This window comes from Acinetobacter sp. NigerLNRRAM0016 (assembly GCF_054112845.1).
Genome location: NZ_JBSYVT010000030.1, coordinates 1 through 41,873 on the forward strand (window position 1 = coordinate 1; position 41,873 = coordinate 41,873).

The window sequence follows — 41,873 nt, forward strand, 5'->3', positions numbered from 1 at the left end:
GTTAATTAATTTCTTTAAAATAAACTTTTTTACCATCCGAACACACTCCATAAAAAATTCCATAAAAGTTATCTTTTACAGATAAGTTATTTAAATAACTATTGCACTCCAAAACTAAATCTCCAGCAATTTTCTTAAAAACTATTTTTTGCTTTTGATAATATGGAGCACCTTTATAATTATCATCTAAATAATAAAATCCTGATTTAAAGTTCTTTGATTCAGCTTGTTTAGTTGCATATCCATTCCTTATAAAATCAATCCCGCCTAAGGCCAAGTTAATTTTATCAATATTTAAATTCAACTCATTATTATTTTTATCCACTTTAGCTTCTGCCCATCCAACTTGAACATCTTCACTATAAACATTTTTATAATATAAAGTAAAATTACCATTATTATCTTTTATGTAAAATTCATCATATGCAGGATCAAGTCTTTTAAATAAATAATCATCTACTTTTTTTGTAGGTGTAAAATTCTTACATTTTCCTGACTTTTCACAGATTCGATATGAAAAATAAAGTTTTGTACTACTTGACTTATATTGAACCGCCTCTGTTGTACATGCATACATCAAACTAATTACAAATAAAAGAAATAATCTATTCATCATTGCATAATCTCTATGTGCATGGCACCTTCACCTGGTACATCTGCTGAAATAAAACCTGAAATAATTCCATCTTTTAAAGCTTTCTGACAAACTGCTTTAAATTTTTTTCCTACACTATTCAAGGTATTTCCTGTCCCAAAACCATTACTGTTCGTACCTAAATCAATGATATTATTTTTTCTATATTGCTCTTCTGAAACACAATGTTTCGAAACTCTCTGCCCCTTTTTTTGGAACTCAATAATTTTATCAACCATTTTCTGAATAGTTTCTTCTTTTCCAAGCCCCTTAGCAATACAATCTGCTTTAACTTTTTTCACAGCTTCCCCTGGTCCTGCATATTGCGTTGCCTTCAAATACATTGCTTCTGCTTGAGCTCTTGGGCTCCTTATTGTACTTGTAATAAAAAGCCTATTCATATTTGCTTCTTTAGCTAAGTAAGCTAGTACATTTTTCGTTTTCTGGCTGACGATTACTTGTCTTTCTTGCTCATTAACACCTGTAAACCCAATGGTTACATCTGATACATTTGGGATAGCAGGTCTATCTAATTTTAACTCAAAGGCTTTCATTCCTTTGCTAATTTCGCCATCAAAAAAAATATATTCCCTACCCGCACTAATCGCTGTAATTTTTATCTTTTGACCAATTTCACCTTTATGTATTTTCTTACCTAGACCATGCATGCCACTTGAGTGGCCCTTTTTCCTATCTTTATATTCAATAGAATAATTACCTCCACTAAATAATTGATTAGTTTTTTGATCGTATGTATATACTGTAAATTCAGTTTCACCATTGTCATTAACTAAAGTTTTTGGATGACCATCATCACTCGTTGATTGCTTTTGATCTCTTCTAAGGGTCTGATCAGCTTCTGACTTTGGTCTAGAGACTAATGTAGATTGAGTTGTATTACTTTTTTGTGGAGTATTTTTACTAACATCTGTCTTTAACTTTTTAGATGCTGATTCAATAATACCCTTTTCAATATAAATCTCTCTTTGTGCTTTATTCTTATCTACTTTTATAGTACTAATATGAGTACCATCTCTTAATTTATAATTTAATTCAAATCCAGGCATTGCCTTGACTGTAATTTTACCATTACTATTAGTAACTTTAGATTTAGTTTTTCCTCTATAAGTCTGTACCAAATTTAAATTACTTATAGGCTTATTTAAAGTGTCATCATGATAAAATATTATATCAAATGAATGTAAATCTATTTTGATTAATTCCTCTTTCACTCCTTGCGAAACAGTAAAAGCTTTCAGAATTTGACGAGAATCTTTCCCACTAATTTCAACAGAAATTTTCTCTCCTGATGTAGCAACTATATTTTTTTCAATCCCATCAATTCCAACTGAATGCTTTTTATCATTTCCTTTATATTTTATAAAGTATGAAAAATTTGGTATTATTTTATTTTCACTATCTATTAATTTAAGATCAAAAATAACATCTGATATATTATTAAGTATTTTATCTTGATCTATTTTTTTCTCATTGCTCTGAGAGTTATCCGTACTTATAGGTTGTTTGGATAATGGAGGTGGTGTTTGATTATGTACATCTGTTTTCGACTTAATACCGCCCTTTCCATTATTTACCACAATAACTGATGCATAGTTTTTTCCATCACCCAATAAAGAGATTTCCTTATTATTCTTATCTTTTACTAAAACACCATTAACTTTAAACCTAGCACCCATATAGCTACAAACCTTAACCCTCTTTATCTTTCCTTTTTTATCTGTAATTAAATCCTTGAATAAAGGGACTGGTTCTTTATCTTTATATACCACATCAACTTTTACACCAACTAATGGATTACCAGCATTATCAACAAATAAAACATCGAATATTGAAGTTATAACTTTATACCAACGCATATCATCTTTTTCAGTCCCTAATATTAGAACTTGTTGAGTAGGATTCGATTTACTTACTACAAAATCAGGAACTAAAGAAGGGTAATTAGAAGGATCAGATTTATGTAATTGTGCCTGTGCCTTAGGACTATAATAATATACAACACCACCTGTAAAATCAGGCTCTGTTCCATTAAATATAGGTTCTACTGCTTTAATCAAACTCATCAACTTGGATGAAATATCACCCGAATCTAAAGCTTTTTTTGCTCTTTTATAAGGTGAATTTTTCTGAGTATATGCATCGTATCCTGTTTTTGTAATGATTTGGATAATATTGCTCCAGGATTTCCAGTTTGCAAACCCCATTCTGTTTCTCATTGTATGGGCAATAACTTTCCATGAAGTTTCACTACAATTTTCAGCTTCACCATTAATAGTTGCAACAAATATTTTAAAATCTTCGCTATAGCTCATTTATTACTCACAAGTTTTCTTAATTATTTTATTAAAATATAAACTATTACCATTTTTATCCACATCCGCCAACATTGCTACTAGATGTAATTGTCCTTTATCATCAAAATATGATTTTTCTTGAAATGAATTATATATAGCGCTATCTATTGGAACATTATTAAATTCTTTACTTTTCAAATTAGCTATTATTTTTTTGTTTTTATTAAATAACTTTCTAGCATAGATAATATTTTTCTTAGAATCACTTTCAATTAAACAATTATTTTTTTTATCTATGACAATATACTCTTTAGTTTGATCTTCCTGTATTTTACTTATAAAAAAATGATATTGACATGGTGAACCACAACTACCATAAGCATGAAAAATATTTTCATTTACTTTATCAACTTCAGGATATCTCATATTTCTTAAAATGAAAGTAGTTTTATTATCAGAATTTTTTACAATATCACAATATTCTTGATCATGCCCTTTACACTTCAATTCAATATTAAATATATCTTTTGCATAGACAGCCGAGCTAATAATAACCCCACAAAAAGCAAGAGCTAAAATGATTAAGCTATTAATATTAAATAAATAAAATTGTGATCTCTTACTTTTTAAAATTTCAATCATGTTCATGCTCTTCTCCACAACCACAGCCATCAATATCTTCATCATCTAATAATTCCGCTTCCTGTTCAGAAATTAACTCTTTAATTTCTGTTAAATAAACTCCTGGTACTAAAGCGAGTTCTACATTATCAACAGAATCACTATAAACTCTTGCGCTACTTTCTTGCTCAAACTCATATACAGCCTCAATTTTCTTTGAATGATTAATTAATTTATATTCCATATTTTTTAATATTTTAGTATCAAATATTTGACTTAAATCAAATCTCATACTGTACATTCCTGTTTCCGGCATTTTCGGCAACTCAGCATTTACTGTTGCCCCACCCACAAAACTATGCTGCCCAGCTTTACTCTCAAACTTACCACCCGTCGTTGAAAATACGCCATCTGCATTAATTTTTAGCTGAGATCCACCCGCTGTTAGTACAATTTCTTTTGGACTTGTAAGTTCGATTCTATCTTCGGTAGAGATCAGCTTAATGACCTTCTTGGCGATTGCTTCAATCGCATCATCCTGTGCTTGTAACTCCAATTTTCCTTTTGCTGCATAAGCACGAAAGCCCTTTTGTGCGGCAAACAAGCTGATTTTGTCTTGCGCATGTCCAATTATATTTTTCTGAGCACTCAGGTTAATTGAACCACTGGCACTTTCAGCAATATCCTGCGAAGCTTGCAAAATAATGTTTTCAGGTGTTGTTAAAGCAATCCCGTTAGGTGAAGCCAACAGCATCAAGGCCTGTCTAAAAATCTTGCCTTGCTCTTGTTGCTTTGCATCAGAACTACTTTCTAGACCTTGGGTATATCCCTCCATAAAGCCTTGCAATGAATCCAAAGCTTTGGATGGTGTAACTTCCAATTTATTGCCTTTATGAAAAGTTCCACAGGCACTCATCAAGTCAAAATCTTGAATATCAACATTGGCTAAAACTTTTCCAACTTCTTTAATACTCTCAAATGGATTCTGCTGAATCCGATCTTTGATACTGGCAAGCTTGCCTTTGACAATATCAGCACCGTGCTCTTCTACGTTTTCGATAAATTCTTTTAGATTTTCTACCGCATCTTTGGCATCACTAAAGAATGCATTAAACTCATCCACTGCACCTTTAGCATCACCATCCAATGCACCAATATCCTCAATAAAGCCACCACAATCCTTTAAGGCATGAATCGGATCATTGCTCACCTCTTCTTTAAATAGATTCAAGGTGCTCTCAAACGCTTGCCCTGTAGTTTTGAGTTCCAGTGACTGAATGAACTTGGGTAGGCGGTTAATCACATTGAGCGCATCTGTCTGTTGCTTTGTAGCAACTTCGCTCAGCATTTTCATGCTGTCATAACCCTGTGACAGTAACGACTGTGCTTGAGCAGCTTCCAAATGGTCTGCAATAGCCTGTTCTTGGGCATACGTACTAATCAGCATCCCTTTACCCGCTCGCACGGCACCCCAAGCATCGGTTCTAAGTTCAAAACCCTCCCCTCGACCATTACTTTGCTCAGCTTCTTTAGGATGACTGAGATTACCCAAATTCAGTTGGCTTACTCCATGGCTGCTTTGCAACTGGGCACTGATCTGACCCGTCGTATCATCAAAACGTAACTGATTAAAACCGCTTCCATCTACTTCTTGAGAGCGGATGCCACTCAACTTTTTGGTGGCTGGTAATTGTCCTTTTACATCAAATTTGGTTGGAGAACGCTGAGCTTCATGAATTCGCCCCAGCACAAAAGGTCGATCAATACATCCATCAAAGAAATCAATGACCACCAACTCCCCAATACGAGGCAAGAAGCGGGCACCATAACCTTCACCCGCCCATGAGGTCAGTACATCCACCCATGCCGAATCAGCATCATTCTCATTGCTACCCGCACCATCATGATGTTGATGGTCCTGTTCCCGCGTGAACAGAAAGCGAACTTTAATCCGCCCCCATTCATCGACATGAATTTCCTCACCTTCAGGTCCAACTACACGCGCATGTTGAGGATGAGCAGCAGGACGATGCTTCAACAAATCAAACTCTGGCACAAATTTAATCTGTCGACGAATCAACACAAGTTCACTGAATTGTCGTTCATCCTGCTTTAAGTCATCCAGATTTGCCTGATCGAATAAATGAGCCAAACGCTGATTGAGTTCAACAGGTAAATTATTCTGGTTATAAAAATGCTTTTCACAAATCAGAAACTGCCGATCCCCTTCTGCATGTAAATCAAGCTCGGGATGATTTTCTAAGCTGAACCAATATCCGACATGTGCATCACGCACTGTCGTTTGTGCCTTAAAATACTTTGCCTGTAACGCCTGATAGGCAGCTAAGTTCGAATTGAGTTTATCTAATTGCTGAGAACTTGAAGCGGTCGCCTGATCATCTCCGTTTAAGTCCGCTACCCATGCAGGACTGACAGACCATGCCTGCTCTAGACTCAAGCTTTCATTTTCAAAAAGCTGGCTATGCTGATGCGAACTGAGTACCGACCCTGCACCATCATCCTGGGTCAAACTGTCTGCTTGCCAACGTTGTACATAGCTTGCGGTCGACTGTAACTGCCGATGTGCAGTAAAGCTCATCATGCTATCAAAGCGTTCGGTTGCATGACTGCGATGAAATCGAATTGACCCGCGCTGTAGGGCAGAAAAGTGCTGATTATTGTCTACCAACCGCAAAATTTGCGGCTCAATCATTTGCAACACTTGCGGCACAATCAAATGCTGTTCATCCACCCACCAGTTAATGCCTTCACTTCGCCATAGTCGTGTAAGAAACTCATAATCCGACTCATTCGACTGCATGACAAAAGGTCGAATATCATAACTTTCTGATAATTTAGACAAATCCAAGGTCAATGATTGACTGAATAAGGGACTTTTTTGCTGCCATTCTTTAAACAAAATTTCACTAATTTCTGGCACAGTCTTATTCATAAACACCCGACTATTCCGTCGTTTATGCCACAGTGAAGTTGGGTCTTGTAAGGTCAGCTGATAGAGGGTAAATGCGCCATCACTATATATTTGACTAGCTTGGGTAATAATGCCGGTGAGACGGGTGTATTGCCCCATATCCGTCACTTGATCGACAGCCACCTGACAACCTATAAACTGCTTCAATGGCAGCTGTACCGTTGTAGATAAGCAGGTTAAACGGACATTCAACTGACCATTTAATACATGTTTTCCTTCAATCCGCTGTAAAAACACCTGCGCATTGAGTTCCACATTCGAAAAATGAACATGAATAGCCCTTTTCAGTGTAGTTAAACCGAGCTGGTCTAAAACACTCTGGATATGATTCAACATAGTTGTAATTCGTTATTAAAGTTATACGTCGATTAAGCGCGACATTCTAATGAATCGTTCAAATAAAGGTCTAGTGTTTTTTGTCGTATTTTTATTCGCAACACCGATCATGACACTATCATCGCGTGCTTATTTTATAAATATCACCAATAAAAAAGGGGCTAAAGCCCCTTAATTATATCAATCAATATAATCACTTAGAACGTAATGCGACGGTACTGCCGATATTCAGGTTTCCAAAAATTGGCCTCAATCGCTTCATGCAATAATTCATCGCTGACCATTGGTGCAACGCCTGCCTCCATCGCGGCTTTCGCCACTTTGAAAGCAATGATTTTAGAAACTTGCTGAATGTCATTAATATCTGGCAGCAAGTCCGCATCAGGATTGCTCAGTTTTGGCGAGCAATCTGCCAAAGCATTACTCGATGCCATCAGCATACTATCCGTCACACGAGTTGCACCCGAAGCCACTACACCCAAACCAATACCTGGAAAGATATACGAGTTATTGCATTGTGAAATCTGGTAAATTTTGCCTTGATAATTTACAGGTGCAAATGGGCTACCCGTCGCAATCAATGCACGACCTTCGGTCCATTGCACGATATCAGCAGGCACAGCTTCTACACGAGAAGTTGGATTCGATAACGGTAATACAATTGGTGATTCGCAATTGCTGGCCAAAGTCTTAATCACTTCTTCAGTAAATAAGCCCGGTTGACCTGAAACACCAATCAACACCGTTGGCTTAGCATGTTTCACCACATCCAATAAAGAAATGTGTTCTTCCACATTCCCCCAAGCAGCAATGGCTTCAGGTTGCTGTGCCAATTTACGTTGGAAGTCCAGCAAGTTTGGCTGATTTTCAGTGATCAAACCAAAACGATCGACCATGAATACACGTCCACGCGCTTGCGCTTCAGTTAAACCTTCCGCCACCATTTGCGCAACGATTTGCTCTGCAATACCACAACCTGCCGAACCCGCACCCAAAAAGGTAATAATCTGGTCTTTGAGTTGCTTGCCTGCTGCATGCGATGCTGCAATTAAACTGCCCACCGAAACTGCGGCTGTCCCCTGAATATCATCATTAAAGCAGCACACCTGATCGCGGTATTTATTTAACAGCGGCATGGCATTATTTTGTGCGAAATCTTCGAACTGAATCAGGGCTTTTGGCCAGCGACGTTTAATTGCCGCCATCACTTCATCCACAAAGCTATAGTACTCTTCACCACTAATTCGCGGCTGACTCCAGCCCATATAAATCGGATCATTCAGCAATTGCTGATTATTGGTACCGACATCCAGCGTAATTGGCAAAGTATAGGCTGGGCTAATCCCACCACATGCGGTATACAGCGAGAGTTTGCCAATTGGAATGCCCATGCCGCCAATCCCTTGGTCACCCAAGCCTAAAATACGTTCACCATCAGTGATCACAATCACTTTGACATTCTTTTTATTCACGTTATGCAAAATATCATCGATGTGTGCACGATCAGGATAGGAAATAAAAATCCCGCGGTGACGGCGGTAAATGTCCGAGAAACGCTGACAGGCCTCACCCACAGTTGGCGTGTAAATAATCGGCATCATCTCGCTTAGATGATTTTCAATCAGGTGGTAAAACAGAGTTTCATTGGTGTCTTGAATATTGCGCAGGTAAATGTGCTTATTAATCTCATCATTGAAAGCACAGTATTGCTGATATGAGCGCTGGCTTTGCTCCTCAATCGACTCAATCACATGCGGCACCAAGCCATGTAAATTAAAGCGAGTGCGTTCTTCTTCTGTAAAAGCAGAGCCTTTGTTTAATAGTGGGAGTTCTAACAGGGTGTTTCCAGCGTACGGGATATATAAAGGGTGTTTCGTCTTCAATTGTGCAGTTGTCATAACCAGTCTCAGTGCGCGCAATCCTCTCAGCAGGATTGCATTACGTCATCAAATTCTCTTCGATTCGATGTATAGCTTAGACCTATTTTTTCAGTAACGTATATTTAGATACGTGATAATGGTATAGAGTTGATTTCGCAATTAAATGAAGATTTATTCATCGTTTTTATCTATATATTAAATCGAGATTATCAAAAAATATTGCAGATATATTCAATATTTCAAGCATATTTAGCAGATTAATATTTAGATCTCATAAATATAAAAATAGATATTTTCTATTATTTTAATTTCATCCACTTAATCCATGCTAATCAGTATGTATTTTATAGAATGATACACAGTCAAACTAAAATTTAGTAAAAATATTTTAAAAACATATGTTTATAAAGAATTAAGACTTTTGGCTAATTTATTCACACATTTTTACGCTTACTTCGGCGGTTGGTTCGGTGGCATCTCGACAATCAGTCCCGTCAACTTGCGTACCAGTGGTAGCATCACCAAAACCACAGGATAAGCAATTGCCCATGACATCATCCACGCCGAAAACCAAAGTGACAGGAATACATCACTCCAGCCCAAGTTCCGCAACATATTAATCAAGGAAATAATGCCGCTCATTAAACAAGAGAGAAAAAAGGGCATGACCCAGCCTACAAATTTAGTCGGGAGTTTGGGAATATTACCGATAATTTTCGGACGTTGATTGCTCATTCTTGGCATCCAAAATGTTGTAATAATTGACTATGCCACAATTTCGCTGCATGGATGTGATGATTCTCCACAAAACCAGTGCATCCAGCCTAAACTGAATAAAAAACATTCTCTAGAAAGGACTCACCTAAACAGTCTGAAATTTGCTATATTTGCTGTTTTTCTGCGACATTTATTTTCGACTCATATGAACACGGCAATCCAAGCAGCGCTCGATCATGCAGTGCAATCCCTTCAAGCGGAAGGCGTACTCCCATCTGACTGGAACAACAACAGCAATTTGACGCGTACCAAAGACCGAAGCCACGGGGATTTCGCATCGAATATCGCCATGATTGGTGCTAAAGCTGCAGGTATCAAGCCACGTGATTTGGCCGAAAAAATTCTCGCAGCCCTGCCTGAAGTCGCTGACATCAGCAAAGCAGAAATCGCAGGTCCAGGCTTTATCAACTTCTTTTTAAATGCAGACCAGCGTTTTGCTGTGCTGGATCAAATTCAAGCGCAAAGTGCTGAATTTGGTCGTACGCAAGTCAATGCAGAAAAACGCATCCAAGTAGAATTTGTGTCTGCTAACCCGACCTCTAGCCTGCATGTGGGACATGGTCGTGGCGCGGCTTATGGGATGACAGTAGCCAACCTGCTTGAAGCGACTGGTGCTAAAGTAGATCGTGAATATTATGTGAATGATGCTGGTCGTCAGATGGACATTTTAGCGACTTCCACCTATTTACGTTACCTCGAACTCACAGGTCAGGAACTGGTTTTCCCGAAAAATGCCTATCAAGGTGATTACGTCAAAGAAATCGCGCAAGGCATTATTGACCAAGATGGCAATGCTTATGTGCACCCAGTGGCTGACGTGTATAAAGATGTGCCTGAAGATGTGCAATATGCGGAAGAGTTAGATGCGGAAGGCAATAAAGTCGTGCTTTCGGGTGATAAAGAAAAGCATATCGATGGCTTGATTTTCAATTCACAACGGTTGACTGGCGAAGGTTATCGCGTTTTCCATCAAGCGGCACTGAAAGCCATTTTGGATGATATTAAAGATGACCTCGGTGAGTTTGGCGTAACCTTCAATCAATGGTTCAGCGAAGCCTCTTTGACTGAAAAAATTGATGAAGCACTACAAACGCTGGATCAACGTGGCTTCCTTTATGAGAAAGACGGCAACATCTGGTTCAAATCAACTGAATTTGGTGATGAAAAAGACCGCGTGGTCAAGCGTCGTAATGGACAAACCACCTATTTCGCGTCTGACATTGCTTACCACTTGAATAAGTTGCAACGTGGCTACACCGATTTAATCGACATCTGGGGTTCTGACCACCACGGTTATATCTCACGTGTGAAAGCAGCGATTGATGCAATGGGCTATGACTCGAAAAAACTTACCGTTTTATTGGTGCAGTTTGTGAGCTTATGGCGTAGCGGCGAGATGGTACAAATGTCTTCTCGTTCAGGTCAGTTCGTCACCTTACGCGACCTACGTAAAGAAGTGGGGAATGATGCCGCGCGTTTCTACTATGTCATGCGTAAATCTGAACAACACATTGACTTTGACTTGGACCTTGCAGTTTCACAAAGCAAAGACAATGCGGTGTACTACATTCAATATGCACATGCCCGTATCTGCCGTATGCTTGAAAAAGCGGCGACAACCAACGTGAGCTTCAGCGCTCAAACTGCACGTGAATTTGCCAACAAACTTGAGTTGGAAGCAGAAACTGAAATTCTTGCCAAACTGGCGGCTTACCCAGAAGTGGTTGCACGTGCTGCGAATGCTTATGAGCCACATCAGGTTGGTAACTACTTGAAAGAATTGGCTGCTTTATTCCATGGCTGGTATAATGAGCACAAAGTACTGAATGATGATGCGGAACTTACACAAGCACGCCTCTTACTTTCAGTAAACGTACAACAAGTATTACGTAATGGTTTAGAATTATTAGGTGTATCAGCACCTGAGACGATGTAATTTGCAAAGCAATGCTTTGTGCATCGTCGCATGACCGAAAGTTACGCTTGAGGTAGCCATGTAAATTCATTTTACATGGCGAATTTGCTCGGGGCTTTGCCCTGAGTCGCCTTGTAAAAAGATAAGAAGAGAGGAATTTCCACGTGTTTGGAAAAACGCAACGCGGTGTTTCAGAACGACCAAATAAACCGAAGAAACCCCTCATTCCAGCGTGGTTAGGTACGCTTGTGGTGATTCTGATCGTATTGAGTTTTGCCGTGGCTTTAATGCTGTGGAAACCGTGGGCGCCTGTTCAACCGAAAAACCAAGTGACTTCTGAGCATTATCAGGAAGAAACCAACAAGGATTATCGTTTTTACGATTTGCTACCGCAGCAGCAAGTGACCCCGATTCCTGAACAAGCCATTCCTGAAAGCAAAGATCAAAGTACCGTGGTAATTGTGGAAGCACCACGAACCGAAACCGCAGCAAGTAGCGCTGCGCCTGATGCAATTGAGGCACAAATCAATGCCCTGCCTGCAGAACGTACGCCAAGCTATATTCTTCAAGTGCGTAGCTATCCAGACCCTGACAGTGCCGATGCCCGTCGTGCCGAAATCATCTTGAATGGTTTATCTGCCGATGTAGTCAAAACTGTTGAAGGGGGTAAAACTTGGTATCGCGTGGTATCTGGACCCTACGACACGCAAGAGGCAGCTGTGATTGCGCAACAAACCTTGCAGCATAGCGGGATTGATTCGATTGTGGTCAAACGCTAAAACAACATAAAAAAAGATGCCGAGGCATCTTTTTTTATGTCTGAAATGTCTATAACGCCTGCTCTCTGCTGAGCGCTCGCGCATAGGCAGGACGCTGTGCAATACGTTGCAGAAAAGCTTGAATATTGGGGTAATTGCCATGTGCTCGAGTCATAAGCGCCTGCAAAGGAAAACTCATTTGGATATCTGCAAAGGAAAAAGTCCCTGCAAAATAATCATGGCTGGCCAAATACGTTTCTAAAAACTGAATATGATCTTTTAAGCGTGGCTGAATAAATCCGGCTTTGACGCCTGCAGTAATTTTCTTTGCCACAGGTTTAACCAGAAAGGGAACATGCTGCGGCACATTGTTCATCACCAATTGCATCACCAACAACGGCATCAATGAACCTTCAGCATAATGCATCCAGTAGCGATATTGCTGCAAATCTGCTCGTTCCTGCGGCTTGAACTGTTGTTGTGGATCATACTGTTCTTGCAGATATTCCAAAATGACCGCAGATTCGGCAATATTCTGATCCTGATCGGTTAATACGGGCGCCTTACCCAAAGGGTGAATCTGTTTCAGTTCTGGTGGTGCAGCCAGTGTTGCCAAGCGACGATAAAACTTGATCTGATATTCGAGATTTAACTCTTCTAAAGCCCATAAAATACGAAAAGAGCGTGATTGCTCCAAATGATGTAAGGTAATCATGCCCTTGCCTCAATTAAAATTAATTCCATAATCAGCCAAGTGGCAATTATCTGTCTCGTCAAATGCCTGATTAAATCAGGCGGGTGCGTATTTCTACACTGCGTAATAAGGTCTTGGTGACGGGCGTTTTCTCGCTAATCTCCAGCACTTTCTGTTGTAACTCTGCCGACAAAGGCTGCTGAAAGGACAAGCGTCGTTCAATCCACTCCTGCCCTTCTTTATTGCTATGAAAATCGACTTCCACACTAAAAGCACCCAACTCAATTTGCTTATGCTGCGCATACATGCGCAAAGTAATCATGGTGCAGGAAACCAAAGCCGAACAAAGGAAATCGTAAGGCGCTGGGCCTTGATCTTCTCCACCAAATGCAGCAGGTTTATCCGTCAAAAAATGATGGGTGCCACTCGAGATCTCACCTAACCAGTGCTCTGCCCGAGTCCGCACCTGCGCTTGTGCAATAATACTCATCTTGCTGTTCCTTGCTTATTTTGATGCTTTCATTTTTTCTGGAAAAACAGGTGCTTCCAAACGTGGTCCATCATAATCTGGGATGCTGCCAAAGCGCTCATCTTGATTCATCCACTGCTCACGTGCCAGTTGTAATTCTTCTTGCGTGCGTCCGACAAAATTCCACCACAGCAAAATGGCCGATTCAAACGGTTCTCCACCCAGCAGCAGAATACGCGCGCCCTGATGCATTTCGATGCTGATTTCTTTGACTCCAGGCTCCAGTGCCAACATATTATCATCATTTAATTCATGACCATTGACCACAGCCGTGCCTTCTAAGGCTAAAAAGCCATATTCAAATTTAGGATTGAGTGGCAAACGTGTTGCGGTCGAGACTAGGGCCTTCATATCCACACCCAACAGCTCGGTATGTACTTTCACTGGGGAAGTGATCTGCAAGAATTCACCCACCAATACTGTAAATTCGATTTGATCTTGCTCGACACTCGGCAATACTGGGTAATGATTAAAACGCGGTGCCATATTTTGCTTATCATCTGGCAAGGCTATCCAGAGTTGCGCAGCATGCATATGCGTTTCGGTTGCAGGAGCAACTTCAGTATGCGAAATACCATAACCAGCGGTCATTAAATTAACCTGTTTCGGACGAATCAATTGTTTGGAGCCTAAGCTGTCGGTATGCATCATGGTGCCTTCAATCATCCACGTAAAGGTTTGCAAACCAATATGCGGATGTGGACCGACATCCAAACCATCTCCTTGCGGAAAACTCACAGGACCAGCATGATCCAAAAAGCACCAAGCACCGATCATGCGTTTATGCCGACTTGGCAATGCGCGCTTGATGATGGTGCCCTGCCCAATTTCGGCTGAACGTAACGGAAACTCTTGAATAAATTGGTTAATATATTTTTCGCAGTCATCAGAATCTGAAAGTTCAATATAATTACTATTGGTCATGTTGTTATCCTGAATTTTGTTTTACCAATTCCATCAGCATAACCACAACATCTGTAAAGGACTAGCTCAAATTCAAATTTGGATGCAAATCTTCAATTAAAGGTTAAAAATTCAATACTATAAAATACGACTGTCTATATGCTGAATGGCATTTATCCCATAGAATAGGCACAAACATCGACAAGAATAAAGAACGTATATTTACATATCCATTCCAATGAAAAATGCGCATTTTATATACAAAAACGTGATAAATGTTTATTATTTCAAAAGAATACATTGTAGATACAATGGAGCAGCCTATGATTAAAGGAGGACATGGACAGACTGATTTGGGTCATAAGCACACGACTGAACTTCAAGACAACCAAAATATTCAGCATGCTCATGAAAGCACCTATATTTTACCCTCCCAATTATGTGAACCTGAAAATCGCACTGCCATCGTCAATGCACTACAAGATCATAATGCTTTAATTCCAAAACAGTTTTTGGAATGCTATTACAGTTATCAAAATGCACATCAACGGCGCTACCTGCGACAAATTAACTTTCTGGCGCAACTGTCCTTTTTGTCCTATTTTTTCGCAGACTGGTTTTTATTGCCCGATATTGCCTATATTTCAGGAGTGACCCGTGTCAGTGCTGTTTTGAGTATTATGTTGCTGAACTGGGCGATGTTTAAATATTGCAAAAACATTTTAACCTTAGACTTATTACTCCCTCTTTCCAGTGCTTTTGCCGCCAGTGTCTGGTTTTGGCTACTGCATCAGTCTAGTAGTCCAAGCGTCCATTATTATCAATATGCTTCTGTGATTTTTATCTTATTGGGCTGTTTGTCTATTCAGGTGCGCTTTCACCCCTCAATTCTTACCGCACTGTTGATCAGTGTGGTGATTATTGCAGGTGTCGTCCAAATGAACAGCGCGCAACAAACCATCATCTTTTTACTGGTTTATGTCCCGATTCTGATTTTCAGTCTGTATATCAGTTGGAACAACACCTTAAATGCACGGCGGACCTTTTTACGCTCCATGCTCGATGAATGGGATCGACATATGTTGCGTGAACTGGCACATACCGATGAATTGACTCAACTGAATAATCGTCGTCAGTTTGAACTGATTGCAGAACAGAAAATTCATCAATGGCCGCAATATAAGTCAATTTGCTTGCTGATGTTCGATGTCGATTTTTTCAAACGCATCAATGACAATTATGGACACGATATTGGCGATCAGGTCTTACAAAAAATTGCCGAAATTGCACGTAAAGAAATGCGCAGAGATGACGTTTTGGCACGCTTTGGCGGCGAAGAGTTTGTTGCGCTACTGCCTGAAACTTCCATTGATGATGCCATGATGATTGCGGGAAGATTGCGTCAAAAAATCGAATCGACCACCGTCTGTATCAGCAACACGATCAAACTCAACTTCACCATTTCAATCGGGGTTTCACAACTTGATCCTGATGAGGTGGATTTACATCTGTTGATAAAAGAAGCCGATGTGGCGCTGTATCGCGCCAAACAAAATGGACGTAATCAAGTGGTCTCTTTTGATCCTTTACCGAATGAAGTCTAAGGTATCCCTGAAATACATCTGGCAATGCTATTGCTGTTCAACTCTCTGCTCTGCCAATGTTTGTTTCAAATGCTTCATAAACTGACCAAACTGCGGCAGAAGTTGCTGAAATAAGGGATGTTGGCGATTTTCCAATAAGGTTTCACCAAACAACTTTAAACCCACTGCAAAGGCAGCCGTCGCATCTGCATCAAAGAGTTTTGCCTGCTGCATTCGCGCGACGATTGCCAAAATGTCATCGTGATTACCGACATCAAAGGCGAGTTTCTCGGTATAAGTTGAAGGCTGACCTTTGGCATCACAAAGATGTTCTACAGTAATATGATATTGGTGTTGTTTCATTGTATTGTCCTTTAAACGGATGAATTTAAAACTCTGCTTTGGGTTGTACATGTAAAGTGAGTTCAACTTTGACCAATTGCTGTTGCATAGCTTCAGCCAACTGGTTCAAATAGTTGGATAAATCTTGATGTTCAAATGCCTCGACTTGCCCATTTTGCAAATGCAAGATTTGAAACTGCGTTCTTTGTTGCCGTATTACGAAACTGGCTTTGGCACGCTGATGGTATTGCCGCTCAATCAATTTTGCCTGTTCCAACTCTGTCAGTACGCGATAAATAGTGGCTAAACTCAAGCCGCTTTGTTGCTGTTGTAGCTGTAAATACACCTGCTCGGCACTGCACGCCGCCTTGGCATCCAATAATTGCTGCAAGACGGATGTACGGGCTAAAGAAACTTTTAAATGGGCGTGTTTCAACAATTCCTGACTTTGCATATCTAGGTTCAAGATCCTTAAAGTCGGCTAATGGCTACGGCGGCAGCATCAATTTGTGCAGCAATCTGACGTACAGTTTCAGCATCAACCGATTTGGCATTTAGCTTTAAGCGTAGCGAGGTTTTTAAGTTTTCCATGGCGCGGTGAATATCCATCAGCTCATCTTTACTTTGGATCTCTCGCTTGGTTTCCAACTTTTCCAATAACTGCTGAATCACCGTTTGTTGTTCTTTTAAATGTGCCTGTCCAACATCGGTAATATAAAACTGCTTACGATCACCCTCAGTCAGTTGAACCTGCACAAAGCCCATATCTTCCAGATAGGTTAAAGTTGGATAGATAGTGCCTGCACTTGGGCTATAGCCACCCCCCACCAATTCACTGATATCTTTGATCAACTCATAGCCATGTTTGGGAGCCTGGGCAATTAGATAGAGAACCAGCAGCTTCATGCGTCCTGCTTCAAATAAACGACCACGACGTCCACCATGTGGGCGTTCTGGATGATGGGAGTACGACTCATAGTCATGATGAGAACCATGTTTCATGATGATTGCTCTCTTTAATAATGAATTTATACTCATTAAGATATATCTTTATATATCTTAAATCAATAACTGTTCTTCTTTTTCAGTACAACATATTGTTTTTGATTTGAATTATTTTCTGCCAAAAATAAAATCAAATTTTAAGCAATAAAAAAGGACGCTTACGCGTCCTTAAAAGTTATCTTCATCAAACCGATCTTGGTCTATTTTGTAAATATGGAAACTTCTTTCTATTTGTACACCTAGTCCAAATTCAATCATTAAAGAAGTTAATTTATCACCATCAATTAATACAATGCCTGACTTTTTGGCAGATTCAATTGCTTCCTTACTAAAGTTGGACGTAGTAATAAATACTCCTTTTTTAGCAACCTGATCTGCCAAAGCACCTTTAAATTGTTGAATATCTGGACGACCAACCGTATTTTCCCAACGCTTGGCTTGAATATAAATTTTATCTAGTCCTAAACGATCTTCACTGATTATTCCATCAATACCACCATCGCTTGTTTTACCAATCGCTTGTGCAGCATCTTGATGTGAACCGCCATACCCCATGGCAACAAGTAAATCGACAACTAATTTTTCAAAAAAAGATGGCGTATTATCTTTTATTAAAGCAAGTAAATCTGCTTTAATCGAATCTTTTAATAACTCAGTTGTTCCTATAATAATTTCATCAGGGGTTTTAGTTTCTTCCAACTTTTGTATAAAAGTTACCTCACCAACCTTTTTCTCAACTTCTTGATTATCTTTTATTATTCCTAACTTATAATTTGAAAAGCTTTCATATTGCATTAAAAATTCAATCGTAATACTGGTCAGATTTTTCAAATCTAATCGACGCCCAATTTCACTTAATTCACAGAATCCACGTTTTGGCTGATTTATCAATCCTGCTTTAACAAGATAAGTTTTAGCCCAACCAACTCGATCATAAAAAATTGTTTTTGTTCCACTCGATAATCTTAAATTTAATTCTTCTGTACTAAGTCCAGAACGTTCTGCCATTAAAGTAGCCATATCTCCAAATTTTATCGCTTCATGCTACTCAGAAAGTAACTTCATTAAGGGAAGCATTAATTGATCATATGTTGGAAGCGACATCGTATTCTCTATAATTAAAATCATGATTTTGCATAGTATAAAATAAAAAAAGAGCGCCTAAGCGCTCTTTCTTAAATCATTCTATTCTGCCGCGAGCACAGCTCTTGGCGTAATTCAGGCAAGAAGCTTCGCTTCTTGAAATCCCTCCTGCCGCAGGCATAGCCTTTGGCGTAAAATCGGCAAAATGCGTTGCATTTTGAAATCCCGATTTTACTCCCACTCAATTGTTGCTGGTGGCTTAGATGACACGTCATACACAACACGTGATACATCTTTAATTTCATTCATAATACGCGTAGAGATCTTGTCAACCAATTCATACGGTAAGTGTGCAAAACGCGCAGTCATGAAGTCCACAGTTTCAACGGCACGAAGTGCAACAACCCATGCATAACGGCGACCATCACCAACTACACCCACAGATTTCACAGGTTGAAATACTGCAAATGCTTGCGCAGTTTTGTCATACCAGCCGCTTGCACGAAGCTCTTGCATGAAGATGTCGTCTGCAAGACGAAGAATATCTGCATATTCTTTTTTCACTTCACCCAAAATACGCACGCCCAAACCTGGGCCCGGGAATGGATGACGATAGATCATGCTGTGTGGCAAGCCTAAAGTTGTACCCAATTTACGCACTTCGTCTTTAAACAAGTCACGTAATGGTTCAACAAGGTCAAATGCTAAATCTTCTGGTAAACCACCCACGTTATGGTGTGATTTAATCACGTGTGCTTTACCTTGCTTGCTTGCAGCAGATTCAATCACGTCTGGGTAAATTGTACCTTGCGCCAAGAATTTCACGCCATCAAGTTTGCGTGCTTCTTCGGCAAATACTTCAATGAACTCGCGACCAATGATCTTACGTTTTTTCTCAGGATCAACTTCACCCGCCAACGCTGTCAAGAAACGCTCTTCAGCATCCGCACGGATTACACGGATACCCATGTTGTCAGCGAACATTTGCATCACTTGATCGCCTTCGTTTAAACGAAGTAAACCGTTGTCTACAAATACACAAGTCAATTGGTCACCAATTGCTTTGTGTAATAAAGCCGCTACAACCGATGAATCTACGCCACCAGACAAACCAAGCAGTACTTTTTCATCACCAATCTGTGCACGTAGTTGTTCTACACGAAGATCGATAATGTGTTCTGGTGTCCATAAACCACCACAACCACAAATCTTGTGAACAAAGTTAGACAATAACTCTGCACCTTTTGCAGTGTGCGTCACTTCTGGGTGGAACTGCACGCCATAGAAACGACGGCTTTCATCAGATGCCGCAGCAAATGGGCAGCTTGGTGTGCTTGCAGTTGTAGAGAAACCTTCTGGAAGACGGCTGACTTTGTCACCGTGGCTCATCCACACGTGTAATTGGTTTTCACGGTCTTGAAGCTGACCAATTAAATGGTCGCGCTGCTGAATATCAACTTCAGCATAGCCAAATTCGTGTACTGTACCCGCTTCAACCTTACCGCCTAGCTGTTCAGACATGGTTTGGAAACCATAACAGATTCCCAATACTGGCACGCCTAACTCAAAAACCACTTGCGGTGCGCGTGGGCTCCCTTCAACATGAACACTTTCAGGTCCACCCGATAAAATAATACCGTTTGGATTAAACGCACGAATATCTTCTTCAGACATATCGTAGGCATACATTTCAGAATATACACCCGCCTCGCGTACGCGACGTGCAATAAGCTGACTATATTGAGAGCCGAAATCCAAAATAAGGATACGATCTTCAGTAATTTGAGAATTGGTAGTCATGACAAACAACTATGATAGGCAAACGAATATAAGCGCCATATTCTAACATTTTTCCAGTTATTAAGCACACTATTTGGGCAATCAATAAATATACAAATAAAACATAGAGTTAAATAAAAAGCACCGAACTTGTCGGTGCTTGAGATTGATCACAGGATTCTGCAATCCTAGCACCTAGAAACTAAACCTCTGATTTTTCAATCAGCGCATCGAGACTGAACTTGCCTGCACCATGCAGCAGCAAGAAAAATAAACCGCCCGCCATGGCAAAGTTTTTCATAAAGTTAATCGCATCTTCAGCACCACCATGAAAAATAAATGCGGTAATGATGCTAAATACGCCTAGACCCAAGGCGGCAAAGCGCGCTTGGAAACCAAATAACAGTGCTAAGCCACCGCCAAATTCAACCAAGATGGTTAAAGGCAGTAATGCACCCGGCACACCCATGGCTTCCATATAGCCCACAGTTGCGCTATAGGCCGTCAATTTGCCCCAGCCTGCAACCAGAAAGATTAGGCCAAAAGCACACGGCCAATCAAACTAACGGTACTGTCGAGTGCAGGTTGGGTCACGATATTTTTCACAACAACATTGGGATTAACCATAATTGAACCTTTTCTTAATTTTGTGGATAGGCACAGCTTAGTTTTTGTTGATAATAGAATAAATATACATTTTTCAGACTTATCGTTTTATATGTGGAACGACAATTTGGCAAATTAGTTACCTTTTAGTACTGACTTTCCATATATGGGCTGCTAGCATTTGGCTACATTTTCGCGATGCTGTACCCCATGGAACTCATTGATTTTATTTTACACGTAGATGACCATTTACTCGAATTTATTACAAATTATGGGGTGTGGATTTACGCTATTTTATTTTTAATTATTTTTGTCGAAACAGGTTTGGTGGTCATGCCATTTTTACCTGGCGACAGTTTGTTATTTGCTGCGGGTGCCTTGGCAGCCTCTACAGGGGCGATGGACCCTTGGGCATTGGGTATTTTACTGTTTATTGCCGCAGTCTTGGGTGACACCCTGAATTACCATATTGGTAAATATATTGGACCTCGGGTATTTGAACTGGATTCACGCTTTATTAATAAACAACACCTGATTAATACCCAGAAATTCTTTGAAAAACATGGCGGTAAAACCATTATTTTTGCCCGCTTTGTTCCGTTTGCACGTACCTTTGCACCCTTTGTGGCAGGTGCAGGGCAAATGAACTATAAGTTTTTTCTCACCTATAATGTGATTGGCGCATTTTGCTGGATTACTTCGTTTATTACGCTGGGTTATTTGTTTGGCAACATGCCAATCGTCAAAGACAATTTCACCCATTTAATCTTCGGAATTATTATTATCAGTATCTTACCGGGCATTATTGGTTTTATTCGTCAGAAGCTGGGAAAAAACAAAGCATAAGCATTTAAAAGAAGCGAATCACCACTGGAAACATACAGACAATCAATAACATAGCCGATCCTTTATACAAGTGATCGGCTTTTATTTGCTTTAAATTTCCCGCCAAAAGTGCCTTGCCAAAGACCATCCAGAACATCGCCACGGGAATCAGAATCAAGGAAAAAGCCAGAAATACCAGTCCTGCACTTAAACTGCTATTCCACATTTCTGGCGGTAAAATTCCCGCAGCAAACAGCAACGCTTTCGGGTTTTTTAGGGTGGAAAAAAACAATTGATGTGGACGGATACAGGGATGCTTTTGATTATGCAATTGTAAATGCGCAGACTTCCACAAATGAAACGCCATCCAGAAGACATATAGCGCACTGAGCACATGCAATAAGGTAATTAAATGCGGCCAAACTGGATCGGTCAGATGAATAAACAAGGACCATAAGCTGATGGCATAAACATAGCCCAACAGTTCAGCAGGAATGAGTAAACTGGTTTTTAAAACACCTTGTTGATGCGCAGAGCTTGCCAGTAATGCATTGGTCGGTCCTGGAATCAGAAACACCGCAATCATTGCAAATACAAATAGCCAACTCTCAATCATAAAAACCTATCACTCAAGTTCAAAGTGTTGCACACCTTATCTGAAAGCTGCCCTGAAGAACAAGCCAAGCCCAGTCTAAATTGAGAACCGCTGGGTTTCATTCAACCCCAAAATTTACGCTAAGTTTTTATTTATATTATATTTATATTTGAAATATTTTGAAAAACTTTCACCCTCGATCATTTTCTTGACTCGCCGAAAGAGGGTGAAAATGACCCTTATGAAGTTCTTGGCACCACTTGAATTGGACAGTTTTTAAACTGAGCTGCCTGAACAATGGCATCTTGCTGACCCATCAAACGCGAGATTTCGGTCTTTTTGGTGTTTGAAGACTGTCCCATATTTAATGAAACACTTGGACCAAAGCCCCAGCCTCCACCATGGCTCCAGCCACCGCCCAAGCCAACATCTACCCCAACACCAGTCCGCTTCGCAGTTGAAACACCTTGGTCTAAATATTGTTGAATACGGTCATACTCTGCCTGTAATTGTTGACAGCTCAATGACTGATATTGCGTTGGAGAAACATAGGTCGGTTTTACCGTAGTGGCGCACGCGGTCAGCAATACGCTACTGGCAGCAAGGATAGATAAAGCTATTTTTTTCATCTGTTTTCTCAATCTTATTTTTGCTCAATTTCATTGAACAATGAAAGATAGGCCTGCGTCAATTTATGATCTTTGGCCAAATGAATTAATGGCAGGTTTTGATGATGGGATTCTTTCATCAGCACCGAAGGTGGCAACATATTTTCCAATACTGGCAAACCTTCATCTTTCAGTTGCTGCACCACTTCACGCGGCAACTTGGCTTGTGCTTGATACTGATTCACCACAATGCCTTCAATTTCCAGTTGGTCATTATGATCATCTTGGGTTTCAATCACATTTTCAATCAGGCTTTGCAAGGCCCGCTTCGAGAACACATCACAATCAAAAGGAATCAACACGCGATCGGCAGCAATCAGGGCAGACAAGGTAAAAAAGTTAAATGCTGGCGGCGTATCAATATAAACACGGTCATATTTGCCTTCCAGTAACTTCAAGGCATCGCGTAATTTATAAATTTTGTGTTTGGCTTCTAAAGCATGGGCCAACGCACCCAGACTCGGACTCGCAGGAATCACATCCAAGAGTTTAAACGGGGTCTGATGCACATAACTTTCCAGCCCTTTGGGGCGATTTTTCAGTAAAGAGCCAATCGCATTGCCCAATAAGCCTGCTTTGCTTTGGGTTGTGCCCAACACTTCTTCAAAGTAGTTTTCAACATTGGGTTCTAATGCAGGCTTATCCACCGAATAGGTCGCATCGTCTCCCAATAAATACTGGCTGGAGTTGGCTTGCGGATCCAAATCAATCACCAGTGTTTTTAGCCCCTGATGAGCACTAATGGCCGCCAGATTGACTGTAATACTCGACTTGCCTACCCCACCTTTCTGATTAAATACCACACGTGTCCGCATATGCCCCCTCCCTCAATTTTTATTTGTGATCGTTCAGCAGTGTAATCGATCATATTTTTATCGTTTAAGATTATGTCCGACAATCAACCGAAATTTGGCTGAATCATCACCAAGCCCAAGATGGAAATAAACGCCACCACAGCCAAAAACAAGCCTGCACGGCGCTGCGTCAACAGAACCTGATCCTGTTTTTTATAGGCTTTGCTTAAAGAAGACAACAGCACTACAAACAGAATGATTTTGGCATAAAACCAAGACTGTACCTCAAAACCTTTCATGACCAGCAAGGCAACACCCGTCAGAATCAACAGGGTCATGGCACTGTGCTGCACCGCGACAAAAACTTTGCGTGCCGTTGGATTCGGCATATTACCTTCAGTTCCCGAAAATAAACTCCATGCGCGGCTCACAATTGCCACACCTGCCAGTATCACCGCCAACAAATGCAGCGTTAATAACATTTGTGCATCCATAAAGACTCAATATCCTTAGTTCTTAGGTGCATGCGCACATTCAGGGCTTGAGGTGTCTTGTCCTTGCCATTCCGATTCCACAAAGGCATGAATAGCTAGGGCATGAATACGACTCGGAGCCAATAAATCACCCACAGCCGCATAAATTTTCTGATGACGTTGGACTAAACGTAGGCCATCAAAAGCTTCGCTGACAATCACCACCTTAAAATGCGATTCTTTGCCTGGGAAATAACCGCCATGTCCCGAAGATTCATTCACAATTTCTAAATAAGTCGGAGCTAATTGCTGTAAACGGTCGCGCAGTTGTAATTCTAAGCTCATGGTACTCTGCCTTTATCTTTTCAGTTGCTTACAGTATAGCGGTTCTACCTGTCGGTTTTGTATCAACACGCATTTTTTGCGACTACAAGCGCAAATTTTTAAAAAATATGACATAAAATGCTTTTATTTTATGCAATTGATACAAGTTTTTTCAGAAACATATTGACCATGATTTTTCATACTGTATTATACACGGCATGCGGGAATAGCTCAGTTGGTAGAGCACAACCTTGCCAAGGTTGGGGTCGCGAGTTCGAGTCTCGTTTCCCGCTCCAAATTTTTTAGTGTAAGTTTTAGAAAAAACTGCTCAATATGCGGGAATAGCTCAGTTGGTAGAGCACAACCTTGCCAAGGTTGGGGTCGGGAGTTCGAGTCTCCTTTCCCGCTCCAGATTCAAAAAGCCCTCATCGAAAGATGGGGGCTTTTTTCTTGTTGATTATTAATAATATTTTTTCTAAAACCTATATGTTCCAGCTTTGGAAGAAGCTCTAAAAATTTTAGAAAAAGTATTGTATAAGCTCGCTGCGTGACCAAAAGTGCCCTAAACGTGCCTTCCCTTTATCATATACGAATCAATTCATTCGCTATTCTGGTATTTTTTTAATCAATTTCAGTATAGATAATCAGAACACCTTCCCCATACACTTGACTTCCCTTTTTTCCATCTATTTTAGTATTTTTTTATTTGCTTTATTTTGATGGTGACCAAATTTGGTCACCAAAAATACATAGTTAAAACATTTACTTATGATCAAAAAACTCAATTTTAATCAATCATTCTGCTCTTCATTTTTCTTAAATTTTAATAAATCACCCACTTCAACATTAAGTAATACACACAATTTTTCTAAGGTCTCAAAATCTATTCGAGTCGATTGACCATTATATAACTTATGCAATGTTGTCTTACTCATTCCAGTCGCTCGAACTACATCCGCAACTTTCATTCTTCGCTCTGCCAAAAGCACTGGCAAGTTACAAACTATCATTAATTACCACCATTGTGTAATAAAGTACTTGCATAGTGTCTTAAATGCATTTATTATCGCATTGTGGTCTTAAATAACACCATTGTGATACTTTATAAAAGGATACAAACATGAATCTTACTTATATTACTACAAAAGAATTGGCGGAACGAATCCATTATAACGAACGTACTATCCGTAATCAGTTAAAAGATAGCGTTTTGATCGAAGGCATTCATTACATTCGCCCTTTTGGTGGTCGCAAAATTTTATATGTATGGGAGCGTATTGAAGAAGATATGACTAAAACAACTTTAGGCTCGCTACACAGCCTACAACTTCTGTAAGGAGAACATAATTATGGCTGCTATTCGTACTAGATACGGTAAGTTATGTGTCGATTTTCGATACTTAAGTATCCGTTGCCGTGAAACCACCGCTCTTGAAGACAATGCTCAAAATCGAAAAAAGCTTGAAAAAGCGATTGAACGAATGGAGGCAGAAATCTTATTGGGTATTTTTGACTATGCTAAATACTTTCCAAAAAGTTCTCGTTTGAAAGAAATCAAAAATGCAGAAAACAGAGTAAATGAAATCAGCTCAAAAACACCTCTATTTTCTAAGTTCTGTGAAATCTGGTTCACTGATAAAGAAATAGAATGGCGTACAAGCTACAAGGAAAAAATTCAAATTGTGATCAGAAAGTACTTAATTCCTTTTTTTGGCACAATTCCGGTTATTAATATCAAAAAGTCAGACATTCTTGGATTCCGTTCATCCCTCGCCAAAGTGACTCACGGGAAAAACCAAGAATGCCTTTCACCATCAAGAATCAACCAGATTATGATAGCACTTCGTATGATACTCGATAGTGCTGCCGAACGATATGACTTTGACAGTCCTTATAAGAATATCAAGAACTTAAAGCAAGGGAAAATTGAAGTCACGCCTTTTTCATTAAAGGAAGTACATGCAATCTTGGCCACAGTTCGTGATGATTTTAAGCCTTATTACACTGTTCGGTTTTTCACAGGTATGCGCACCAGTGAAATTGATGGGTTGCAATGGAAAAATGTGGACTTGCAACGTCGGGAAATCCATATTCGTGAAGCCTTGGTGAATGGGGAACTGGGTGGAACCAAAACCTATGGTTCTGACCGCACAATCCAGATGAGTGACCGCGTTTACCAAGCCTTTCTGCAACAGAAAAGCTTAAATAATGGTAAATCAGAGTTTGTTTTCTGCAATCGTGATGGTGGACCTCTCGATTACCGTTTGGTGAATAAACGTGTCTGGCATCCGATCTTGCGCTTTCTAGGATTAAAGCCTAGAAGAGCCTACCAAACACGTCATACAGCAGCAACGCTCTGGCTGTCGGCAGGAGAGAATCCGGAATGGATCGCACGTCAATTGGGACATTCAACGACTGAAATGCTATTCCGGGTCTATAGCCGTTACATCCCCAATGTTACCCGTCGTGATGGCAGTGCATTTGAAGCCATGCTGGAAAAACTAAATACAGAGGAGCTTGCACATGAATAGTAAAGCTTTCTTTGGTGGTGTGGTCGTCAGTCCTGAAGCGGATACGGTCGCTCGTGAATTAATCCATGAGCTACACATTCCCAAACTGCACAATCTGGCGTTTTTGCTGGAGATCAACAAATGCTTCGATGATCACCAGGCGTTAAGACTGTGGCTACAGCGACTGCTGGATGATGGACAAGCCCATTACGATGACCTAGCCCAACAGGCTCGCCTCCGGTTAATGAGCTTAGCTCCCTGATCAAATAAATATACAAGGTCATCTGATTGATGACCTTAGCCCTCTATACCTATAAAAAAGGTGAACACATGCATAAACATATTTCAATTTGGATGCCACTCTATATTGGCGACCTACAGGCGAAATTTGCACGAATGACAGCAGAACAAATTGGTGCGGCACTGCTGTTAATGATGGATTTCTGGAAAAACGGTGCTATTCCTCATGACCTAGCTACGGTATGTAGCATCACAAAATTATCGCAACATACCAAGGCTAAAACTTTGTTGAATACGCTAATAGCCCTGGAATTGTTTGAAATCGAATCTGAGCAAATTCATTCAAGTTTTTTAACCAGTTTAAAAAGCCAGGCATTGCAAAATCAGCAAATGAAATCTGATAAAGCTAAAAATGCAGCTCAAGCACGTTGGGGAAAATCCGCAACTAATGCTCAAGCATCAGCCAAGCAACGAAAAGTAAATGCTCAAGCAGCTCCTGAGAAGAGCCCGAGTATTACTCAAGTCATGCTTGAACCATGCCCTTCATCTTCATCTTCATCTTCATCTTCATCTTCATCTTCAAATTTTGAAGAAAAAAATGAGAGTTTTTTAGAAAATTCAAAATGGATTTAGGAGAACAATCATGAATACCATGCTTAAAACGCTCCAGTTTCGCGCAGAAACAACAGAAGCACTCTGCCCTACCCATCATATACCCCTGATGGAAATCGCCGGTCACAGGCTTTGCAAATTGTGTGCAAAAGAAATGGTCCATCGCTCACATGCAGCCTATGCAGATGAGCTGCAACAACGGTTGCTGCAACAGAAAATCAAAAACTCAGGGCTCAATAAACGCTACCTGGACCGTGGCTTCAAGAATTATGTAGTTGCATGTCCTGCTCAAGACAATGCCATAAAACTATGTCAGGCTTTTGCACAGCAAATTATTTCTGACCATTATCCAAACCTGCTGCTCATTGGTACACCAGGTACAGGAAAGACTCATCTGAGTGCGTCAATCATTCGCAACATTCTGCATAACAGTACAAAATCTGCACGCTACTATACCAGTGCAGAAATTGCTCAAAAAATGATGGACACCTGGTCAGATGCTTCACGCTCTGAAAAGGAAGTTATCGAGCATTTCTCCAGTTTTGATTTATTGGTGATAGATGAATATGGCCTGCATGACCGACATGAAAAACGCCTGGAGATGGTGCATAAGGTTTTATATAGTCGTTATGACAATATGAAATCTACACTGCTGATTTCCAATTTCACAATCCAAAATATGCAGCGGGATTTAGGTGCCCGATTATGGTCACGGTTACATGAGAACAATTTGATTGTAGTGCCATGTTATTGGGATGATCTAAGATTTAATCAGTAAAATAATTTAGATTTAGAATCTATATAAGTGTAAAACCTATAAGTATTGGTTTTACACTTAATATCAAGATAATTAGAAGTAGTAAGAATTCTCTCCATCCAAATTCAATACCATCTAATTTTCAAATATAACAAAATTAATTTAACAATATCAAAAATTGCTTTTTTAAGAGTTAAATCTATACTACCTTTTATGAAAATTGGTTCATATTTTTTCATCAAATTGAGAAAATAAAAATCGAAAATAACCCTTATCAATTTCAGTTAAATTTTTAAAATCATGTTAAAAAATTACATATTTTTTGTTATTTTCAACATAACTTATAGTATAATTATAATATATAAAACAGCATCTTGTGATAGGAAAATGAAAAAATGAAGCTCACATCTAATAAATTTTTAATTCCCTTTACTCTTATCATTTTAATCAGCAGTTTTTTAATTATTCTCTACCGTATTACTATCAGCTAATACAGAAATTTTTCATATAATGATATGAAAAGAATTTAAAAAATTTAGATCAAATGAAAACCGACATAATTTAGATATATTCAAATTATGTCATTATTGTTTCATCGTACTCATTCGCTATGAAATAAAGTAAGCCAAATGAAATATTTTTACCAAGGCAAAAAGATCAACTTCGGCATCTGGACAGGTAAGACTTGATCAAAATATAAAGTACCCAAAAATGTTTATCCTATTTAAATGTGTTAAATCAAAAAACAATGACCATCCAACAACTTAAAATATTATATCTGCCTATAACTTTATTTGACAAAAGGTGGCAAAGTGCTTGCTACTTTAAAATTAGTGGCATTCCACCTGTATCGAAAGATCATAATTTCTTAAATGTTGTTGAATAGGCCTAAAAAGAGTTAACTTTAAGTTAAGCATTTACTTTATAACGCTTAACAAAAAGTGCTGCGCATTATGTGGCTTTTCATTTTCTATGCATGAGTTACGCTTCCAACTACCATCACTTTGTAATAGCCATGCTTGTTGATTATCCATTAAATAATTTTCTAACCCTTGCTGATAAATTCTTTTTTTGAGTCTAGTATTTTCAATAGGAAAGCACACTTCAACACGTTTAAATAAATTACGCTCCATCCAGTCAGCACTAGAACAATACACACGTGTATCACCATTATTGTAAAAATAATAGACACGAGTATGCTCAAGAAAACGCCCTACAATTGAGCGAACACGAATATTTTCTGATAAGCCAATTAGGCCTGGACGTAAACAACAAATAGAACGAATGATTAATTCTATTTGCACACCAGCTTGAGAAGCTTCGTATAATTTATTAATCAATTGAACTTCGGTTAGTGCATTGACCTTAATGATAATTTTTGCCGGTTTCCCTGCTTTCGCAAGCACAATCTCGTTTTCAATAAAATTCATCAACTGACTATGCAAAGTAAATGGTGCATGTAGAAGTTTCTTTAACTTCACCATTTTGCCCATACCGGTTAATTCTTGAAAAATACGATGTACATCTTCACACAAATCTTGATTGGTCGTTAATAAACCGTAATCAGTGTAAATTTTGGCATTGCCAGCATGATAATTTCCTGTACCTAAATGTGCGTAGCGCACCAGTTTTTGATTTTCTCGGCGTACCACCAAAATCATTTTGGCATGAGTTTTATAGCCGACAATGCCATATACCACCACGGCACCCGCTTCCTGTAAAACATTGGCAACAGCGATATTGGACTCTTCATCAAACCGTGCCCGTAATTCAATCACTGCGGTGACTTCTTTACCATTTCTTGCCGCCTCAGCCAAAATTTGCACAATTTCTGAATTTGCACCGCTACGGTACAAGGTCTGTTTAATGGCCAAAACATGCGGATCTTGCGCGGCTTCACGTAATAATCGAATTACAGGGGAAAATGATTCAAAAGGATGATGCAATAAAATATCTTGTTTCTGCATCGCACTGAAAATATTTGCAGATTTTTTCAGTATTTTTGGAATCACAGGAGTATGTGGCTCATAGCGTAAATATGGGCGTTTAAAATCCGAGACCAATCGAGCCAAATTAACAGGCCCGTCGACACGATACAATTGATGCGTATCCAAATCGAATTCTTTGAGTAAGTATTCATAAATATGTGTTGGACAATTTTTATTGACCTCCAAACGTACTGCCCGACCAAAACGGCGTGAACTGAGTTCGTCTTTTAAGGCTTCCGCTAAGTCTTCAACATCTTCAGTTAACGTTAAATCTGCATTTCGGGTTACTCTAAATTGATAGCAACCCGTTGCCGTCATTCCCGGAAATAAATCAGACACATGAGTATGAATAATTGAAGAGAGCATCACATGATGCTCTTTGCCTTCGGTCAACTCATCTGGCAAACGCACCACACGTGGCAATGAACGTGGTGCAGGAACCACTGCCAAATCGATCTGACGGCCAAAGGCATCCTTACCTTCCAAAGTCACAATGAAATTAAGTGATTTGTTGACCAAGCGTGGAAAGGGATGCGCAGGATCTAAACTTATTGGTGTTAAGGCTGGTGCAACCTGTTCCTGAAAATATTTTTTGACCCAATTAGATTGTGCTTGAGTTAACTCTCCACGTCTTAAAAAGCTGATGCCTTCTTCTCTTAACTGCGGAAAAATTTGCTCATTTAAAATTTGATATTGGCGTTCAATCGCAGCATGTGCTGTCTCCGAAATTTGATGTAAAATTTCTTGTGGGGATAAACCATCAGCCGTTTGTATGTCTCGCTCTTGAACAAAATGTTCCAACATAGTTGCAACACGAATTTCAAAAAACTCATCTAAATTTCTAGAAAAAATTAATAAAAAATTCAATTTTTCTAAGAGTGGATTTAAAGGATCGACCGCTTGTTCTAAGACACGTAAATTAAAATCTAAAATTGACAACTCGCGATTAATATATCGCTCAACTTGACCATATACCGGGGGGGAGGCTTGTGTAACTACGGAATTCATATACTACCCATATTTCTTAAAAGCAATGCCATTTTTAGTTGGCTAAAAATAAATAGAATTACAAAACAAAAACTTAAATATCATTCTAAAATATTGAAAATAAATCCTAAATTTACTGAATAACCATCCAAAGTACCGCCATTAAAATCGCCATATGCAGCATTTGTGCGGGGGCAAAATATAGAAAATATTTCCCGCCACCAGTTAAAAATGCATTGATGCTTTTAGAAAATGCATGTGCAGCCAAACCAATCATCATAGCGTAGACCAACGTCATCTGCTGTGGTGTTCCTTGCATCACCACCGTTGCCATGGCGGCATGCACTTCAAATAAAGAAGCGAAGAATGCCCCAATAATCAAACCGCTATCACCCAACACTACATTCAAGCCATATACCGCTGCTTGAATCACTGTCAGTGTTACCACAATGATCAAGGCTTCCTTAATGCTGAACATCCGACTGTCCATATGCGTAATATCATTTTGTGGTGTAGCCTGTTGACCCATCGTCGCTTTGGATGAATGAATTAACATCAAGGCAATGATCAAAAGCACTGCAATGCCAATACTGCAAGGCAACAATAAAACCTTAAACCAAGCAAAATTAATCCCTGCGACAATAATCAGCAGCTGTAACAGGGTCGCAATACAGGAAATTAAGCCTGCACCAGCATTAGATTTGGCTTCTGCTTTGCCTGAACGGACTTCCATGCCCAAACTGGCAATAGTTGCGGTGCTAGAAACAAAACCGGATGCCAAAGATGACAACATCAAGGCTTTATTGTTTGGCAAGAGACGTTTAGCAATATGTGCCAAGGACTGTACGCCTAAAATCATGATCAGCAGTTTTAGAATCACATATGGATTGAGTACTGTGCCCCACATTGCCTGATCCGGCATCAGTGGCAAGGCAATTAAAATCAGTGCCAGTAAAAACAAACCGTCACGCAGTTCAAAATGCTGAATCCAATTGCCAGCAAAATAATGCAATGACTGCTTGCCCATTAAAATCAGACACAACACTACCGCTAACCCTGCAGCAAGCGGCACATTAAACACACATAATGCACCAATCAAATAGGTCATCAAAAATGCCAGTTCAGTGGTCGCACCAATATCCTGTTTTTGTTTAATCAGGCTATAAACACAAAAAGTCGTGACTGAAAATGCACCTAAGATACCTACTGCAAGATGTAGTAAAAAACATACTGCCCCAAGCAAGGCGCAAATGGTAAATGAACGCAGTCCGGCAAAACTGGGTTCACTTTCTTTACGATTATGCCTTTCCCGTTCTAAACCGATTAATAAACCGCAGCCTAATGCAGATACCATGACTCTCAATAATTCTTGAAAGGACAAATCTAGTAATACAGTATTCAATTTCTTAGCCTCAACACAGCTGGATAAAAAATGCGATGAACCACATTCATCAAGACTCCTCTAAAAGACGCTCATACATCACGTTAGAGAAACGATAGCTATGTGCAATTAAGCGATCCATCCAACGCTGTGCAGCTAATAATTCCACCCCTTTGGATGCGCTTAATTGATTTACTTCGGTATATTCCATGACTTTTTTACGCGTTTCGGCACGATGGCTACTGGTCCATTTTTTTAACTGATTTAAATCGGCTCTAAGATTTTCAATGACTGACCGATCTGCTAACTGTTCTATATGTGAAAAGTAACTTTCTAAAATATTGCAATAATCTAGTGCTAACTGAAAAATTGCCGGCTGTGTTCGTAGCAATATGGCATTATCTAAACGCTCTAAATCATTATGTAAGACACGTACATAGACCATTACTCGCAGTAATGATAAGAATTTTTGTTTGAGTGCAGGATGCTCAGGAATCGCTATTTTTTCTAAATACTGCTCAATATGCTGAATAATCTCATTCAGCGTATTCAACTGTTGCTGTCTAGGTAATGTACCAGTCTGAAAAACCATTTGTAGAATTTTAAAAATCTCAAATATGCTGAAATATACCGCCTTTTCCGCGGCCTGTACTGCAATGGCAGGTACTTGCAAACTTGCATCATCCAGACTGTCTAAAATGGCAGGATTATTACTTGGCAACCATTGGATAATTTTCTGTTCTAAAAATTTCAGACTTGGCATAAACATACATGCCCCCAACACACTGAATGCTGTATGAAACATCGCGAGCATAATCACTTGATCAATGCTGCTGAAAAATGCACTGTGTTTAATCAACCAAAGAAAAAACGGTGCTAACAGGAAAAATGCAGCAATCGCACTCACGAGATTAAAAATCACGTTCACAGCAACTGTTCGTTTGGCATTGATCGAAGCGCCAATCACCGAAATCACGGTAATGCTGACTGCACCAATATTTTGCCCAATCACCATATATAGCGCCTGCGGCAAGTCAATCGCACCACTGACTAAGGCAGCCATAGTCGCTGTAATAGATGCACTAGAGGACTGCAGCAGCATTGCCATAATGATGCCGATCAGCACCAAAACCAATTGTGACCACAAGCTGTCATAACCAAAAAAGGATAAATCTGAGTGTACAGCAAACCCCGCCATGGCTTTTTGCAAAACATCGATGCCAAAGAAAATCAGACCAAAGCCTGCAATCACAAGGCCCAATAAGGCCATTTGGCCTTTAGCGATGAGTTTAAGCAGAGCGCCTAAAGCAATCATCGGTAATGCCAACATGGAAATGGAAAATTTCATGCCCAAAAATGCCACAATCCAACCAGTACTGGTTGTGCCGATATTGGCACCAATCACCACACTCATGGCTTGCGTGAAACTAAGTACCCCTGCTCCGACAAAACCAATCGCGGCGACAATTGTTGCTGTAGATGAATGCACCAGCAATGTCATGCCCAAACCTGACAGCATGGCTTTAAACGGTGTTGCCGTAAACCGTGTCAGTAACTCCTTCAAGGTCTGACCTGCAATTTCTTTAAGGCTATCAGTCAGTAACGTCATACCAATTAAAAATAGACCGACACCGCCACATAGTTCAGAGAGAATTTGAAGCACTACATTCCCCTATAAATTTCAAAAAAATTATGCTATTCAATGACATTTATTTAAATCTTGCGCCATTGAATTATTATCAAAGAATAAAAAAAAGCAGGCAGACTATTCAGGGAGTCATCTGCCTGCAAAAGGGAAACTCTTTACGCCATGGTATGAATCGTGTCTTTAAAGCGCTTCCAAGACACATAAAAAAACACTGACGCAATACCTAACAACCATACAAATGATGGCCACACCACATCGAATCCTGCATTACGGTATAAAATGGCCTGAGCCAAAGAGACGAAGTGTGTAGTTGGGGCAATCATCATGACCTGCTGCACAATTTCCGGCATGCTTTCGCGTGGAGTAGATCCGCCTGACAGCATTTGCATTGGAATTAGTACCAGCATCATTAACAAACCAAACTGCGGCATAGATTTTGAAACGGTTGCCATATAAATACCCATCGAAGTGGTTGCAAACAGTGTGAGTAAGGCGCCAAAGAAAAAGAGCGGCAAACTACCATCAATCGGGACATGCAATACACCCTGAATCACGACTTTTAAGCCAACAAATACTGCGATCAATACCACAAGACTCATTGACCAGACTTTGGACATCATGATTTCAAATACCGTTACTGGCATCACCATCAAATGTTCAATGGTGCCATGCTCACGTTCACGAATCAGCGCTGCACCAGTCAGAATAATTGAAAGCATTGCCACGTTATTAATAATCCGCATGACACTCATAAACCATTGATTTTCCAGTGTCGGGTTAAAACGGGAACGTATTGCCAAATCTATCGGTAGCTGGCTAATTTCACGATTGCGAAGTACATATTCATTTACTTCAGATTGAATGATCTGCTGAATATAACCTGCGCCAGACATGGCTTGGGTCATTCGGGTTGCATCCACATTAACCTGAATTTCTGCTGCATCACCCGACAGTACATCCGACTGGAAATTACTCGGAATATTGACCGCAAAGGTAAATTCACCTGCGTCCATGCCTGCATCCATCGTGCCAAGCGTGGTGGTTTTACTGATAAAATTAGGCGGATAAAAGGCTGAAGAAATCCGTTCCGACAAGGTAGAGTGATCCTCATCCACAATCGCAATCGGTGCCATATTCAAGGTATCTTTGACCGCTGTTGATGCGGTATATACTGAGATGGTAAAGGTGTAAATAATCAGCACCAACATGGCAGGATCACGCCACAGGCTCCAAAGTTCTTTACATCCGAGCTGATAGATATTCTGTACTTTTTTGAACATCTTATTGCTCCTGTTTCTTCAGCAAGGCAATAGCAGCAAACATTACTACCGGAACAGCCATGGCCATGATCCAAATGGCCTGTTTCAAATCATCAAAGCCCAAACCTTTATTAAAAATTCCACGACTGATATTGACCATATACGTTGCCGGATAAATTTCCCCAAACCAGCGTCCAAACCCATCCAAAGACGATACAGGATTGATAATTCCAGCAAACTGCATAACTGGTATCAAAGTCCCAATCATGACTAAAAACATTGAAGCAATCTGGCTTTTGGTAATAGTAGATGCCAATAGGCCCATACCTGTGGCAAAAATTACAAACAAAAAAGAAGCTAAGGTCAGAGCAAAGAAGCTACCTTTTACAGGTACATCAAATAAAGTAACCATGACCAAACACATAAGGAAATAGTTCAACATTGCCAACACGATATACGGAATCTGTTTACCAATTAAAAATTCTGTCCGCGTCACTGGTGTGACATACAAATTCACAATCGAACCTAATTCTTTTTCTCGCACCACAGATAAAGCAGTCAACATGGCAGGAATCAACAGTAATAATAAAGGCAATACTGCGGGGGTCATCGCAGGTAAACTTTTAATATCTGGGTTATAGCGGTAACGAGTTTCAACACTCACAGTACTAGATGTTTTATAACCACTTTGTTCCAATGCTTTTTGCATCAGCCAATACGTGTGAATCCCCTGCACATAACCTTGTACGGTTTCTGCACGTTGTGGCATTGCACCATCAATCCACACCCCGACTTGCACCTGTTCGCCACGCGCCACATCTCGAGCAAAATTAGGCGGAATTTCTATCGCTAAGGAAATTTCACCGCTACGCATTCGCCGATCGATATCGTCATAACTTTGCAACGGTGGTTTTTCAATAAAATAGCGTGACCCCGCAATACTCATGCTGTAATTCTGACTCAAACTGCTTTGATCATGATCCAGTACCGCAAATTTTAAATCTTCTACATCCATGGTGATGCCATAACCCATCACCAACAGCAAAATCAGTGACCCCATTAATGCCATGGTCGCTCGAATGGGATCTCGTGCCAGTTCCAAAGTTTCACGCCATGCAAAACTGAATAAACGCAGCAAACTAAATTTTTTCGGTGTTGTGTCAATTTCTTTATTGTCGGAAACTTCGCTAATATTTGCTTCAGCATCTGTTGGCTGATCTTTCGTGCCTGCACCTGCATCAATCAAGTAACCAATAAAGGCTTCTTCAAGCGTTTCAGCCTGACGATTTTCAATTAATTGTGCAGGAGATGCACTATCGAGTACCCGCCCAGCGTGCATCATCGACATACGGTCGCAACGCAAAGCTTCATTCATAAAATGCGTAGAAATGAAGATGGTCACGCCATCATTGCGTGATAAATTGATTAAATATCGCCAAAAATTATCACGAGCAATCGGATCAACCCCCGAAGTTGGTTCATCCAAAATTAAAATTTCAGGATTATGCACCAATGCCACTGCAAGCGATAAACGCTGACGCACGCCCAAAGGCAAATCATCGGGCAGTTTTTCTTTGACTTCTTCCAGGTCAAAACGCTCCAGCATGAGCTGTACACGTGGCTCAATCTGTTCTTTTGGTACATGAAATAATTTGGCATGTAAGACCAAATTCTGCACAATGGTCAGCTCGCTGTATAGGGAAAATGCCTGCGACATATAGCCGACACGGCGACGAGTTTCAATATTGTTGCCCTCTACAGGCTCACCAAACAGCCACGCCTGACCTTCTGAGGCTTCTAAAAGTCCCGTCAGCACTTTCATGGTGGTGGATTTACCACAACCATTCGAGCCTAAGAAACCAAATATTTCACCACGCTTAATTTTAAAATTAACATGATCTACCGCAGTAAAATCACCAAATTTCACTGTTAAATCTTGCGCTTCAAGAGCATAGCTTTCTGAACCGTAGTCAGGTAAAGGCGGAATCACCACAGGCTCATAGCCGAGCTTTTTTTCTTCTGGCAATAGTTGAATAAAAGCATCTTCTAAACTGTTACATTGCGTTTCAGTCAATAATTCTTGTGGTGTGCCAGTTTTTAAAATCTGCCCATCATCCATCATCGCCAGCCAGTCAAAGCCTTGTGCTTCATCCATATAAGCAGTAGCAACAATAACACTCATCTGTGGACGAACTTTGCGAATGCGGTTAATCAGTTCCCAAAATTGCGCCCGTGCCAAAGGGTCAACCCCTGTGGTCGGCTCATCTAAAATCAGAAAATCGGGATCATGAATCAAAGAACAGCACAGACTTAATTTCTGCTTCATCCCACCCGATAATTTACCCGCAGGACGGTCGAGAAAATTGTACAAGCCTGTGCTTTTGGTCAGATCATCAATCCGTTTGCGTCGCTCGGCAGCATCATGCCCAAACAGACGTGCCACAAACTGTAAATTCTCTTCAACCGATAAAGTTTTATATAGGTTTTTCCCTAAACCCTGCGGCATATAGGCAATATGTGGGCAAACACGGGTACGGTGTTGTTTATCGGCAATATCACCGCCCAACACCTTTAAGCGACCTTGCTGTACAATTTTCGCCCCTGACAGCAAAGCCAATAGACTGGATTTCCCCACCCCATCTGGACCGATTAAACCGATCATGCAGCCTGCTGGTAAGGATAGCGACACTTGATTCAGTGCAACCGTTTTTCCATATTTCAGACTAACATTTTCAATTTCTGCAACAACCGATCCTTTTTCAGATTGTTGTGTCATCATTTAACTGTGTTCTCTAAAAATGTCGGCCAAGCTGCCTGATCATCAATTTTGATATATGCCACACCTGGCAAACCTGTTTTGACTTGTTCGATATATTTGTTCAATAAAGTTGGATCAATTTTCGCTTTAACACGGAACATCAGTTTTTGACGTTCGCTTTCCGTTTCCACCGATTTTGGTGTGAACTGTGCAGTATCGGCAACAAAAGACACTGTAGCTGGAATCACCACATTTTTCGCAGCATCCAATACAATACGTACTTCTGTTCCAATAGCAATTTTACCTGCAACGGTTTCAGGCAAAAAGAACGTCATATACACATCAGATAAATCAATCAGATTGAGCACACGCCCGCCCGCTGCCACCAACTCACCCGGCTGCGCGACACGGAACTGAACACGTGCTTTTAATGGTGCACGTAACTGTGCATCATCCATATCAAATTTAATCCGTTCCACCGAGGCTTTGATGGCATCGACTTGAGAATGTGCGGCTGACACTTGGCTTTTAGACGCAACAATTGCCCCTTGGGCACTTTGTACCTGTGCTTTGGCTGCGCTTAATACCGCAATGGCTTGCTGTGCTGCGGCACGTTCATCATCCAGTTGTTGCTTGGACGATGCGCCTTCTTTGGCTAAAACTTCGGTACGCGCTAAACGATTTTTAGCCGCCATCAGTTCTGTTTCACGCTGTTGTACCATGGCTTCAGCGGCGGCTTTTTCGCTGATCCGCATCGCCACTTGTGCTTCCGCTGTCGCAATCGCATCCTGGGCTTGACGCTGTTGTGCTTCCAATTCACGTAACTGGGCTTCTAAAGTCGAAATTTTAACCCGCGCCAAGATTTGACCAGGCTCGACAAAGTCACCTTCTTTAACCAAAATTTCTTCTAACTGGCCAGATAGCTTACTAGATACGTTAATTTCAGTGGCTTCAATACGTCCATTGCCACTGACTAAGGCATCAGTGTCTGGCTTATTCATATTTTTCCAGATCAGATAAGCGACCAACCCTAAAACAACGATGAACCCAGCAATGGTTATTTTCTTAAAATTCATGTTTAATTACCCAATATTTTAAATTTTTTTTGCAAATGCGGTGTCACCACCCAAGGCAAAATAAAGACTGACATAGGACTGCATTAAGCTACTTTGCGTTTCAATCCATTGCTGTTCTGCACTAAGTAAATTGCGCTGTGCATCCAAAACGTCTAAATATCCCACAGCACCGTTGTCATAACGCAGTTGTGCCAGCCGTGCAGTTTCCTGGAAAGCACTGAGTCCTTGTTTCTGAATCCGTAATTGTTGATCTAAATATTTCTGTTGAACCAGTGCATCAGAGACTTCACGGAATGCGTTCTGTACCGTCTTTTCATACTCTGCCACTGCAATCTCTTTACGCACTTCTGCTAAGGTCAAATTATTTTTTAGACGACCCGCAGTAAAAATAGGCACACTGATACTAGGAGCAAACGACCAAACACTGCTGCCAGATTTAAATAAATCGTCTAAATCTGCACTGGCTGTTCCAAAACTGCCCGTCAGTGCGATACGTGGAAAAAATGCTGCGCGTGCCGCATAGATATTGGCATGCTTAGATTTAAGCATTGCTTCCGCAGCATGAATATCAGGACGGTTCAACAATAAGTCTGAAGGCAAACCCGTTTGTAGCATACTTGTTTTAAAAGTCACTTGATCTAAATCTGTTTTAGGCAAAGAAATCGGCTGTCCCACCAATTGCACTAAATAGTTTGCAGTCAGTGCACGGGATTTCTGTAATTCAGCCACTAAAGCTTGACCATTACTGAGCATTGTTTTTGCTTGCATGTATTCCACTTTAGAGCCTGCACCCACCTCAAAACGGCGCTTAAAAATTCGTACTGATTTTTCATAATTCTGTACAGAGCGCTGAGCAAAATGGATGCGTTTATCCAGTTCAGATAACGTTAAATAACTTTGAACAGTTTGCTGCATAATACTATTGCGTGCTGCACGCACATTGCTTTCAACTGCAAGAAATTGCTGCAAAGCCGCTTCATTCAAGCTGCGGATACGACCCCACAAATCCAGCTCCCATTGGTTCATGCCAAGACCCACAGAATACTGACTGGATGTCACTTCTCTACCGACATAAGATAAGTCGGCAGGCACATGACTGCGTTCCATGCTCGCAGTACCACCTATATTCGGAAAAAGTTCAGCACGTTGAATGTTATAAGCCGCTTGTGCTTCATGCATACGTAATGAAGCAATCTTTAAATCCTGATTCGCCACTAGTGCCAGATCGACAATATTAATAAGTTGTTGATCTTTGACATAATCAATCCAAGAAAGTGCTTGGTAAGAGTGCTGAGTTTGAATCGGATAATTATGAGATAAAGAAATTTTAGGCTTTTGATAAGGATCTATTTGTTGACAACCAGTAATACTGAATATAATTAAAAAACTACTATATTTTAATTGGGTAAATTGCATAATATTATTCACCCCAAAAATTAACAGAATGATAAAAATGAGAATTTGAAAACATATTTTTTAAATGAATATAAACTAACTGCTTCAATCTAATTTCAATATTAAAATTAGGATCTACCATCCAGTTATGAACTAAACCCATCAATGATGTTTTAATAAAATCATGTACCATTTCAATATCTACATTTCGTGATAATTCCTCTAGAGCTAATGCTTCTTTAAGCCATTTAATAGTTTTTTCCTCACGCATATTATGAGATCTTACCAGACATTCATTTAAAATTTTATTTTGCTCTAAACCATAAAATCTCAACCAAAAATATGCTCTATATTTTTCACGATACAAATAAAAATCATCTGAAATACTTAAAATTAATGAATTAATAGCATCTAAACCATATTTATTATTAGTTGCAATTTTAGATTTCTCATTTAACCAGTTTTCCAAATAATTTAAAACTCGAACAAGTAATTGATCCTTAGAACCATAGCGCCGAGAAACTAAACCGCGACTGTATCCAGCATTCACACCTACTGCCTCTAATGTAACTGCATTAACGCCACCTTCCGATAGAAGCTTAATAGTCTGATTCACCATCTTTAAATCAGATTCAATTGCTCTAACCTGTGTCTTTTTCTTAAAAAAAGCATTATTCAAGTTTTCTTTATATTCTAAAACAGTTGAAATCTCAAGACTCACAACAGCCCCCCTCCAAAGACATATAAAAATATTGCTGTCAACAACTTTTTCTGAAAAGAATATAAACTTAAAATAATAAAAGGTCAAAATTTATATTGTAATATTTTAAA

At 39.9% G+C, this 41,873-nt stretch carries 36 protein-coding genes, 2 tRNA genes and 2 pseudogenes; 11 read left to right on the forward strand and 29 right to left on the reverse strand.

What is annotated here, in order from left to right; all coding sequences use genetic code 11:
- Nucleotide 1: 1 nt before the first annotated feature.
- The 6 genes from ACWQ4X_RS15175 to ACWQ4X_RS15200 form a co-directional block, all read right to left on the reverse strand.
- Complete coding sequence (locus tag ACWQ4X_RS15175; RefSeq protein WP_457904194.1) at nucleotides 2–616, reverse strand: hypothetical protein; 615 nt, start codon at nucleotides 614–616, stop codon at nucleotides 2–4.
- A complete protein-coding gene (locus tag ACWQ4X_RS15180; protein WP_457904195.1) occupies nucleotides 613–2,967 on the reverse strand; it encodes a hypothetical protein in 2,355 nt (784 codons plus the stop codon). Before ACWQ4X_RS15180 ends, ACWQ4X_RS15175 begins: the two co-directional genes overlap by 4 nt.
- A 3-nt stretch (nucleotides 2,968–2,970) precedes the next feature.
- The gene (locus ACWQ4X_RS15185; RefSeq protein WP_457904196.1) at nucleotides 2,971–3,597 is read right to left on the reverse strand and encodes a hypothetical protein; all 627 of its coding nucleotides are present in this window, start codon (nucleotides 3,595–3,597) and stop codon (nucleotides 2,971–2,973) included.
- The gene (locus ACWQ4X_RS15190; RefSeq protein ID WP_457904197.1) at nucleotides 3,584–6,898 is read right to left on the reverse strand and encodes a type VI secretion system Vgr family protein; all 3,315 of its coding nucleotides are present in this window, start codon (nucleotides 6,896–6,898) and stop codon (nucleotides 3,584–3,586) included. Before ACWQ4X_RS15190 ends, ACWQ4X_RS15185 begins: the two co-directional genes overlap by 14 nt.
- A gap of 197 nt (nucleotides 6,899–7,095) precedes the next feature.
- A complete protein-coding gene (locus tag ACWQ4X_RS15195; protein ID WP_457904198.1) occupies nucleotides 7,096–8,796 on the reverse strand; it encodes an NAD-dependent malic enzyme in 1,701 nt (566 codons plus the stop codon).
- Nucleotides 8,797–9,228: 432 nt separating this feature from the next.
- The gene (locus ACWQ4X_RS15200; RefSeq protein WP_457904199.1) at nucleotides 9,229–9,513 is read right to left on the reverse strand and encodes a DUF2798 domain-containing protein; all 285 of its coding nucleotides are present in this window, start codon (nucleotides 9,511–9,513) and stop codon (nucleotides 9,229–9,231) included.
- Nucleotides 9,514–9,700: 187 nt separating this feature from the next.
- Between ACWQ4X_RS15200 and argS the strand changes: the two genes are divergently transcribed.
- Both argS and ACWQ4X_RS15210 read left to right on the forward strand, forming a co-directional pair.
- Entirely contained in the window at nucleotides 9,701–11,491 is a 1,791-nt protein-coding gene (gene argS / locus ACWQ4X_RS15205) for an arginine--tRNA ligase (protein ID WP_457904200.1), read from the forward strand.
- Between the two features lie 143 nt (nucleotides 11,492–11,634).
- Entirely contained in the window at nucleotides 11,635–12,249 is a 615-nt protein-coding gene (locus ACWQ4X_RS15210; protein WP_100242275.1) for an SPOR domain-containing protein, read from the forward strand.
- A gap of 49 nt (nucleotides 12,250–12,298) precedes the next feature.
- On the opposite strand, the gene ACWQ4X_RS15215 is transcribed toward ACWQ4X_RS15210, so the two are convergent.
- The 3 genes from ACWQ4X_RS15215 to ACWQ4X_RS15225 form a co-directional block, all read right to left on the reverse strand.
- Nucleotides 12,299–12,943, reverse strand: a complete 645-nt coding sequence (locus tag ACWQ4X_RS15215; protein ID WP_457904201.1) for a glutathione S-transferase family protein — start codon at nucleotides 12,941–12,943, stop codon at nucleotides 12,299–12,301.
- A 70-nt stretch (nucleotides 12,944–13,013) separates the two neighbouring features.
- The gene (locus ACWQ4X_RS15220) at nucleotides 13,014–13,412 is read right to left on the reverse strand and encodes an OsmC family protein (protein ID WP_457904202.1); all 399 of its coding nucleotides are present in this window, start codon (nucleotides 13,410–13,412) and stop codon (nucleotides 13,014–13,016) included.
- A 15-nt stretch (nucleotides 13,413–13,427) separates the two neighbouring features.
- Nucleotides 13,428–14,375 carry a pirin family protein gene (locus ACWQ4X_RS15225; protein ID WP_457904203.1) on the reverse strand — a complete coding sequence of 316 codons (948 nt, stop codon included), beginning with the start codon at nucleotides 14,373–14,375 and terminating at the stop codon, nucleotides 13,428–13,430.
- Nucleotides 14,376–14,677: 302 nt separating this feature from the next.
- On the opposite strand from ACWQ4X_RS15225, the gene ACWQ4X_RS15230 reads away from it, so the two are divergent.
- Nucleotides 14,678–15,958, forward strand: a complete 1,281-nt coding sequence (locus ACWQ4X_RS15230; RefSeq protein WP_457904204.1) for a GGDEF domain-containing protein — start codon at nucleotides 14,678–14,680, stop codon at nucleotides 15,956–15,958.
- A 27-nt stretch (nucleotides 15,959–15,985) separates the two neighbouring features.
- On the opposite strand, the gene ACWQ4X_RS15235 is transcribed toward ACWQ4X_RS15230, so the two are convergent.
- The 6 genes and pseudogenes from ACWQ4X_RS15235 to ACWQ4X_RS15260 all read right to left on the reverse strand — a co-directional run bounded on the left by ACWQ4X_RS15235 (nucleotide 15,986) and on the right by ACWQ4X_RS15260 (nucleotide 20,773).
- Nucleotides 15,986–16,300, reverse strand: coding sequence for a DUF3861 domain-containing protein (locus tag ACWQ4X_RS15235; RefSeq protein ID WP_374531262.1), 315 nt, complete (start codon nucleotides 16,298–16,300; stop codon nucleotides 15,986–15,988).
- A gap of 25 nt (nucleotides 16,301–16,325) precedes the next feature.
- On the reverse strand, nucleotides 16,326–16,733 hold the full coding sequence (locus tag ACWQ4X_RS15240; RefSeq protein WP_457904205.1) for a transcriptional repressor: 408 nt from the start codon (nucleotides 16,731–16,733) through the stop codon (nucleotides 16,326–16,328).
- A 17-nt stretch (nucleotides 16,734–16,750) separates the two neighbouring features.
- Complete coding sequence (locus tag ACWQ4X_RS15245) at nucleotides 16,751–17,281, reverse strand: PadR family transcriptional regulator (protein WP_457904206.1); 531 nt, start codon at nucleotides 17,279–17,281, stop codon at nucleotides 16,751–16,753.
- 171 nt (nucleotides 17,282–17,452) lie between these two features.
- A pseudogene (locus ACWQ4X_RS15250) lies at nucleotides 17,453–18,388 on the reverse strand (restriction endonuclease).
- 210 nt (nucleotides 18,389–18,598) lie between these two features.
- Nucleotides 18,599–20,167, reverse strand: a complete 1,569-nt coding sequence (gene guaA / locus ACWQ4X_RS15255) for a glutamine-hydrolyzing GMP synthase (protein ID WP_100242283.1) — start codon at nucleotides 20,165–20,167, stop codon at nucleotides 18,599–18,601.
- Nucleotides 20,168–20,348: 181 nt separating this feature from the next.
- Nucleotides 20,349–20,773 (reverse strand): annotated as a pseudogene (locus ACWQ4X_RS15260) (DoxX family protein).
- Nucleotides 20,774–20,962: 189 nt separating this feature from the next.
- Here ACWQ4X_RS15260 and ACWQ4X_RS15265 point away from each other — a divergent pair.
- A complete protein-coding gene (locus ACWQ4X_RS15265) occupies nucleotides 20,963–21,598 on the forward strand; it encodes a DedA family protein (protein ID WP_457904207.1) in 636 nt (211 codons plus the stop codon).
- Between the two features lie 4 nt (nucleotides 21,599–21,602).
- Here the strand turns inward: ACWQ4X_RS15265 and ACWQ4X_RS15270 are convergent, their stop codons facing one another.
- The 5 genes from ACWQ4X_RS15270 to ACWQ4X_RS15290 all read right to left on the reverse strand — a co-directional run bounded on the left by ACWQ4X_RS15270 (nucleotide 21,603) and on the right by ACWQ4X_RS15290 (nucleotide 24,452).
- Nucleotides 21,603–22,193: a LysE family translocator gene (locus ACWQ4X_RS15270; protein ID WP_457904208.1), complete on the reverse strand. Its 591-nt coding sequence runs from the start codon at nucleotides 22,191–22,193 to the stop codon at nucleotides 21,603–21,605.
- Between the two features lie 218 nt (nucleotides 22,194–22,411).
- The gene (locus tag ACWQ4X_RS15275; protein WP_457904209.1) at nucleotides 22,412–22,801 is read right to left on the reverse strand and encodes a hypothetical protein; all 390 of its coding nucleotides are present in this window, start codon (nucleotides 22,799–22,801) and stop codon (nucleotides 22,412–22,414) included.
- A 14-nt stretch (nucleotides 22,802–22,815) separates the two neighbouring features.
- Complete coding sequence (locus ACWQ4X_RS15280; protein WP_457904210.1) at nucleotides 22,816–23,655, reverse strand: ParA family protein; 840 nt, start codon at nucleotides 23,653–23,655, stop codon at nucleotides 22,816–22,818.
- Between the two features lie 83 nt (nucleotides 23,656–23,738).
- The gene (locus ACWQ4X_RS15285; protein WP_457904211.1) at nucleotides 23,739–24,128 is read right to left on the reverse strand and encodes a SirB2 family protein; all 390 of its coding nucleotides are present in this window, start codon (nucleotides 24,126–24,128) and stop codon (nucleotides 23,739–23,741) included.
- 15 nt (nucleotides 24,129–24,143) lie between these two features.
- Nucleotides 24,144–24,452: a BolA family protein gene (locus tag ACWQ4X_RS15290; protein WP_100242289.1), complete on the reverse strand. Its 309-nt coding sequence runs from the start codon at nucleotides 24,450–24,452 to the stop codon at nucleotides 24,144–24,146.
- 199 nt (nucleotides 24,453–24,651) lie between these two features.
- Here ACWQ4X_RS15290 and ACWQ4X_RS15295 point away from each other — a divergent pair.
- A tRNA-Gly gene (locus ACWQ4X_RS15295) sits at nucleotides 24,652–24,727 on the forward strand.
- 39 nt (nucleotides 24,728–24,766) lie between these two features.
- A tRNA-Gly gene (locus tag ACWQ4X_RS15300) sits at nucleotides 24,767–24,842 on the forward strand.
- Nucleotides 24,843–25,222: 380 nt separating this feature from the next.
- Here ACWQ4X_RS15300 and ACWQ4X_RS15305 read toward each other — a convergent pair.
- Nucleotides 25,223–25,441 (reverse strand): helix-turn-helix domain-containing protein, encoded by a 219-nt coding sequence (locus ACWQ4X_RS15305; RefSeq protein ID WP_010588955.1) that lies wholly within the window; start codon nucleotides 25,439–25,441, stop codon nucleotides 25,223–25,225.
- 110 nt (nucleotides 25,442–25,551) lie between these two features.
- On the opposite strand from ACWQ4X_RS15305, the gene ACWQ4X_RS15310 reads away from it, so the two are divergent.
- The 5 genes from ACWQ4X_RS15310 to ACWQ4X_RS15330 all read left to right on the forward strand — a co-directional run bounded on the left by ACWQ4X_RS15310 (nucleotide 25,552) and on the right by ACWQ4X_RS15330 (nucleotide 28,571).
- Nucleotides 25,552–25,767, forward strand: a complete 216-nt coding sequence (locus ACWQ4X_RS15310) for a hypothetical protein (RefSeq protein WP_004985715.1) — start codon at nucleotides 25,552–25,554, stop codon at nucleotides 25,765–25,767.
- Between the two features lie 13 nt (nucleotides 25,768–25,780).
- Complete coding sequence (locus ACWQ4X_RS15315; protein WP_004985718.1) at nucleotides 25,781–26,962, forward strand: site-specific integrase; 1,182 nt, start codon at nucleotides 25,781–25,783, stop codon at nucleotides 26,960–26,962.
- A complete protein-coding gene (locus tag ACWQ4X_RS15320; RefSeq protein WP_004985719.1) occupies nucleotides 26,955–27,203 on the forward strand; it encodes a hypothetical protein in 249 nt (82 codons plus the stop codon). The genes ACWQ4X_RS15315 and ACWQ4X_RS15320 overlap by 8 nt, the downstream gene beginning before the upstream one ends.
- Nucleotides 27,204–27,271: 68 nt before the next feature.
- A complete protein-coding gene (locus tag ACWQ4X_RS15325; protein ID WP_119065024.1) occupies nucleotides 27,272–27,814 on the forward strand; it encodes a DUF1376 domain-containing protein in 543 nt (180 codons plus the stop codon).
- Between the two features lie 10 nt (nucleotides 27,815–27,824).
- Complete coding sequence (locus ACWQ4X_RS15330) at nucleotides 27,825–28,571, forward strand: ATP-binding protein (protein WP_004985725.1); 747 nt, start codon at nucleotides 27,825–27,827, stop codon at nucleotides 28,569–28,571.
- Nucleotides 28,572–29,467: 896 nt separating this feature from the next.
- Here the strand turns inward: ACWQ4X_RS15330 and ppk1 are convergent.
- The 8 genes from ppk1 to ACWQ4X_RS15370 all read right to left on the reverse strand — a co-directional run bounded on the left by ppk1 (nucleotide 29,468) and on the right by ACWQ4X_RS15370 (nucleotide 41,763).
- Complete coding sequence (gene ppk1, locus ACWQ4X_RS15335) at nucleotides 29,468–31,546, reverse strand: polyphosphate kinase 1 (RefSeq protein WP_004907085.1); 2,079 nt, start codon at nucleotides 31,544–31,546, stop codon at nucleotides 29,468–29,470.
- Nucleotides 31,547–31,658: 112 nt separating this feature from the next.
- Nucleotides 31,659–32,927 carry an MgtC/SapB family protein gene (locus ACWQ4X_RS15340; RefSeq protein ID WP_004907087.1) on the reverse strand — a complete coding sequence of 423 codons (1,269 nt, stop codon included), beginning with the start codon at nucleotides 32,925–32,927 and terminating at the stop codon, nucleotides 31,659–31,661.
- A 49-nt stretch (nucleotides 32,928–32,976) separates the two neighbouring features.
- Nucleotides 32,977–34,569, reverse strand: a complete 1,593-nt coding sequence (locus tag ACWQ4X_RS15345) for a Na/Pi cotransporter family protein (RefSeq protein ID WP_178962384.1) — start codon at nucleotides 34,567–34,569, stop codon at nucleotides 32,977–32,979.
- A gap of 140 nt (nucleotides 34,570–34,709) precedes the next feature.
- On the reverse strand, nucleotides 34,710–35,834 hold the full coding sequence (locus ACWQ4X_RS15350) for an ABC transporter permease (RefSeq protein ID WP_457904212.1): 1,125 nt from the start codon (nucleotides 35,832–35,834) through the stop codon (nucleotides 34,710–34,712).
- Between the two features lies 1 nt (nucleotide 35,835).
- A complete protein-coding gene (rbbA, locus tag ACWQ4X_RS15355) occupies nucleotides 35,836–38,592 on the reverse strand; it encodes a ribosome-associated ATPase/putative transporter RbbA (RefSeq protein WP_457904213.1) in 2,757 nt (918 codons plus the stop codon).
- A complete protein-coding gene (locus ACWQ4X_RS15360) occupies nucleotides 38,589–39,647 on the reverse strand; it encodes an HlyD family secretion protein (RefSeq protein ID WP_004907097.1) in 1,059 nt (352 codons plus the stop codon). The genes rbbA and ACWQ4X_RS15360 overlap by 4 nt, the downstream gene beginning before the upstream one ends.
- An 18-nt stretch (nucleotides 39,648–39,665) precedes the next feature.
- Entirely contained in the window at nucleotides 39,666–41,063 is a 1,398-nt protein-coding gene (locus ACWQ4X_RS15365) for an efflux transporter outer membrane subunit (RefSeq protein ID WP_004985741.1), read from the reverse strand.
- Nucleotides 41,064–41,067: 4 nt separating this feature from the next.
- Nucleotides 41,068–41,763, reverse strand: a complete 696-nt coding sequence (locus ACWQ4X_RS15370) for a TetR/AcrR family transcriptional regulator (RefSeq protein WP_457904214.1) — start codon at nucleotides 41,761–41,763, stop codon at nucleotides 41,068–41,070.
- Nucleotides 41,764–41,873 lie beyond the last annotated feature (110 nt).

Excerpts from the sequence above, each read along its gene's own strand:
- ACWQ4X_RS15175 (WP_457904194.1), bottom strand. The coding sequence starts at position 616 with ATGATGAATAGATTATTTCTTTTATTTGTAATTAGTTTGATGTATGCA.
- ACWQ4X_RS15180 (WP_457904195.1), bottom strand. The coding sequence starts at position 2,967 with ATGAGCTATAGCGAAGATTTTAAAATATTTGTTGCAACTATTAATGGT.
- ACWQ4X_RS15185 (WP_457904196.1), bottom strand. The coding sequence starts at position 3,597 with ATGAACATGATTGAAATTTTAAAAAGTAAGAGATCACAATTTTATTTA.
- ACWQ4X_RS15190 (WP_457904197.1), bottom strand. The coding sequence starts at position 6,898 with ATGTTGAATCATATCCAGAGTGTTTTAGACCAGCTCGGTTTAACTACA.
- ACWQ4X_RS15195 (WP_457904198.1), bottom strand. The coding sequence starts at position 8,796 with ATGACAACTGCACAATTGAAGACGAAACACCCTTTATATATCCCGTAC.
- ACWQ4X_RS15200 (WP_457904199.1), bottom strand. The coding sequence starts at position 9,513 with ATGAGCAATCAACGTCCGAAAATTATCGGTAATATTCCCAAACTCCCG.
- argS (WP_457904200.1), top strand. The coding sequence starts at position 9,701 with ATGAACACGGCAATCCAAGCAGCGCTCGATCATGCAGTGCAATCCCTT.
- ACWQ4X_RS15215 (WP_457904201.1), bottom strand. The coding sequence starts at position 12,943 with ATGATTACCTTACATCATTTGGAGCAATCACGCTCTTTTCGTATTTTA.
- ACWQ4X_RS15220 (WP_457904202.1), bottom strand. The coding sequence starts at position 13,412 with ATGAGTATTATTGCACAAGCGCAGGTGCGGACTCGGGCAGAGCACTGG.
- ACWQ4X_RS15225 (WP_457904203.1), bottom strand. The coding sequence starts at position 14,375 with ATGACCAATAGTAATTATATTGAACTTTCAGATTCTGATGACTGCGAA.
- ACWQ4X_RS15230 (WP_457904204.1), top strand. The coding sequence starts at position 14,678 with ATGATTAAAGGAGGACATGGACAGACTGATTTGGGTCATAAGCACACG.
- ACWQ4X_RS15235 (WP_374531262.1), bottom strand. The coding sequence starts at position 16,300 with ATGAAACAACACCAATATCATATTACTGTAGAACATCTTTGTGATGCC.
- ACWQ4X_RS15240 (WP_457904205.1), bottom strand. The coding sequence starts at position 16,733 with ATGCAAAGTCAGGAATTGTTGAAACACGCCCATTTAAAAGTTTCTTTA.
- ACWQ4X_RS15245 (WP_457904206.1), bottom strand. The coding sequence starts at position 17,281 with ATGAAACATGGTTCTCATCATGACTATGAGTCGTACTCCCATCATCCA.
- guaA (WP_100242283.1), bottom strand. The coding sequence starts at position 20,167 with ATGACTACCAATTCTCAAATTACTGAAGATCGTATCCTTATTTTGGAT.
- ACWQ4X_RS15265 (WP_457904207.1), top strand. The coding sequence starts at position 20,963 with ATGGAACTCATTGATTTTATTTTACACGTAGATGACCATTTACTCGAA.
- ACWQ4X_RS15270 (WP_457904208.1), bottom strand. The coding sequence starts at position 22,193 with ATGATTGAGAGTTGGCTATTTGTATTTGCAATGATTGCGGTGTTTCTG.
- ACWQ4X_RS15275 (WP_457904209.1), bottom strand. The coding sequence starts at position 22,801 with ATGAAAAAAATAGCTTTATCTATCCTTGCTGCCAGTAGCGTATTGCTG.
- ACWQ4X_RS15280 (WP_457904210.1), bottom strand. The coding sequence starts at position 23,655 with ATGCGGACACGTGTGGTATTTAATCAGAAAGGTGGGGTAGGCAAGTCG.
- ACWQ4X_RS15285 (WP_457904211.1), bottom strand. The coding sequence starts at position 24,128 with ATGGATGCACAAATGTTATTAACGCTGCATTTGTTGGCGGTGATACTG.
- ACWQ4X_RS15290 (WP_100242289.1), bottom strand. The coding sequence starts at position 24,452 with ATGAGCTTAGAATTACAACTGCGCGACCGTTTACAGCAATTAGCTCCG.
- ACWQ4X_RS15305 (WP_010588955.1), bottom strand. The coding sequence starts at position 25,441 with ATGATAGTTTGTAACTTGCCAGTGCTTTTGGCAGAGCGAAGAATGAAA.
- ACWQ4X_RS15310 (WP_004985715.1), top strand. The coding sequence starts at position 25,552 with ATGAATCTTACTTATATTACTACAAAAGAATTGGCGGAACGAATCCAT.
- ACWQ4X_RS15315 (WP_004985718.1), top strand. The coding sequence starts at position 25,781 with ATGGCTGCTATTCGTACTAGATACGGTAAGTTATGTGTCGATTTTCGA.
- ACWQ4X_RS15320 (WP_004985719.1), top strand. The coding sequence starts at position 26,955 with ATGAATAGTAAAGCTTTCTTTGGTGGTGTGGTCGTCAGTCCTGAAGCG.
- ACWQ4X_RS15325 (WP_119065024.1), top strand. The coding sequence starts at position 27,272 with ATGCATAAACATATTTCAATTTGGATGCCACTCTATATTGGCGACCTA.
- ACWQ4X_RS15330 (WP_004985725.1), top strand. The coding sequence starts at position 27,825 with ATGAATACCATGCTTAAAACGCTCCAGTTTCGCGCAGAAACAACAGAA.
- ppk1 (WP_004907085.1), bottom strand. The coding sequence starts at position 31,546 with ATGAATTCCGTAGTTACACAAGCCTCCCCCCCGGTATATGGTCAAGTT.
- ACWQ4X_RS15350 (WP_457904212.1), bottom strand. The coding sequence starts at position 35,834 with ATGTTCAAAAAAGTACAGAATATCTATCAGCTCGGATGTAAAGAACTT.
- rbbA (WP_457904213.1), bottom strand. The coding sequence starts at position 38,592 with ATGATGACACAACAATCTGAAAAAGGATCGGTTGTTGCAGAAATTGAA.
- ACWQ4X_RS15360 (WP_004907097.1), bottom strand. The coding sequence starts at position 39,647 with ATGAATTTTAAGAAAATAACCATTGCTGGGTTCATCGTTGTTTTAGGG.
- ACWQ4X_RS15365 (WP_004985741.1), bottom strand. The coding sequence starts at position 41,063 with ATGCAATTTACCCAATTAAAATATAGTAGTTTTTTAATTATATTCAGT.